General features: G+C 58.0%; 48 protein-coding genes and 2 pseudogenes (1 of these 50 running past the window's edge). 20 read left to right on the top strand and 30 right to left on the bottom strand.

Translation table 11 applies throughout. The annotated features are described in order from the left end of the window. Positions 1-76: 76 nt before the first annotated feature. Positions 77-781 (bottom strand): annotated as a pseudogene (locus tag QP971_RS11385) (IS1/IS1595 family N-terminal zinc-binding domain-containing protein); the annotation flags it as partial. A gap of 387 nt (positions 782-1168) precedes the next feature. Between QP971_RS11385 and QP971_RS11390 the strand changes: the two are divergent. After that, positions 1169-1279, top strand: a complete 111-nt coding sequence (locus QP971_RS11390) for an IS3 family transposase (RefSeq protein WP_349821147.1) — start codon at positions 1169-1171, stop codon at positions 1277-1279. Between the two features lie 47 nt (positions 1280-1326). On the opposite strand, the pseudogene QP971_RS09140 reads toward QP971_RS11390, so the two are convergent. The 6 genes and pseudogenes from QP971_RS09140 to QP971_RS09165 all read right to left on the bottom strand — a co-directional run bounded on the left by QP971_RS09140 (position 1327) and on the right by QP971_RS09165 (position 9127). Continuing rightward, a pseudogene (locus QP971_RS09140) lies at positions 1327-2472 on the bottom strand (IS1249 family transposase). Positions 2473-2797: 325 nt separating this feature from the next. Further along, positions 2798-3811 (bottom strand): alpha/beta hydrolase, encoded by a 1014-nt coding sequence (locus tag QP971_RS09145; RefSeq protein WP_284811543.1) that lies wholly within the window; start codon positions 3809-3811, stop codon positions 2798-2800. Positions 3812-3948: 137 nt separating this feature from the next. After that, positions 3949-5643: an arabinofuranosyltransferase AftB family protein gene (locus tag QP971_RS09150; protein WP_284811541.1), complete on the bottom strand. Its 1695-nt coding sequence runs from the start codon at positions 5641-5643 to the stop codon at positions 3949-3951. A 53-nt stretch (positions 5644-5696) separates the two neighbouring features. Then, on the bottom strand, positions 5697-6677 hold the full coding sequence (locus tag QP971_RS09155) for a decaprenyl-phosphate phosphoribosyltransferase (protein WP_284811539.1): 981 nt from the start codon (positions 6675-6677) through the stop codon (positions 5697-5699). Then, positions 6670-7185: a phosphatase PAP2 family protein gene (locus tag QP971_RS09160; RefSeq protein ID WP_269954061.1), complete on the bottom strand. Its 516-nt coding sequence runs from the start codon at positions 7183-7185 to the stop codon at positions 6670-6672. The genes QP971_RS09155 and QP971_RS09160 overlap by 8 nt, the downstream gene beginning before the upstream one ends. Next, the gene (locus QP971_RS09165) at positions 7175-9127 is read right to left on the bottom strand and encodes a glycosyltransferase (protein WP_284792038.1); all 1953 of its coding nucleotides are present in this window, start codon (positions 9125-9127) and stop codon (positions 7175-7177) included. The genes QP971_RS09160 and QP971_RS09165 overlap by 11 nt, the downstream gene beginning before the upstream one ends. Positions 9128-9233: 106 nt before the next feature. Between QP971_RS09165 and QP971_RS09170 the strand changes: the two genes are divergently transcribed. Next, on the top strand, positions 9234-10496 hold the full coding sequence (locus QP971_RS09170; RefSeq protein ID WP_284811537.1) for a hypothetical protein: 1263 nt from the start codon (positions 9234-9236) through the stop codon (positions 10494-10496). On the opposite strand, the gene QP971_RS09175 is transcribed toward QP971_RS09170, so the two are convergent. The 3 genes from QP971_RS09175 to QP971_RS09185 are packed head-to-tail and all read right to left on the bottom strand — an operon-like array spanning position 10493 to position 11546. Further along, entirely contained in the window at positions 10493-11080 is a 588-nt protein-coding gene (locus QP971_RS09175; protein ID WP_284792036.1) for a three-helix bundle dimerization domain-containing protein, read from the bottom strand. The two genes, QP971_RS09170 and QP971_RS09175, sit on opposite strands and share 4 nt — an antisense overlap. A 58-nt stretch (positions 11081-11138) precedes the next feature. Next, positions 11139-11345, bottom strand: a complete 207-nt coding sequence (locus QP971_RS09180) for a DEAD/DEAH box helicase (protein WP_284792035.1) — start codon at positions 11343-11345, stop codon at positions 11139-11141. Between the two features lie 39 nt (positions 11346-11384). Then, a complete protein-coding gene (locus QP971_RS09185; RefSeq protein ID WP_284811535.1) occupies positions 11385-11546 on the bottom strand; it encodes a hypothetical protein in 162 nt (53 codons plus the stop codon). Positions 11547-11808: 262 nt separating this feature from the next. Here QP971_RS09185 and QP971_RS09190 point away from each other — a divergent pair, with 262 nt between their 5' ends. Genes QP971_RS09190 through QP971_RS09205 form a run of 4 tightly spaced genes read left to right on the top strand, consistent with a single transcriptional unit; the run spans position 11809 to position 19912 of the window. After that, complete coding sequence (locus QP971_RS09190; protein ID WP_284811533.1) at positions 11809-13803, top strand: helix-turn-helix transcriptional regulator; 1995 nt, start codon at positions 11809-11811, stop codon at positions 13801-13803. 52 nt (positions 13804-13855) lie between these two features. Continuing rightward, on the top strand, positions 13856-15487 hold the full coding sequence (locus tag QP971_RS09195) for a class I SAM-dependent DNA methyltransferase (protein WP_284811531.1): 1632 nt from the start codon (positions 13856-13858) through the stop codon (positions 15485-15487). A gap of 1 nt (position 15488) precedes the next feature. Further along, positions 15489-16658: a restriction endonuclease subunit S domain-containing protein gene (locus tag QP971_RS09200; protein WP_250413035.1), complete on the top strand. Its 1170-nt coding sequence runs from the start codon at positions 15489-15491 to the stop codon at positions 16656-16658. Positions 16659-16693: 35 nt separating this feature from the next. After that, positions 16694-19912 (top strand): type I restriction endonuclease subunit R, encoded by a 3219-nt coding sequence (locus tag QP971_RS09205; RefSeq protein ID WP_284811529.1) that lies wholly within the window; start codon positions 16694-16696, stop codon positions 19910-19912. Here the strand turns inward: QP971_RS09205 and QP971_RS09210 are convergent. Continuing rightward, complete coding sequence (locus QP971_RS09210) at positions 19909-21405, bottom strand: ATP-binding protein (RefSeq protein ID WP_284811527.1); 1497 nt, start codon at positions 21403-21405, stop codon at positions 19909-19911. The genes QP971_RS09205 and QP971_RS09210 overlap by 4 nt on opposite strands. Before the next feature lie 263 nt (positions 21406-21668). Further along, complete coding sequence (gene glf, locus QP971_RS09215) at positions 21669-22865, bottom strand: UDP-galactopyranose mutase (RefSeq protein WP_239274038.1); 1197 nt, start codon at positions 22863-22865, stop codon at positions 21669-21671. Positions 22866-23011: 146 nt separating this feature from the next. On the opposite strand from glf, the gene QP971_RS09220 reads away from it, so the two are divergent. After that, entirely contained in the window at positions 23012-24910 is a 1899-nt protein-coding gene (locus QP971_RS09220; protein WP_284811525.1) for an N-acetylmuramoyl-L-alanine amidase, read from the top strand. On the opposite strand, the gene QP971_RS09225 is transcribed toward QP971_RS09220, so the two are convergent. From QP971_RS09225 to serS, 6 genes are all read right to left on the bottom strand, one after another. Then, the gene (locus tag QP971_RS09225) at positions 24907-25737 is read right to left on the bottom strand and encodes an HAD family hydrolase (protein WP_284788425.1); all 831 of its coding nucleotides are present in this window, start codon (positions 25735-25737) and stop codon (positions 24907-24909) included. The genes QP971_RS09220 and QP971_RS09225 overlap by 4 nt on opposite strands. A gap of 22 nt (positions 25738-25759) precedes the next feature. Continuing rightward, on the bottom strand, positions 25760-27307 hold the full coding sequence (gene glpK / locus QP971_RS09230; RefSeq protein ID WP_239274041.1) for a glycerol kinase GlpK: 1548 nt from the start codon (positions 27305-27307) through the stop codon (positions 25760-25762). A gap of 28 nt (positions 27308-27335) precedes the next feature. Further along, positions 27336-28073, bottom strand: coding sequence for an MIP/aquaporin family protein (locus QP971_RS09235; protein ID WP_225746291.1), 738 nt, complete (start codon positions 28071-28073; stop codon positions 27336-27338). A 3-nt stretch (positions 28074-28076) separates the two neighbouring features. Then, the gene (locus QP971_RS09240; protein ID WP_284811522.1) at positions 28077-29801 is read right to left on the bottom strand and encodes a glycerol-3-phosphate dehydrogenase/oxidase; all 1725 of its coding nucleotides are present in this window, start codon (positions 29799-29801) and stop codon (positions 28077-28079) included. 298 nt (positions 29802-30099) lie between these two features. After that, the gene (locus QP971_RS09245; RefSeq protein WP_284788431.1) at positions 30100-31635 is read right to left on the bottom strand and encodes a lysophospholipid acyltransferase family protein; all 1536 of its coding nucleotides are present in this window, start codon (positions 31633-31635) and stop codon (positions 30100-30102) included. Positions 31636-31736: 101 nt separating this feature from the next. Continuing rightward, positions 31737-32993: a serine--tRNA ligase gene (gene serS, locus QP971_RS09250; RefSeq protein WP_239278612.1), complete on the bottom strand. Its 1257-nt coding sequence runs from the start codon at positions 32991-32993 to the stop codon at positions 31737-31739. Positions 32994-33058: 65 nt separating this feature from the next. Between serS and QP971_RS09255 the strand changes: the two genes are divergently transcribed. From QP971_RS09255 to QP971_RS09265, 3 genes are read left to right on the top strand one after another with little or no spacing between them, the layout of a single operon-like run. Continuing rightward, entirely contained in the window at positions 33059-33808 is a 750-nt protein-coding gene (locus QP971_RS09255) for a GntR family transcriptional regulator (RefSeq protein WP_239278614.1), read from the top strand. A 36-nt stretch (positions 33809-33844) separates the two neighbouring features. Further along, positions 33845-34918 (top strand): septum formation family protein, encoded by a 1074-nt coding sequence (locus QP971_RS09260; protein ID WP_284811520.1) that lies wholly within the window; start codon positions 33845-33847, stop codon positions 34916-34918. After that, positions 34918-35265, top strand: a complete 348-nt coding sequence (locus QP971_RS09265; RefSeq protein WP_284811518.1) for a metallopeptidase family protein — start codon at positions 34918-34920, stop codon at positions 35263-35265. The genes QP971_RS09260 and QP971_RS09265 overlap by 1 nt, the downstream gene beginning before the upstream one ends. On the opposite strand, the gene QP971_RS09270 is transcribed toward QP971_RS09265, so the two are convergent. From QP971_RS09270 to QP971_RS09285, 4 genes are all read right to left on the bottom strand, one after another. Further along, positions 35262-35915 (bottom strand): histidine phosphatase family protein, encoded by a 654-nt coding sequence (locus tag QP971_RS09270; protein ID WP_284811515.1) that lies wholly within the window; start codon positions 35913-35915, stop codon positions 35262-35264. The two genes, QP971_RS09265 and QP971_RS09270, sit on opposite strands and share 4 nt — an antisense overlap. 9 nt (positions 35916-35924) lie before the next feature. Beyond that, positions 35925-36863 carry a prephenate dehydratase gene (pheA, locus tag QP971_RS09275; RefSeq protein WP_284811514.1) on the bottom strand — a complete coding sequence of 313 codons (939 nt, stop codon included), beginning with the start codon at positions 36861-36863 and terminating at the stop codon, positions 35925-35927. Between the two features lie 444 nt (positions 36864-37307). Further along, complete coding sequence (locus QP971_RS09280) at positions 37308-38357, bottom strand: GDSL-type esterase/lipase family protein (protein WP_284811512.1); 1050 nt, start codon at positions 38355-38357, stop codon at positions 37308-37310. 81 nt (positions 38358-38438) lie between these two features. Further along, the gene (locus QP971_RS09285) at positions 38439-39299 is read right to left on the bottom strand and encodes a 3-hydroxyacyl-CoA dehydrogenase NAD-binding domain-containing protein (protein ID WP_284811509.1); all 861 of its coding nucleotides are present in this window, start codon (positions 39297-39299) and stop codon (positions 38439-38441) included. A 227-nt stretch (positions 39300-39526) separates the two neighbouring features. Between QP971_RS09285 and QP971_RS09290 the strand changes: the two genes are divergently transcribed. The 4 genes from QP971_RS09290 to QP971_RS09305 all read left to right on the top strand — a co-directional run bounded on the left by QP971_RS09290 (position 39527) and on the right by QP971_RS09305 (position 44925). Continuing rightward, entirely contained in the window at positions 39527-41191 is a 1665-nt protein-coding gene (locus QP971_RS09290) for an AMP-binding protein (protein ID WP_284811507.1), read from the top strand. Between the two features lie 600 nt (positions 41192-41791). Continuing rightward, positions 41792-42928, top strand: a complete 1137-nt coding sequence (locus tag QP971_RS09295) for an amidase (protein WP_284811506.1) — start codon at positions 41792-41794, stop codon at positions 42926-42928. Further along, entirely contained in the window at positions 42925-43623 is a 699-nt protein-coding gene (locus tag QP971_RS09300) for a CPBP family intramembrane glutamic endopeptidase (protein ID WP_239274054.1), read from the top strand. Before QP971_RS09295 ends, QP971_RS09300 begins: the two co-directional genes overlap by 4 nt. A gap of 63 nt (positions 43624-43686) precedes the next feature. After that, positions 43687-44925, top strand: coding sequence for an LCP family protein (locus QP971_RS09305; protein WP_284788442.1), 1239 nt, complete (start codon positions 43687-43689; stop codon positions 44923-44925). 48 nt (positions 44926-44973) lie between these two features. Here the strand turns inward: QP971_RS09305 and QP971_RS09310 are convergent, their stop codons facing one another. The 3 genes from QP971_RS09310 to QP971_RS09320 are packed head-to-tail and all read right to left on the bottom strand — an operon-like array spanning position 44974 to position 47566. After that, entirely contained in the window at positions 44974-45894 is a 921-nt protein-coding gene (locus QP971_RS09310; RefSeq protein WP_284811504.1) for a DUF5926 family protein, read from the bottom strand. 20 nt (positions 45895-45914) lie between these two features. Next, positions 45915-46619, bottom strand: a complete 705-nt coding sequence (locus QP971_RS09315) for a glycerophosphodiester phosphodiesterase family protein (protein WP_239274057.1) — start codon at positions 46617-46619, stop codon at positions 45915-45917. Beyond that, positions 46619-47566, bottom strand: coding sequence for an L-lactate dehydrogenase (locus QP971_RS09320; protein WP_239274058.1), 948 nt, complete (start codon positions 47564-47566; stop codon positions 46619-46621). Before QP971_RS09320 ends, QP971_RS09315 begins: the two co-directional genes overlap by 1 nt. A gap of 87 nt (positions 47567-47653) precedes the next feature. On the opposite strand from QP971_RS09320, the gene QP971_RS09325 reads away from it, so the two are divergent. Continuing rightward, complete coding sequence (locus QP971_RS09325) at positions 47654-49396, top strand: alpha/beta-hydrolase family protein (RefSeq protein ID WP_284811502.1); 1743 nt, start codon at positions 47654-47656, stop codon at positions 49394-49396. On the opposite strand, the gene msrA is transcribed toward QP971_RS09325, so the two are convergent. Further along, on the bottom strand, positions 49393-50040 hold the full coding sequence (gene msrA / locus QP971_RS09330; protein ID WP_284788450.1) for a peptide-methionine (S)-S-oxide reductase MsrA: 648 nt from the start codon (positions 50038-50040) through the stop codon (positions 49393-49395). The two genes, QP971_RS09325 and msrA, sit on opposite strands and share 4 nt — an antisense overlap. Before the next feature lie 164 nt (positions 50041-50204). On the opposite strand from msrA, the gene QP971_RS09335 reads away from it, so the two are divergent. Further along, positions 50205-50807 (top strand): superoxide dismutase, encoded by a 603-nt coding sequence (locus QP971_RS09335; protein WP_005325362.1) that lies wholly within the window; start codon positions 50205-50207, stop codon positions 50805-50807. A 42-nt stretch (positions 50808-50849) separates the two neighbouring features. Here QP971_RS09335 and QP971_RS09340 read toward each other — a convergent pair whose 3' ends face one another. Further along, positions 50850-51704 carry a LysR family transcriptional regulator gene (locus QP971_RS09340; RefSeq protein ID WP_284811501.1) on the bottom strand — a complete coding sequence of 285 codons (855 nt, stop codon included), beginning with the start codon at positions 51702-51704 and terminating at the stop codon, positions 50850-50852. A gap of 71 nt (positions 51705-51775) precedes the next feature. On the opposite strand from QP971_RS09340, the gene QP971_RS09345 reads away from it, so the two are divergent. Both QP971_RS09345 and QP971_RS09350 read left to right on the top strand, forming a co-directional pair. Continuing rightward, a complete protein-coding gene (locus QP971_RS09345; protein WP_284792014.1) occupies positions 51776-52927 on the top strand; it encodes an MFS transporter in 1152 nt (383 codons plus the stop codon). Between the two features lie 10 nt (positions 52928-52937). Next, on the top strand, positions 52938-54236 hold the full coding sequence (locus tag QP971_RS09350; protein ID WP_269954037.1) for a copper oxidase: 1299 nt from the start codon (positions 52938-52940) through the stop codon (positions 54234-54236). Here QP971_RS09350 and QP971_RS09355 read toward each other — a convergent pair. Continuing rightward, positions 54223-55656 carry a TM0106 family RecB-like putative nuclease gene (locus QP971_RS09355; protein WP_284811499.1) on the bottom strand — a complete coding sequence of 478 codons (1434 nt, stop codon included), beginning with the start codon at positions 55654-55656 and terminating at the stop codon, positions 54223-54225. The genes QP971_RS09350 and QP971_RS09355 overlap by 14 nt on opposite strands. 69 nt (positions 55657-55725) lie before the next feature. On the opposite strand from QP971_RS09355, the gene QP971_RS09360 reads away from it, so the two are divergent. Further along, positions 55726-56358 carry a DUF6474 family protein gene (locus tag QP971_RS09360; RefSeq protein ID WP_284792012.1) on the top strand — a complete coding sequence of 211 codons (633 nt, stop codon included), beginning with the start codon at positions 55726-55728 and terminating at the stop codon, positions 56356-56358. A 188-nt stretch (positions 56359-56546) separates the two neighbouring features. Continuing rightward, on the top strand, positions 56547-56858 hold the full coding sequence (locus QP971_RS09365) for a histone-like nucleoid-structuring protein Lsr2 (RefSeq protein ID WP_049377504.1): 312 nt from the start codon (positions 56547-56549) through the stop codon (positions 56856-56858). Here QP971_RS09365 and QP971_RS09370 read toward each other — a convergent pair. Then, complete coding sequence (locus tag QP971_RS09370; protein WP_040425341.1) at positions 56855-57493, bottom strand: LuxR C-terminal-related transcriptional regulator; 639 nt, start codon at positions 57491-57493, stop codon at positions 56855-56857. The genes QP971_RS09365 and QP971_RS09370 overlap by 4 nt on opposite strands. 37 nt (positions 57494-57530) lie before the next feature. After that, positions 57531-57671, bottom strand: partial view of a sensor histidine kinase gene (locus QP971_RS09375; protein ID WP_198492216.1) — the 3' portion only. The gene runs 1023 nt beyond the window's last position; 141 of the gene's 1164 nt are visible here — the last part of the coding sequence; its start codon lies beyond the right edge, outside the window — the gene reads right to left on this strand; its stop codon occupies positions 57531-57533.

A 57671-nucleotide genomic window follows, 5' to 3' on the forward strand; every position in this document is an offset into this window, starting at 1 on the left:
AAGCACTCACATCAGCTACACTGACCCAAGCAGCATAGCTAACCCCCGACGTGTCTACTTTCCGGGGGCCAGGCCCTCTGGCTTTGAGTTGGGTGCTAAATACGGTGCCGAACTGTTGTAGTTTTACGGTCCATTCGGCTGCTTTATCCAGGTTGTCAACGGCTAGTAGCTTAAAGGAAAGTCGTAGTAATGCTTTACCCATCGGCGAGGTGGGGTGAAGGCCGGTGGCGCGTTGGATATTGCGTTTGACGTGGACAATGCAGCGTTGAACCGGGGTATGAGGCCACAGTTGGTGTAGTGCTTTAAGCCCTCCGGCATCGCCATCGCAGGTAACCAGTTGTGGTGGGGCTAGCGGGTCGAGCAGGCGCATGTAGGACTAGGAGGATTCTTTCGTGCACCAGAACCAATTGATGACATGGGTGGAGTCGGCAGCCACAACAAGGCATTTGGTGTTGAAGTAGGTGCCGTCGATGAAGATTTGGTCGTAGATTCGCTGCTTATCAACGCTTCGGGGTGGTTGGATAAGCCAGAACGGTGTGAAGCGTCGTTGCAAAGTTCGTGGTGAAGCACCGCAGGTTTTAGCTGTTTCTTCCAGGCTGTTGCTGGAGGTGAGCCAGGAAATGAAAAGGCGGAAGCATTTGGCTTGCACGGCGTCGTTATTCACGCGGGTGAAGGTGGCTTTGCAGGTGCGGCATCGCCATCGTTGGTGCCCAGCACTCGTTTTTCCGTGTTTGGTACATGCCCCGCCGCAGACGGGGCATCGAGGATGATTTTTACTCATCCTCTCATCGTGAACCTAGGTGCCTAGCACACCGGCATGGCTTTGGCGGTATTTCATGGTCGAAGCTGGGATATCCCTCCGGATAAGTGAAATATTCCTAATATCAGCACGCCAGACCGGCTAGCCGTACAACCTCACCAACACATCCTGTCGTTTAGGCCTATTCTTCGATAGCTTGAAGCTCTTCAACCGTGTCGAAGGCTTCACCGTGATTGATATCGATTCTAAGTAACCGAAGAATTTGGTCCTTGCCTCTGTTTGGTAGACGCTTGATGTCCAGACCGGTTGGGTTGACAAGAAAGGTAATCGACCACCATGTCTAGGTACTCCGAACAGGAGTCAGGTCCCTCACCCAACAATTTTGTGTGCGCCGGATTGTTCGGCCGAATGAAAAATGCGATGTTCTATGGGCGTAAGTGGCGCCATCGTGAGGAATCAGAGAAAACGATTCATGAATATGTCGGCTCCTACAACGACCGAAGAATCGTAGTTAAGTAGCAGAATGTGTGTCCGCTCGGCGTTTCGCGGGGCGGGTACGCGGTTGGTTACTTCATGGGGCCTTTTCTGATTACTATCGAGTGTTCGTACTCGGTTGGGATAGCGTTGTCGTAGAAGGCAGGTCGGCCTGTTTCCTGGTCGGCTTTGTTGTGGTCTTCTTCGGCAAGATCGTTGACTTTGGCGAGTTGATCTTGATTATAATTGCACTGCCTGGCGGTATTTAGCGGATCGTCAGGCAGTTGCTTTTTGGTGTGGAGGTACCCCTCGAGCATTTTTCGTTGGCGTTAGCCAGACCTGCCTCGGTGCGCATCTGCGATGCGTTTGAGCCTGGCGTTGATGTCGCCTTCAAGACTGTTTGTCGTTGAGGCCCAGCGCTTAGGATCAAGCGCATTCGGTTGGGGGCTGCAGGTAGGTAAACAGCCAATTGTTGCGCGATAGGTGCAGCAGTGAGTTGTAGGCTTTGCGCACCCGTAGATGAGTCCATTCCCACTGGTTATTGAGAGTTCGGCTTTCTTTGGCCACGGAGGTTTTCTCGTTGAGGAATGTTTTGAATATCTGACCGAAGCCGTGCAGACGCAGCGTCCACTCCCGTGCCTGGTCGAGCGTGGTGACACGGGTTAGTTTCAACGCCAGTGCGTAGATGGCTTTGCCGGCGTCGGTGCGCGGCCGTGAGGTGGTGTAGCGGCGGATGACGCGTTGCGCATGGACGAGGCAGCGCTGAATCATTGCGTTTGGCCAGCAGGCTTTAATCGCGGTGAGTGCGCCTTGTCCGCCGTCGATGACGACGCAGAGCGGCTCGGCGATTTTGTGAAGAAGCTGCGTGTATGCGTGGACAGTTTCGTGTTTGGTCCAGTGCCAAGCAATGACGTGGTGGCGTCGATGAAGATCTGCTCGTAGACGCGCTGCGGGGCACCGTCGTTGGGGATGTCGATGAGCCAAAGGTTCAATCGGCAATCAATTGACCAACGACTCACCCTTTGTTGCTGAGCGAGTTCAGACAACGTTGCTGTGGAGGTGGCATAGGAGACGAAGGCTTTAAAGTTGCGGGCCTGCGTGCGATCGGTGCGGGTTCGTGTCGTGGAGCTGCCGCAGTTCGGGTCTTTGCACCGCCACCTGGTTGTACCTTTGGATGTGGTTCCGTTTTTCTTCATTTGCCCAGCACTTACCGGGCATCGCGGTCTGTTTTTACTCACCCGGAAAGCACACCAACCCCGACTAGCACAGGGGGTGTCATTCCGATGGATTGAACACGAAACGGGCGGATATAAGCATCAAGACTTTATATCCGCCCGATTTACCCAGCCTGAGCAGCAAGATCGCTGTAACTCAGACACACTTTTTGCTACTTAACCCAATAATCAAGCTTGAGTTCGACAGATTAAGCATCGACCAACGCCGACGCAAACTGCTACTCTGAATATTCCTAAAATGTCCGCATCCACTTTTGCTCCTTACCCCCCTTTTCGAGGATGGGTCAGCGCTGATACGAAAGGTACTCGCGATGGTGCCCTTTATGCGCTACCACGCGTTCATCACATTCAAGACCTGTGGCTTAGAGCGATTGAGCTGATAGCCAAACTGCTCCCAGTTGTGCAGCCCTTGAGCAGGGTAGCTTACAGTCGGATTTAGACCCTGCAGCCGCGCAGCGGTTTCCCACGCGCGAGTAGTCGCATTAGACCCGACTTCTAAGGCTGCCCCCGCAGCTTGATGCTGTGGCAAATAGTGGCTGTCTCCAGGACCAGGGATACCTGATGCCGCAGAAATATATAGATTAGTGTTACGCAATCGAGGAATCAGCAACAGTGGATCGTTTTGGAAGCGCTTCGGATTGAATAGCGATCCGTACATTGCATTGATATTAAAGCCACCAGCATCCAACATGGCCAGACGCATGAAGGTCTGTGCCCCTGGAACAGTGGTAGTCAAGAAACCGGAAAAAGACAGCGCTTGCCTGAATTGATTCGGATGCTTCGCCGCTAGGGTTAGCGCGGCACCAGCGCCCATCGACAAACCAGCAATAGAGTTATTGTTACGTGCAACGCCGAAGTTTCGCTCCAGATAGCCTGGGAGTTCGCTGGTCAGAAACGTCTCCCACTTATAATTAACCGGATTTGATAGATCATACGTCGCAGGTCCCTGCCAGTCTGCGTAGAAGGATGCAGCTCCGCCCACCGGCATAGCCAGGGTAATATTATGTGGCTCGTAGGTCTTGGCAGCATTGACGTCGTTTACCCACGCGTTGGTGCGATTGGTAGCACGCAGTCCATCGAGCAGGTAGAGGGCAGCATTGCCGCCCCGCTTCGCGGGCTGAATCTGCACCGGAATAGTGCGGCCCATAGCCTGGGACCACACGTCACAACGCTGGACCCACCAGCCAACCTTGTCCCACTCACACGTACCAGTGGCGTCACGGCGCAACCAGTCGCGGTTGGCTGCCTCTGCCGGCTGGGAACCCGCCACGACGGCTAGACCCAAAGCTACGGCAACTGCCATGATGGCTGAAAGGACGCGACCCTTGATGGAAGCAGTCATCTTTCTCCTTCAAACTACTCGGTGATTGTCACTAAGTTCTATCGTCCGAACCCTGTATATCGTTAACGTCACGGATCGATAACAATGTCACAGGTTAGTGTAACTTAGGTTGGCCCTAAAGTCTGCATTAGAAGGAATTAGTGCAGGTAGTCCGAAGGATCCGAGGAGAAGGCTAGGGTCCGCCCGTCGGTCAGGGAGAATTTAATATTTTTCCAGAAACGGTCCCAAGTTAGGGGTTCCCTGTATGTGGCGAAGAGTTTCTGAAAATCGGCGTCGGCAAGCGCAGCTCGAGCCTTGGTCGCCTCGTACTTATCAATCCAGGGCGGAGTCTCATCGATATCGGCTGCGGAATCTGCCACCTGCCACGACATTTCCAGGCTCTTGTCGTGCCCAATGCGTCCTCCCACGATGCGCGGCTGGCGCGCCGCCAAGGGGTTACTGAGGCCAATATCATCCAGCACACGAATATCTAGCGGCGCGTTCATGGAAGAAAGTCCCAGGTTGAGCAGGTAAACAGTCGGCGGATCGGTACGCAAAGGGTCCGCTGGCGTGGCCATCCAAGAGGACTTATCTTCCCCCTTGATAAAACGGAAGGTCATGGCATCGCCAGCCTTTAGTTCATCGATACCTTTTTGGTAGTCCTCCATAAACTTAGCTCCGAGGAAATCTTGGGCACGCATGGGAGGCTCCTGCCGCTGGGTGGCGTAGGTCCAGAAATCACGCTCGTCTACGATGGAAATTTCATCCTCATAAATGCTGCGATCCACCGGATGGCCGCGCAGAACGATAACCAGCGCCCACACCGCGCAGAAGACGGAGACGATCCACATGCGTACGCTAACGACAAAGATTGGAAGCAGAAACGCAAAAAGTGGCAGCAGCAGCATGCGGCCGTGCATAAAGTCTCCGCCCACGCGCAAGACGTAAAGCGTATGGATGAGCGCCGCACCCGCAAAAAGATACGCGGCAGTGGCGGTGGATCGCACAGCAGTGGGGCGCAGGTCCGCCTTCCACAGACCCACAATGGCTAGCACGATGAGCGGCAGGAAGAGCCAATACGGGCCGACGAAATCTGCCAGGTAGGTAAAGCCCTTGCCCCATTCGGAACCGGCTGCAGACTTGGCGACGGCTGTGTGCGGGGTCAGCAGCCCGTAGTAGCCCATGCGAAAAATCTCATAGGCCAACGGCAGCGGTACCGCGGCGGCAAGAATCTTCCACGAGCGATGGGATACCAGCAGCAATACACCTATCAGCCCGCCGTACAGGGCGAGCTCTGGCCGCACGAGCCAGGACAATCCGGCCCAGAAAGCTAGCCAGTAGGCGTCGCTATTACTATTGGCGTGGCGGGCCGGCCGCGACCAACGCAGCAACAGTGTCCACAGCACAGCAAGATAGAAAATGCACAGACCCCATTCCAGACCGGATGTGAAAAAGTCCCGCGCCGGTGGCAGGGCCAGATACACCAGCGCGCCAGCCGGAAGGACGGCCCCAGAGCGCATGCTTGCCGATGCCCCCGTACCGACGACCATTGCCGCTACCGCCAGGATAAGGCCCAAGTAAATGGCGATGCCTTCCAGGTTTGCGTGGGAGACCCAGCGCACAAGGAAAATGAGGTACTGCCACAACGTGGAAGTATTGGCCTCTACACGCTCGCCCATATTGAAAACCGGACCGTTCCCGGCTTCAAGGTTGCGCACCGTGCGCAGGACGATGAGGCCGTCATCGGAAATCCAGCGCCGCGCGAAGCCGCCCCAGAAAGATAAAACACCGATCACAAGAACGACCGCTGGGGTACTCCAGCGGGCGACACTCTTGTGATCGATGTTAAGCACGGGGAGAAAGTTTATCAGTCCCGCGGAAAATTTCTATATCAATTCACCTGTGTCTAGAACAACGGCATAATATAAACCGCCATGGCAATGCAGGAGAGCCAGGCCAAGGCGAGAACCTGCAAGGTGCGGTCCTCCAGTGCAATCTCGTCCGGTGCACCACCCTGGCCGCGGTCCACATCGGCCGCGTAGCGGAGGATGGCGATGGTAAACGGCACCATGGAAATTTGGTACCACACGCCACCGGTCTGAGCATCGCTTGCAAGCTCGAAGCCCCATAGGGTGTAGCAGATGACCACCGCGGTGGCGGCCAGGGTCCACACGAAGCGCAGGTAGGTAGGCGTATAGCCTTCTAGGGACTTGCGGATCTTCGCGCCCGTTTGTTCTACCAGCAGGATCTCAGAATACCGCTTGCCGGAGGCCATAAAAAGCGAGCCAAAGGCTGCAACCAGCAGGAACCACTGAGATAATTCGATGCCCGCGGCTACGCCACCAGCCATGGTGCGCAGCATGAAGCCCGAGGACACCAGGGCAATATCGATCACCGGCATGTGCTTCCAGCCAAAGCAATAGCCCAACTGCAACGCGATGTAAATCGCCATCACGATAGCCAGCTGCGGCCCAGCGGTGGCAAGGAAAGACAGGCCGATGGACAGGCCGATGAGCACCACGGCCATGACATAGGCGAGCTTAATCGGCAGCACGCCCGAGGCAATCGGGCGGAAGCGCTTGGTCGGATGCTCTTGGTCCTCGCGCCAGTCCTTCGCATCATTAATCAGGTAGATGGAGGAAGCGCCGAGGCAGAATACGATGAATGCCAAGAGGACATCAACAAGCACGCGGCCGTGGAACAGAGCATCGGCGCCGGCCGCGGCGGGGGCCGCCAGCACGAGGACGTTTTTGACCCACTGCTTGGGGCGCAGGGCCTTAATCATGCCATCGACAAGATTCTTCGGTGGCTTGCGCTTGCGGCCGGTATCTACGCCAGAGGTGTGCGGTTCCGAATGGAAAAAGTGCTGGTTTCCATCATCACTCATGCTTCATTCCTTTCATCACGACCTCTGCGGTAGCAGCGCCGATGGCCGCACCCACTGCCGTATCTGTTGGATAGTGCACTCCGAGCACCATACGCGATGCCATCATTACGGGCACGCCGAGAAGGGGAGCCTTGCGGCCGGTAAGGCGGCTTACCGCCACCAGGAATGCGGTGGTCGAAGTCGCGTGCGAGCTAGGGAAAGACAATGTGGAGGGCGTCTTTACCCCCACGCGCACGTATGGATAATCCGGGCGCTTGCGGCGCACGATGCGCTTGAGCACCACACTGGCGGCGTGCGCGAGGAAGGCGGCGGCCCCAACACGGACCCAGCCTTCGCGGCGGCGCTTGTCGATGCCCGCCCCTACCGCAGCGCTGCCCATCCAGCCCAAGGCATGCTCGCCCCAGTGGCTAAGCCCGCGGGCGGTGGGAAGCACGCCGGGCACGTCGAAGGCCGCACCCTGGATGCATTCGAGGACGCGCGATTCTGCTACGGAAAGCTTATTGGGCATCGAAGACCTTCTTCCACGACTCGCGCGAGGTCAGCTCCGGCTGGGCCGCGCGGTATTCGGCGCGCAGGTCGTCGAAGTTCTCTTCGATTTCCTTCAGCAATTCGCGGGTCTGGGTCACGAGGTCCTTGGCCAGATCGCGATCACGTTTGCGGAAGGCCACGCCGGTGCCACCCGCGGTGGACACAGTGGCCGAATCTACGCGGGACAAGGTGAACCAGCGGGCCTCGTCCGGGGTGAGGTTGAGCTGCGGCGCCTCGTGGTGCGCAGCGTCTTCCTTGCTGACGAGGTGCTTGAGACCCTTGATAGCCCACGGGATCTTCTTAATCTTGGCCAGGCGGCCGCCGATATTGCGGGTGGGCACGCCCGGCGCGCCGGTGGGAGCCGGCAGCTCATCGGCGGATTCCAGGATGACGGCATCGGAGTAGTTCTTGCGGATCTGCGCGATGCGCGGCAGCGAAGACTCCAAGATGTCGAAGAGATGGTCCGGCCCGGCCAGGAAGTCTCGCATAGCCTCAATCTGGATGGCCATGGTGGAGTATTCCATGCACATGGTGTGCTTGAGGGTGGACTTAAAGATGGACTTGGTAATGCCCTTGACCGGCCCCTCGTGGTACATCGCGGCCACGATGAGGCGGTTGCGTAGGTGGAAATAGGCCTGCCAGTCAATGGCATCGTCCTTATCGGCCCAGGCCATGTGCCAGATGGCGGCACCCGGCCAAGTCACCGTAGGGAATCCGTTGCGCGCTGCTCGCAGGGAGTACTCGGTATCGTCCCACTTGATAAACAGCGGCAATGGCTGGCCGTTGGTTTCTGCCACGATGCGCGGGAAGAGGCACATCCACCAGCCGTTATATTCCACGTCAACACGGCGGTGCAGCGCACGGGAATCATACTTTTTCGGATCCAGGTGGGTTTCGTGGGTACCGATGGCGCGCAGCGGGTACTTAGCAAAGTCGTGGTCGTAGACGGCGTGCGGCGCCGCGCCCCACATGAAATCGGCACGGTTAACCTGCTCGCCGGTAGTGCGCAGCTGGGAGCGTTCCTGCAGGTTGAGCATCTGGCCGCCGACGACAATGGGCTTGGCGGCGTAGCGGGCCGCCTGAACCGCACGCAGTACGGAGTCCGGCTCAATGGCGATGTCATCATCCATGTAGAGGATGAAGGGCGAATCGGTATGTTCCAGCGCCTCGTACATGATACGGGAGTAGCCGCCAGAGCCGCCCAGATTGCCCTGGCGGAACTCGCGGAAACGATCGCCAAAGTGGGCCACTGCCTCGTCGTAGCCCGGCTCATCAGCGGGGTGCTGGTTGCCCTGGTCCGGCATGAGGACGAAGTCGATAATTTCATCTACCACCGGGTCCTCGGCCAATGCCTTGAGTGCTGCCACGGCATCGGTCGGGCGGTTAAAGGTAGGAATACCGACCGCCACGCGCTTGTCTTGCGCCGGCTGCTCGGTCCCATCCGGCAGCACCTGCGGGCCGGGGGCGTGGGGAGAGCACCAGGCGGCGTCGGCAAGCGTGGTTTCCTGCTCGGCGGTGATATCGAACCACAGCCAACCGCCGTCCTCGAAGTTTTTGAGTGGCAGCTCAAACTCGTGGTGGCCGGTGCCCACCAGGTGGTTGGCCACGGAAATACGCTGGCCATCCTGCTTGGAGCGGTAGAGTGAAATATTTGCTTGACCCTCAATGTCTAGGCTGAGAATAACGGAACGCAGCTGCGACCAGCGGCGCCAATAAGAAGCCGGGAAGGCATTGAAGTAGGTCTCAAAAGAGGCTTCCTCGCCGGCCGGAATGGTGACGGAGGTGCGGTTAAACCAGCTAAGGCGTTCGCGGTTTTGCTCGGCCTCGATGAGGTAGAGCATCCGCACATCAAAGGGCTCGCCACGCTTAGGCAGCAGGATGCGCTGCAGGGGCTCATGGGCCTGGGTGTTGTTGGCAGTCACGATAGCTTCGATTCTCCAAACGGTATAAACAGTAGTCAGCGATTTAGCGTAGTTGCTTTTGCATAAGTACTACGGTTTACACGCGGAGCCCGTAAAATGGAACATCATGAGATGGGTTCCTTGCGCGGCAGCAGTAGGTCTTCTCGCTGTAGCCAGCGCGCCCGCCGCTATCGCAGAGGAAAAGCCCGCGGTGGAGTTTCTGGACCACGCCCAAACCCTCAGCAATTCGGACGAAGACGCCATCAAATCGCAAGCACAGTCCATGCATTTGCCGGATTCTGTGCACGAAGTCCTCTACGCTACGTATCCGAATTCGGGCGAGGAATTTTCCCGGACTTTGTTCCATGACTTGGCCCGCGAGCATCCACATTTCATCAGCGGAAGTGAGTTACAGAAAAATGTGCTCGTCATCGCGGTAGGTTTTGAGCCCAATAGTATGGCTGTGCACTGCGGCACAGAGGTGTGCCAGGACATCAAGATTTATGACGAGGGCCGCATGGACGGCATCTTGGACCAGATGCGGCCGGCGCTGGCGGACGATGACTATACCGTCGGCATGATCTTGGCGACGCGCGCCGCCGCGGATACCACCGTGCGCCGACAATATGCGCAGGATGCACCCACGTGGTCCGTGTTCATCGCAGCCACTATGGTGCTCGTGGTTCTGGGCGCGGTCGGCCTCATTACCTACTTGTTCATCCGCCGCGCCCGAGTGCGCAAGCGCTTCGATTATATTGAGGGCGCTCGCGACGGGGCTGAGGAACTCATCAAGCGCACGGAGGCCCGGATTGACGCCCTGCATTCCCCCTTGGCGGGCGACTACCTGAAGGTACAGTGGCGCTCTCTGTTCAATCAGTACACTGATGCGCGACCGACGCTCAAGGCGCTGGAGAACATCCAAGACTATTCCCTGCACGCCGCTTCCATTAAGGAGGCATACAAAGCGCTCAAGCAAATCAATACGGCCGCAGCGCAGATAGATTCCTTGGAAAATTTCTGCGCCGGCGATACTGCAGTGCGCGCGGGCGAGGTGCAATGGCTGCTTGGCGACGCCCAAGCGGCCCTCTCCCGCCAGCCCGACAACGCCAGCTTGCGCCAGATAACGCAGCGCATTAAAGACCTGTCCCAGGATCTGTCGCGGAAAGACTTCGACTCCGCCTTCGCTCGCGTCCTCGAGGACTACCACCCCATGGTGGGCGCGCTGCCAGAAAGGCTATATCCGCAACGCGACCGTAAAACTCCCCCGCTTCTGGGCACGCCGGAATGGCGCCCCGGCATGGGCACGCATTACATGCCCTATAGGTTTGCGGGCTTCTGGGTGGCCAATAATAACGTCTCCTCCCAGCTGCCCGACCCATATCGCTTCTAGGCGTTGACCGGTTCGGCTACCGGATCAATGCCCAGCTTATTGAGCATGTAGAGTACGCGGGCTTCGAGGTCATCAGCCAATTCGCGCGCCTCCTCCACGGTATCCGCGGCAGGAATATCCCAAATTTTGATGTCCTTGCCTGCCTCATCGCGCTCGATCTCGCGGCCCAAGAACACGATGTAATCCGGCATCGCTACCGTACGCACCTCATCGAGGTACTTATTCGGGGCCTCGCCCATACCGCGCTCGTTCATGACGTGGGCGAGGTGGCCTTCTGCCTCGTTTTCCGGGTGGGCAACGGCGGTATCCACAAAGAGGGCTTCGCCGGCGTGCTTGCGGGTGAGTTCCGCTGCGGCTTGGGCCAGCGCATTATTGGCACCGGCGGCAAAACGTACGTGCAGACGGTGAGCACCGAAGTAGTCGCGCACCTCACGCTCCACCAAAAGCGGCACGAATTCTTCGAGCTCCGCCTTCTTGGTGTGCTTGGCAATAACCTCATCGAGCTTGGCATCGATTTCCGCGGCCGTGTAGTCGTGGCCGTAGTTCTCGTGCAGATCCTGGCGCAGGGTTTCAAACTGGTTCATTGTTATCCCCTTTCTCGGATTATTGTCCCGTTTGCTAATTGTTAACCTGTCGTTAACTTTAACAGTTAATGTTGGGTAAAGTCAAACGGTTGGGAATAACCCAATAGTTTTCTGCACCGAAAAGCGGAAAGGCCCGCCGGGAGTTCCGGCAGGCCTTCTTGGACTGTTCCTTCTTTTTATCGGGAATGCGCGATGCGCGGCTACGCAATTTCAGGTGCTCCTGCAGCCGCTCCGGCGACATTTTCCACATGCGGCGGTCAGCCATGCCGTCACCTCCTTTCCCAGAGGTAATCAAGCATAGCTTCTAGTGGCCTCGCTCCCGCTCAAGGGCCTTGCGCTCATTCCAGAACGGAGCCAGCTTGTTGTCGAACATACTCAGCGCGGAGACGATAGCCATCCACATGTCGACAGCGACAGACAGCCCAGCCAACACGTTCACCAGCAGGAAATCGGCCACAAAGTGCACATCGATCCCCCGCTTTAGCACCGGACCTGACCGAACACGTCAGCAAGTCATGCGCTTTTGAAGCCCGATCCCCACGAAAACCAAACCACTTTTGGGCGACACTCTTGTAGTTTGAATTACCCAGCCTTAAGCCCCCTTCAGGACGATTAACAGACTAAAAGCTGGGCACTCCACTCGAGTTCGTTTAACGTATTGGGCAGAGCAATCAGCAATGACCGCTCACCCTTATTCCCCATCACTACCCTATGAAAGGAGGCCTCAAGTGACCGCAACACTGACACTCGCCGATGTCGCCCGGCTGACCGGCGTTACGCGCCCCGCGGTCAACGAGTGGATTCAGCGCTTTAACTCCGAATCCATCACGCCCTTCCCCTCCCCTTACGGAGAACATGATGGCCACCCCTACTACGCCATCACCGAAATTCAAGACTGGCTGCGAGCAACTAAGCTCGGCCGCCGCGACACAGCCGTTGAAGATGCCCTCTTCTATTCTTCGCTCTACCGAATGCTGCTCCACAATCCGGAACGCGCGGCCTTGGGCCTTTTAAACTGCAACACGGCTCTCTCCCCTCAGGATTTTTCGCCCTCTGCTGCAGTAATCGACTCTCTTACCGCGGCGTACCAGCGCGCAGCAGACAACATTCCTTCTGATGACCCTGAAGCTGACATCGCACAAGCCGCAGAGCAGGTAGCCGAGGCAGCTTTCGGGCCCGCGGCCGCGCTCGCCCGTCTTGCAGATGACCTCAGTGCTCAGCGCCAGGTCACACTCTCTTCCCGATTTACTTCCCGCGCTATGCAAGCAGTATCGGAAGCCCTCACGCTAGAGAACCCAACTCCACCTATCATCCCTACTGATGAATACAGCCTAGGTTTCGTCACTGGACTCACCCGGGAACTCGAAGAGACACTGGTGCTCAGCATCGGATATCGAAAAGACTGCGCACCAGACTCTCTCTATTGGGCCGAACTAGCGTGCCGAAACGTGGAATTCATCGACGCTAGCGAGGAGATCCCAGCGAATTCTCTCCTCGTCCACGCTGTTCCTTCCCCTCCAAAGACTGCGCCCGAATACTTCGAGCACCTCCAGGACTTGCTCGACAACTTAGACGAGCGCGGCGCAATGTTCTGCATTTCCACCGCAGACATGCTTATCGAGGACTCTTTAGCGCAGGTCGTCCGACGGCGGTTCCTCGCACCGACTGAAACCGGTGCAATTGCACCGCTGCGTTACAGCGCACGGCTGCCCCGAGGTATTTTTCCGGACCGCGGACAGCAGCAGGGCGCACTATGGATTCTCAAGCGCCCTAATCGCGAGGCCATAGGCAACCCTGCCGATGCTGCTGTGGTTATCGCTGACGTGCCGGACCTTAAGAGACCCGGTCTCGTCTCAGACTGGGCAACCATGCTCACCACACCGGATGAAGCACGCAAGCACGCCTTTGTCCGCGGTCGTATTCTTCGCGCCGCTGATGCCTGGCGCAGTCGTACTCATTCTCTCGATGTCTCGGTCTTTTCTTCTACGTCGACGTCCTCCGCCGCCGATCTCATGCATACCGCGCATCAAGCAGGATTAGACATCAGTTCAGCAGGGCTGGAGGACGCGCAGCCAAAGATTGGTATGCGCGCTGAATCGGGGGCAACGCGCCTTGAGTACCTACCGTGGAAGGCCGCGACCAACGCTCGCACTGGGGTACTGCAGAAACTCAGCGGATCCCGCATTGCCGAACATGATCTCGCCCCTGAAGCAGTAGCAAAACTGGAACTCATCGGTGAACCCGAAATTCTGGGGAGCATTCCACAGGGCGCACGTTGCATCGATCGTCTCCGGCTGGAAGACATTGCACCGCGCGGCACCCTCACAGAACCAGGGGACGTGGTCTTCATCAAGAACCCAAGACCACGCGCGCTCATCGATGAGGAAGGCGGCAAGCTAGTCACTGCACCGGCTCAAGCACTACGATGCCGCACCTTCCGTGGACGCAGCCACACTCCCTTGGAACAGGTCTGCCTTCCCTACCTCGTAGAGAAGGCTATTAACGAAGCTGTCTCCTCCGAGTTGGCATCGGTGTACTTCCCCGTATTGCCTCGCAAGAATGCGGAAGACCTCAGCACAGTCGAGCAACAGCTCGGCGCACGGCGTCGCCAGTTGGTTGAGCAGCTAAGGAGCATCGATGTTCTACGGCACAACCTCACTATTTCGATAGGTACCGGTGCTGTCACCATCGCTGAATCTCGTGCACAATCCCCGCCAGGCTAATAACAGAGTTCAACATTCAAACGCACAAACACCGTTATATGTAAGGAGAAAAATGACTAACTCAGTCAAGGATGTGCAGAACGTAGAGTCTGCCTCCGCCACCACCCTCAAAGAGCTCAAGGACACTTTATGGAAGGCAGCAGACAAGCTGCGCGGTTCCATGGACGCATCCCAGTACAAGGACATCGTCCTAGGACTGGTATTCCTCAAATACGTCACTGATGCTTTCGACGCCCGGCGCGCGGAGCTGCGTGCTGAAGGCGAGGAGCGCGGCGATAGCGAAGAGTACATCCAGGAAGACCTGGAGGATATCGATGCTTACCGTGAGAAGAACGTTTTCTGGGTCGACCCCATCGCTCGCTGGACCTTCCTGCGTGACAACTCGAAGGGCAAGACGGCCGACGCCGGCCAGGAGTACCAGTCCATCGGCAAGCTCATCGATAACGCCATGAAGCAGCTCATGCTGGACAATGAGTCGCTATTAGGTACCCTGCCCACCAACTTCGCCTCGGATAGCGTTGACCAGCGCCGTTTGGGCGAACTCATCGACTTGTTCAGCACCACGCGCTTCACCGCGGAGGGTCCCGAGCGCGCTCGCGATTTGCTGGGGGAGGTCTACGAATACTTCCTGGAGAAGTTCGCCCGTGCTGAGGGCAAGCGTGGCGGTGAGTTCTACACCCCGCGTCCTGTCGTTCGCACTCTCGTGGAAATCCTGGAGCCAACCCAGGGTCGCGTCTATGACCCGTGCTGTGGCTCAGGCGGCATGTTCGTGCAGGCCGAGAAGTTCCTCGAGACCACGGAGAAGGACCGCACTGCTCTGGCCATCTACGGCCAGGAGCTAAACGAGCGCACGTGGCGCATGGCCAAGATGAACCTGGCTATCCACGCCATTAGCTCTGCTGGCTTGGGTGAGCGATGGGCTGATACCTTCGCCCGCGACATCCATCCGGGCAAGCAGATGGACTACGTCATGGCCAACCCGCCGTTCAACATCAAGGATTGGTCGCGCAACGAGGAAGACACTCGCTGGAAATACGGCGTCCCGCCCAAGCGCAATGCAAACTTCGCGTGGATGCAGCACATTATTTCCAAGCTCACCTCACAGGGCGAGGCCGGCGTCGTCATGGCTAATGGCACGATGACGTCGAGCTCCTCCGGTGAAGGCGATATCCGTAAGGCCATGGTCGAAGACGACATCGTTTCCTGCGTCATCGCACTTCCTGCGCAGCTCTTCCGCGGCACGCAGATTCCGGTCTGCGTCTGGTTCTTCGCCAAGGACAAGAAGGCTGGTTCCAAGGGCACCATTGACCGCACCAACCAGGTGCTCTTCATCGATGCCCGCGAGCTCGGCCACATGATTGACCGCACTGAGCGCACCTTCAGCGACGAGGACATCCAGAAGATCGCCGACACCTTCCGCCTGTGGCGCGGCCGCACCTCCGCACCGAAGGACGAGGCCTACGAGGACATCGCCGGCTTCTGCAAGTCCGCCTCCCTCGATGACATCCGCGACGCCGACTTCGCGATGACTCCTGGCCGCTACGTCGGCTTCGCCGAGGCCGAAGAAGACGACGAGCCCATCGACGAGAAGATTGCCCGACTCACCGGCGAACTCACCGCCGCGCTTGACGACGCCGCCCGCCTCGACCAGGTCGTGCGCGAACAGCTTGGGAGGTTGAAGTAACATGCCCAACCTGAAAGAACTGACTACCAAAATTGGCTCAGGCTCGACACCTCGTGGCGGCAAGAGCGCCTACATCGACTCCGGAATTCCGATTATCCGCTCCCAGAACATACTAGATCTGTCATTCCACGAATCAGGCCTAGCCTTTATTTCTGAAGAACAAGCTCAAGCGATGGAAGGTGTCAGTGTCCACCTCAATGATGTGCTCTTAAATATCACCGGTGACTCAACGGCAAGAGTCGCAATCTGGAACCGCCGACAGCAAGCCCGTGTCAATCAACACGTCGCTATCATCCGAGCAAATCCAGACCAGCTCGACCCTTACTGGCTTATGTACTGGTTGTATTCCCCCGAGGTAAAACAGCACTTATTGATGCTCGCATCATCCGGAGCGTCTCGAGCTGCTCTCACGAAAGGAATGCTGGAGCAACTGGAACTGCCCGATTTTTCGGTACGACAACAACAATCCATATCTGCTCCACTCAGGGCTCTCGACGATAAAATCGCCGCAAACCAAACGTCAATTTCAAAAATCGATGAAATCCTAAGAGCCCTTTGGCAAAAAGAACTTTCTCTTAGCAACATTGACGTTCCACTTAGCTCATTGGCCTCATTCATCAATGGCAAAGCATTCACTAAAGGCGCGTCTGGAACCGGCCGGGTTGTCGTCCGCATTGCAGAAATGAACTCTGGCATTGGCGGAAAGACCGTATTCAGCGACTTCGATGCAGATCCAGACAACGAGGTAAATCCAGGCGACCTTCTATTTTCTTGGTCCGGTACCCTTATAACCAAGCGTTGGCCCTATGACCAGGCAATTGTCAATCAACACATCTTCAAAGTGGTTCCCAATGGACAACTGGATTTATGGGCTCTCCGTCAAGCAATCGATGCTCAGCTCGAATATTTCCAAATGATTGCCGCTGGTAAGGCCACAACGATGGGGCATATTAAGCGTGGCGATTTAGACCAGGAAGTCGAAGTCCCCGCCCAGATGTCGGAAGAAACGAATCAACTCGGAAATTCACTTTGGAGACTTGCCACAAGCCTTGAGATCCAGAATTTACAACTCGCCCGCACCCGCGACGAGCTCCTTCCTCTCCTCATGAGCGGCCGCATCACAGTCGGTGAGGCGGAGGACGCTGCGGATGAGGCGGCGTCGGAAAGCTAAGCAACCCTACCCCTACAACTCCTAAGGAGAAGCTCATGTTGAGCGAAGAATCCCTCGAGCTCATTGTTCAGGACCACCTGGCGGAACTGGAATGGCAGGCCGGCCACGGCCCGGACTTTGCGCCGGGCTCCGGCGAGCGCGACACCTGGAATGACATCGTTCTGCGCGGGCGTCTGCACAATGCCGTGCGCAACCTCAACCCGGGCGTACCGGAGGAGTACCTCGACCAGGCGATTGGTGAGGTCATCACGCCGAAGTCACAGTCCGCGATTGCGGAGAACCGGCGCATTCACCAGATTCTGGTGGAAGGCTACCGCGGTATCGAGTACATCGACCACGAGGGCAACGTTCAGAACCCAACCATCTGCTTCCTGTCCTCGCATCCGCACATGAACGACTATTTGTCGCTCAACCAGGTCACCGTTGCGAACCTGGACGGCGAGCGTCGCTTCGATGTGGTCTGCTACGTCAACGGCATGCCGCTGGCGTTTATTGAGCTGAAGAAGACGGGCGCGAATACCTCCGTCGAGGGCGCCCACAACCAGCTGCAGACCTACGTCAAGGAATTCGGCATGGCCTTCCGCTTTGCCAATATTGTGATTCCTTCGGATGACCTCAGCGCGAAGTACGGTACGCCGTTTACTCCGTGGAACCACTTTGCGCCGTGGAATGTAGATGAGGACGGCAGCCCGGTAGACCCCAACAACATGGTTGTGGCCGGCGAGCCGGTCACGCAGCTGGACCTGTTGCTTGATGGTCTGTTTAATGTGGAGCGTTTTGGACAACTCTACAGCGACTTCACGGCGTTCGATGACACGGCCGAGGGGCTAGTCATGCGCATCGCGAAGCCGCACCAGTACTTCGCGGTGACCAAGGCTGTGGGTTCCACGATCACGGCGGCGCGCGGCGACAAGCGCGCTGGCGTCATCTGGCACACGACGGGTGCGGGCAAGTCCATGGAGATGGAGCTCTACGCCGCCAAGATTATGCGTCGGCCCGAGATGCTCAGCCCGACCGTCATTGTGCTCAATGACCGTACCGAGCTGGATGAGCAGCTATTTGAGACCTTCAACCGGTCCACCATCCTGCCGGAGGCACCGCGCAATATCGAGTCCCGTGCTGAGTTGCGTGAGCTGCTCTCACAGAAGAACTCCGGCGGCATCTACTTCTCCACGCTCCAGAAGTTTGGCTTGAATGGAAAGGGCGAGCTCCGCGAAAAGGAGCACCCGTTGCTCTCTGACCGCAGCAACATTGTGGTCATCGTTGATGAGGCTCACCGCTCGCACTATGGCTTTGGCGACACCGCGGCTGACGGTTACGCGCAGCACCTGCGTAATGCACTACCGAATGCCACCATGTTGGCGTTTACCGGTACCCCGCTCAAGGAATGGGACCGCGATACGCGCAAGGTCTTCGGTGATGACGTCGACATCTACGACATGAACCGCGCCGTCGAGGACGGTGCCGTCGTTCCCGTGTATTTCGAACCGCGCCTCATCCCACTCAAGCGCATTGCTGGGATTACCGATGACGAGATTGATGACACCGCTGAGGAAGTGCTCACGGGTCTCGACGAAGTCGAGCGCGACCGGATTCAGCGCTCCGTCGCCGCGTTGGAAATCATTTACGGTTCCGACGACCGCTTGGATGCGCTCGCTGAGGACTTTGTTCGCCACTGGGAAGACCGCCGCGAGAACATGCGGGAGTTCATCGGTGCACCGGGCAAAGCCATGATCGTGACCGCCACGCGTTCCATCGCAGCACGCCTCTACTCCAAGATCGTGGCGCTGCGCCCTGAGTGGCACTCGGATGCCGATGACAAGGGAAAAATCAAGGTCATCTACTCTGCCGCGCCGTCCGACCCGGATGAGCTCAAGGTCCATATGCGCCGCCCGAGCGCGCTCAAGGCCGTGAAGAACCGCATCAAGGACGTCGACGACGAGCTGGAAATCGCCATCGTTCAGTCCATGATGCTCACCGGTTTCGATGCGCCGCCCCTGCACACGCTCTACATTGACCGCTCGCTCAAGAGCGCGCTGCTCATGCAGACCCTCGCCCGCGTCAACCGCACGTTCCGGGACAAGCAGGATGGCCTCCTTGTCGCCTATGCTCCGCTGGTCGAAAACCTGGAGAAGGCGCTGGCTGAGTTCACACTCAACCCCTCCGACGACGGAACCAAGGTCACAGGCCAGGACGTTGAGGAAGCACTAACTCTGGCGAAGGGATTCCTGGCTCGTCTCGACGACATTGTGGGAATCGAATGGAAGAACACCGCTTTCATCGATGACGCCAACCTTCGCCGTGCCTTGCTCGATGTCACGGGCTTCCTGCGCAATCCGAAGACCGAAGGCAACTACGACCCCGAGAAGCCAAACGCGCGTCCCGTCGCTGATGAGTTCAAACGTCAGGCTGGAAGGCTCGCGCGTGCCTGGGCACTAGCTTCGGGCAGCCCCGACGCCGAGGAGTACCGCGACAGCGTGCGGTTCTACTCCGAGGTCAAGAACTGGCTCATCAAGCTCGATGCGGGCGACCGCGTGGCCAATGGCGAGCCGATTAGCGACTCCATCCGCAACGCCCTAGGCAAGCTGGTCGTTGATTCGGCTGAGGCCACCGGTGTCATCGACATCTACCGCCAGGCCGGGATTGAGATTCCGAACTTGCAGGATCTCACCGTCGACCTGTTCAAGGACAAACAATCCCCCTCTGAGGTCTCGTTGCTCATCGATGCGTTGCGCCGCCAGCTCCAGCAGGAAGCCCGCACCGCCACAGGAAACAACGAGCTGCGCTCCAAGCAGTTCTCCGAGCGGATCACCGAGCTGATGAATCGGTACACCAATCAGCAGCTCACGGCCGCTGAAATCATCGCCGAACTCATCCGCCTGTCCAAGGAGATTGTCAAGGAAAGCAAGCGCGGTGAACAATTCACCCCGCCACTAGGCAATGACGAGCTCACCTTCTTCGACGCAGTGTCGACAAACGAATCCGCAACCGAGCTCATGGACGACGAAGTTCTTGCTGAAATCGCACGCCAGCTCGTTTCCATGCTGCGTCGCGATGCAAAGACCGACTGGACAGTACGCGATGACGTACGCGCGAAACTACGCCGCTCGGTCCGCAGGTTGCTACGCGACTACAAATATCCACCGGACAAGGCGCCGGAGGCCATCAAGCTCGTGCTTGAACAGATGGAGAAATTCGCGCCAAGGTATTCAGCGGCGGCGCGCGAACAAGGTAACGTTGAACACCGTGGTTAGCCCTGCAGCCGATAGCGCTGCTTCGGGCTCTTCAGCGGCTCAGTGCGCACAATGACGCCTTCCTCAACAAGTTCGTTGATGATCCTGCGCACTCCGTTGAGGGACAGCCCTGCAGCCCCTGCCAATTCGCGGCTGGACGCTGTCCTGTGTTCGCGAAGATAGTCGAGCACGCGCCCGCGGGTTCCGCCGCCCGACGCCGCGGTGCGCTCCGGGGTAGTCGGATTTCGCCGCGCAAAGGTGAGTTCAAATTCGGTCAATGAATCCCGTGGTACCGGCGGCGGCAGCAGCTGCTGTTCCAGTTGGTCGAGAATCTCGATATATCCGGTACCACGATTTTCCGCAACGTACCCATCTCCGTCACCGGCAGGAGTCACCTCCAGCAGCGCAGACAAATGCTGATTGCGCGCGCTAGACATACCCGCAGTGCCCAATCGATCAACGGTGACCGTTCCATAAAGACCACCGGGGTTGAGGATCTCCAGCCGGTCGGCATACAGGTTCACTTGTACCTGCGTGCCCCGCGCCTGCGGCGAATAGTCACGGTGCATAAGCGCATTAGCGACTGCCTCACGCACGGCCTCCGGAGGATAGTCCGGCAAGTCCTTACGGAAGACTCCCGCGATTACGCCTCCGACGCGCATATTGCGTCGGACTGCCCGCACGGCATCCGCGACCAGCACCGGAATGGGCCCCACCAGACTTTCGTTGTCGAGGAAGCGCTGCTTGCCCAACCCGGCCGCTTTATCGGTGCCGGGATATGCTGCAAAGGTCACGTTGAGCCGCGGGAAAAACTGTTGCGGGTAAGTGCCCGCTGCCATGAGCCCGCCCAGAGTTGGCACTAGTTTTCCGTTGTCGTTCCGGGTAATCAGGTGGAGCGCTAACATCGCCTCTTCATCGCTCAACCGTCCAAAAATGCGTTCATGGATGGAGCGCTCGCGGGCCAAGATCTCGGCCACAATGTCAGGATCCAGATCGTCGATGTCAGCAGCCGGAACCGGCTCCAGATCCCATTCCGGCTGGGTCTTGTTTTCCTCCAGCCGGTCGATCTCGTATGGCTTTAGTACGCGGTCCCCATCATGGACCCGGATATAGCTGCCGTGATACTTCGACTGAGAAACGACCCAGCAGGGCTTCTCAAAAGGAGCACATTCGGGAATGGTGCCAACGACAATGCTCGCGCCCTCCCACTCAACAATGTCGATCTGGGCGCGAACCGACGGGGTCACGAGGTCTGCGCATGCGCCAGCCAGGGCATCCGCCATGGCAGTAGCATCAAAGTCTGGTACCGTAACGAACCCGTTGTCTTCATCCAGCCCCAAGATGATGATTCCACCGGTCCCGTTAGCAAAGGCAGAGATAGAGCGAACGAGCTTCTTGGGAAAACCTCCCGCAGCTGCCTTGACCTCGACGGCGCGCGTATCGGTGTCCTGAGATCGCAGGCTTTCAATGATCTCGGCGATTTCCGCCTGGTCATCGTCCCAGACCACAATCACTCACCCCCTATCAGCGCTCAACGCTCCTGAACACCTTCAAACACTACACACAACACTACACATACTGTGGTGTTGTGTGTAGTGTTCGCACGTGTTCCTCGTCCGAAATTCTCACAGTACGGTATGCTTTCGCAGTTCAAACATAATTTTCCCGGTCTGCGCAACACTACACAACACTACATACAACACACCACCCAACACTCCATAGTGTGGTGTGTTGGGTGGTGTGTTGAGTGTTAAGCGTTCTGTTGACGGATTTCGGCTTAGTGGCCGCGCTCCTGCTCAAGCGCCTTACCCTCGTTCCAGAACGGAGCCAGCTTGTTGTCGAACAAGCTCAGCGCTGAGGCAATGGCCATGTGCATATCCAGGTACTGGTAGGTGCCCAGGCGGCCACCGAAAAGAACGTTGTTCTCGCGTGCCTCGGCGGCAGCGCGGCGTCGATAAGCCTCCAGCTTGGTGCGGTCCTCTGGGGTATTGATTGGATAGTACGGCTCATCGCCCTTATCGGCAAAGCGCGAATACTCCTTCATGATGACCGTCTTATCCTTCGGGTACTTATCCTTGCGCTCCGGGTGGAAATGGCGGAATTCGTGGATGCGGGTATAGTCCACGTCCGCATCGTTGTAGTTCATCACCGGCGTGCCCTGGAAATCGCCGGTATCCAGCACCTCCAGATCGAAGTCGAGGGTGCGCCAGCCCAGCTCGCCCTCGGCAAAATCAAAGTAGCGGTCAAGTGGGCCCGTGTAGACCACGGGCGCATCTGGGGACTCGGCACGCAGCTCTTCGCGCACCTCGAACCAATCGGTATCCAGGCGGACCTCAATATTGTCGTGGTCAGCCATGTTTTCTAGCCATGCCGCGTAGCCGTCGACCGGCAGGCCCTCATAGGTGTCGTTGAAGTAGCGGTTATTGAAGGTATAGCGCACCGGCAGGCGGGTGATATTCGCGGCCGGCAGCTCCTTCGGATCGGTCTGCCACTGCTTTGCAGTGTAATCGCGGATGAAGGCCTCATACAGCGGGCGACCGATGAGTGAGATGGCCTTTTCCTCCAGGTTTTGCGCCTCTTCCGGAGAGAATTCGCCGGCCTGATCCTTAATGAGCTGGCGGGCCTCATCCGGGGAGTAGTAGCGGCCGAAGAACTGGTTGATAAGACCCAGGCCCATCGGGAATTGGTAGGCGGTGCCATCGTGCATGGCAAACACGCGGTGCTGGTAGTCGGTGAAATCGGTGAACTTATTGCAGTAATCCCACACGCGTTTATTAGAGGTGTGGAAGAGGTGCGCGCCGTACTTGTGCACCTCGATTCCGGTGGTGGGTTCGGCCTCGGAGTAGGCATTGCCGCCGAGGTGATTGCGGCGCTCCACGATGAGCACCTTCTTATCCAGCTGGCTAGCGGCGCGCTCGGCAACCGTTAGACCAAAAAATCCAGAGCCAACAACGATGAGGTCATAAGAAGTCATGGCCTCCACTTTATTGCACTACGGCAGCTGACACGGCACATCGGCGTGTCGCAACAGATTTCACAGAAGTCACAAACGTACCATCACTATCAACTCTTAACTTTTGGCAACCGTTTTTACAGCTGCACAACCCTAGGGAGATAACAGTGCAACAACGACGTCGACTAGTACCCACTAGGTCAAAATGGTCCACCCCCGTCATCGCGGCGGTCACCTCCATCGCGCTCGCCGTGACGGCCGCATTCGGCGGACAGCAAGTTCTCAAGACCCAAGACTCCGGCAACGGCGGTCCCATTGAGGTCAAAAATTCCTCCTCTAGCTTCAGTGACGGCGAATCCATCGTCGTCGATGACCCAGCCGTAGCCGCTCAGGGCGAAGGCGAAAGCCGCCGCGCGGTCAAGCAGTTCCACCGCGACGAAACCTTCAACATGTTTGCCGTCACCTGGGAGGGCAAGCGAGATATCAACTCCTTCGTCCGCTCCAAGCAGCAGGACGGTTCCTGGAGCGAGTGGCTGCCCATGGATGCAATGAATTACACCGAGGGTAAAAACGGCACCGAACTAATCTTCGTGGGCGATACCAACGATGTGCAGGTTTCTATGGCCAACGTTGACCTCGTGACCGGTTCCAACCTCGACAAGAAGGAAGACTCCCTCCTGGACAAGGCCGCCAAGGGCGCTGATGCCAACCGCCCCGCGCCGCTTGCGTACAACGTCGGCGATATCTCCCCCGTGGCCGATGAGCGCACCCAGGTTGCGGATCTCGACGCCGTGTTTATCGACGGCAACGCCCAAGAAGGCGAAGCCATCGAGCCCACCGCAGAAACCGCGGGCATGCCCAAGGTAGTCACCCGCGCCGGCTGGGGAGCAGACGAATCTAAGCGCTGCCAGCAGCCAACCTACGACGATGGCATCAAGGCCATGACCCTGCACCACACCGCGGGTAGCAATAACTACACCCGCGCGCAGGCGGCGGCACAGGTACGCGGTGCCTACGACTACCATGCGCAGACCCTGGGCTGGTGCGATATCGGCTACAACGTACTGGTAGATAAGTTCGGTACCATCTATGAAGGCCGCTACGGCGGCTTGGACAAGGCCGTACAAGGTGCCCACGTGGGTGGCTTCAACTCCAATAACTGGGGCATTTCCACGATTGGCAACTACGAGCAGGCTGAGCCTTCCCGCGAGATGCTCAACTCCGTGGCCGAGATTGCTGGCTGGAAGGCCGCTATTTCTGGCATCGATCCAATGGGCAAGGCCAGCTTGTACTCCGGCGGATTCAACGGCTCCAAGTTCCCTGCAGGAACCATGGCCACCGTGCCGGCGTTCGCGGGCCATAATGATTTTCACTACACGGCCTGCCCGGGCCAGTACACCACGCGCCATTGGGATGAAATCCGTAAGAACACCAAGCGCAAGGCGGACGCCATCAAGTCCGGCAAGAACAGCACGGACCTGGACTGGCAAGAGTCTCCACAGCCAAATGCCCCCAAGACCCCGCAGCAGGTAGGTGAGGAAATCACGTCGTCGCTGGGCGACGTCGAAGTACCGGTCTCCACCATCTCCGCCCTCGCTGGAATCGCTGCCGCCGTCTTCGGCGTGCTCATCGCCAATGACCGCCTGCAGAAGCCTGATACCGATCAGAAGGTGGCGGGCAACTTGACCACCGGGGATATCCCGGAGATTGTCAACAAGGTTGTCCAAGTCTCCAACAACGAGGGCTTGAAGGAATCCTGGACCTCCGTGCTCAATGCCTTCGGCCCGGTCTTGGGTCTAGCAGTCGGCGGCCCGGACACCACCGATGGCGGCAAAATCCTCTACCAGCTCTTCCAGAATGGCGTGGTGCTCTCCTCCAAGGAGTCCGGCACCAAGGCGTTGACGGGTGAGATCGCCAAGAAGTGGTCCGAGGGCGATAATGCCTCCAAGCTCGGCTTGCCTCTCTCCAACGAGGAAAAGAATGGCAAGGAAATCCGCGTGAAATTCCAGGGCGGCGAGATTGTCTACAACACCGAAACGGAAAAGGTAGACATCTTCACCGACTAGAACCAGCGCTCCAGCACCTTTGCGACGCCCGCCTGGTGGTTAGCCACGGTGACCGCATCCGCGGCCGCCTTAACCTCCGGGTGGGCGTTTTCCATGGCCACACCGCAGCCAGCCCAGCGCAGCATCTCAATATCGTTGGGCATATCCCCAAATGCGATCGTCTCCTGCTGGGCGACGCCGGTGTGCTGCGCCAGCCATTCCACCCCGCGGCGCTTAGTCACATCGGGCGCGGCAACCTCCAAGATTCCTTCCTGCATGGAATAGGTCAGGTGCGCGAGCTCCGGATCGATGTACGGCGCAATGAGCTCATAGAGCTCTGGGGCGGAGTAGTCCGTGTTGCGTATGAGGAACTTCACCGCCGGCTGCCCCACTAGCTCACCCATGCTGACCACGCCAAAGCCCTCAAACAGGGCGTTTTCGGAGTAGTGGCGCTCGACTACGAAGAGGTCCTCGACGGCGTCGGCAAGCGAGCCCCCAGCCCGCTCCGCGCCAAAGCCCACGGTGCCCAGTACGGTCTGGGCCACATCCACCACTTCCGCCAACGCGGCGGGCGAAAGCTCGTGGGCGGACATCACCCGATCCTCCGCGGAGTCATACAACACAGCGCCGTTCGAGGTCACGCATACCGGCCGCGCGGGCAGCTGCTCCAGCACCGGGGCAATCCAGCGGAACGGACGGCCGGTAGAAAGCGCAAAATAGGCACCCTGTTGGACCGCCCGCGCCACTGCGTCACGGTTGCGACGCGGGACACGGTGGTTGCGGTCCAGCAGGGTGCCGTCAATATCGCTCGCGATGAGGCGAGGAGCGCGGGAAGGGAAATTCTCCATACCCGCGAGTTTACGTCAGGACTTAGATGTTCAGGTCCTCGTCCTCATTATCCTCCCAGTCCAAGGAACGTTTAATAGCGCGCTTCCAGTCACGGTAGAGGGCCTCTACCTCTTCCTTCTCGCGCTTCGGCTTAAACACCTTCATGTCTCCTTCCTGGTTACCCAAAACGCTCAGGTCATCCCAGAAGCCATTGTCCAAGCCTGCCGCGAAGGCCGCGCCGGTGGCGGTGGTCTCGATATTCTTCGGGCGGTGTACTTCCACGCCGAGGATATCGGACTGAAACTGCATCAGCAGTTCATTCATGGTCATGCCACCATCCACGCGCAGCTCGGTAATCTCCACGCCGGAGTCCGCGACCATAGCGTCGGCAACATCGCGCGTCTGGTACGCGGTGGATTCGAGCACGGCGCGAGCCAAGTGCTTGCGGTTAGCAAAGCGGGTCAGGCCCACGATGACGCCGCGAGCATCCGGGCGCCAGTACGGAGCGAAGAGTCCGGAGAAGGCCGGCACGATATAAACGCCGCCGTTGTCCTTAACTTCGCGCGCGAGGTTTTCGATGGACGCAGCGTTGGGGATGATCTGCAGGTTATCGCGCAGCCACTGCACCAGGGAACCGCCCATGGATACAGAACCCTCGAGGGCATACACGGGGCGCTCGCCCTCGCGCTGGAAGCAGACGGTGGTCAGCAGGCCGTTCTCAGAGAACTTTGGGGTAGTGCCCGTGTTCAGCAGGAGGAACAGGCCGGTTCCGTAGGTATTCTTTGCGGAACCTGCGCGGAAGCAGCCTTGGCCAAACATCGCAGACTGCTGGTCACCCAGGATGGCGCGGATAGGCACACCGGAAAGCGAACCGCGCTCACGCACGGTACGGAAATCACCCAGGGACGGACGAATCTCCGGCAGCATGGACATCGGGATGCCCATTTCCTTACACAATTCCTCATCCCACTCCAGCTTTTCGATGTCCATAAGCAGGGTGCGGGAGGCGTTGGTGACGTCGGTGGCGTGCAGCGCTTCGCGGCCGGCATCGCCCTCGGCGCCGCCGGTGAGGTTCCACAGCAGCCAGCTATCGATGGTGCCGAAGAGCAGGTCGCCTGCCTCAGCACGCTCGCGGGCACCTTCGACGTTATCGAGGATCCACTTCACCTTCGGTCCCGCCGGGTAGGAGTTGATGATCAGACCGGTGCGGCGGCGCCACTTTTCTGGTCCTTCCTCACCCGAGAGTTCCTTACAGATGGCGGTGGTACGGGTATCTTGCCAGACAATGGCGTTGTAGACCGGCTTACCGGTGTGCTTATCCCACACCACGGTGGTCTCACGCTGGTTGGTGATACCTACCGAGTCAATGTCTTCCACGGTGATGTCGCCATTGGCAAGAGCCTCACCGACGGCGCGACGGGTATTGCTCCAGATTTCTTCCGGATCGTGTTCTACCCAGCCTTTTTCCGGGAAGATCTGCTCGTGCTCGAGCTGGCCAACGGCAGCCTGCTCGCCGTTGTGGTCAAAGATGATGCAGCGCGTCGACGTGGTTCCCTGGTCGATAGCGGCGACGTATTTCTTGTTAGTCATGTGTCTAGTCTCCTATACGAAGATGGAATTAGAGCGCAACGGACAACAGGCCAACGGCTACGGCCGCGACCAATGGGGCCACGATAGGAACCCAAGCATAGCCCCAGTTCGCGCTACCTTTGTCCTGGATGGGCAAGATGAATGCATAAGCAATTCGCGGGCCCAGGTCACGGACCGGATTGATGGCATAACCCGTAGGAGTACCCAGGGACAGGCCGACCGACACCACAACGAAAGCAACGGCAAAGTAGCTCATTGGGCCAAGCTCGCCGCCGGTGGGGCCGAAGGCGATGAACATCAACAGCACGCAGGTGGCGATGAACTCCGTCACCGCATTCCAGCCGTTCTTAGGATGTGCCGGCTTGGTAAAGAAGATACCGTTGGTGTCCTTATTGGCGCCGGTGACGTTTCCGGCGTCGTCGTAATTATTGGCGTCGAAAAGCTGCTTGAAGGCAGCCCATGCCAGGATGGCACCGAGGATAGCGCCGAGGATCTGGCCCAGGAGGTAATACGGCACCAGAGACCACTCGAGCGAGCCATTGACGGCCAACATTACGGTGACGGCGGGGTTAAGGTGCCCGCCCGTGGGATCGGCCACGCTGGCACCGACGAAGACACCCATACCCCAGCCCAGGGCGATAACGACCCAGTCGGAGCCGCGTGCGCCAGAGGTGCGCAGGTTCACCAGTGCACATACGCCGTTACCTAGAAGGAGCAGCAACGCAGTGCCGATAAACTCCCACAGGAATGCATCAAATCCGGTCATAACTTATACCTCGTTTTGGGTAGATCGGGCGGATCCTGCGCGTACCAAAATGTCATTGGCCTCACGGTCAGTTACCGCAGCTTCTGCTTCAAGTTCGGCCTGTGTGTGGGCCTTGAATTGGGATACCTCGCGCTCCTTGTCGGCGTCGCTCCAGCCCAGCAGCGGTGCTACAAAATCAGCAACGGCCGGGGCGGCGTTCACACCGCGGTCGCCGAACTCGATGGCGATGCGCAGGCGGCGGGACAGGATGTCTTCCAAGTGCAATGCACCCTCGTGGGTGACGGCGTAGCGGACCTCGGCCCACAGGTAGGACTCGGCACCTGGCACTGGCTCGAGCAGGGAGGCGTCCTCAGTAGCTGGCGCTAGAACCTCGCCCAGCAAAGAGCCATAGCGGCCGAGCAGGTGCTCAATGAACTTCTCGCTCAGGTTATAGCGACGAGCTAAGGATGGGACCTGGTTGGCCAAGGCGTGATAGCCGGCGGCGCCCAGGATCGGGGTTTGCTCGGTGATGGACTCTGGGACCTTGGTACCCAGTTCCTTCACCGCTAGGTCCACGGCGTCCTTACCGATGACGCGGTACGTGGTGTACTTACCGCCGGCGACAGAGACCATGCCTGGGGCCACGCGTGCGACGGCGTGGTTGCGGGAGAGGTTGGTGGTGGAATCGGACTTGCCGGACAGCAGCGGGCGCAGGCCGGAGTAGACACCCACGATGTCATCGCGGGTGATCTGGCGGCGTACGCGCTGGTTTACCTGGTCCAGAATGTAGTCAATATCGGACTTGGTCGGCGCCGGATCCGGCAAGGAGAGACCCTTTTCCCAATCGGTATCGGTGGTACCGATGATCCAGTACTCGCCCCATGGGATAACGAAGAGGACGGACTTTTCGGTGACGAAGCACAGGGCTGCCTCTGCATCAAGCGCATCCTTGGGCACAACGATGTGCACACCCTTGGAGGCGTGCACGGTGAACTTGCCCTCCACGCCGGCCATCTCTTGAATCTTGTCATTCCACACGCCGGTGGCGTTGATAAAGACCTTGCCCCGCACGGTGGTCTCGCGGCCGGTGGCGGTATCGCGAACCTTCGCGCCTACGATGCGGCCGCCGCGGTCCTTGTCAAAGCCAATGACCTCGGTATTGGTACGTACATCGGCACCATACTCGGCGGCGGTACGCAGCACGGTCATGGTGTGGCGGGCGTCATCAACCAAAGTGTCGTAGTAGCGCACGCCGCCCACAATGGCATCGTCCTTCAGGCCTGGGGTCACCTTCAGCACTCCCTTGCGGGTGAGGTGCTTCTGCATTGGCACGCTCTTCGAGCCGCCCATGAGGTCATAAAGAGTAAAGCCACCGAACATCATCACGCGCTCCCATACGTGGTGGGTCAGCGGGAAGATGAACTTCAGCGGCTTCACCAGGTGGGGTGCCAGGGTAGACATATTGAGCTCGCGCTCCTTGAGGGACTCCGCCACTAGGCGGAAGTCAAACATGGCTAGGTAGCGCAGGCCACCGTGGAACATCTTGGAGGAGCGAGAAGAGGTACCTGCGGCGAAGTCGCGTGCCTCAATGACGGCGGTCTTGAGGCCACGGGTAGCGGCGTCCGCTGCCGCACCAGCGCCTACGGAACCGCCACCGATGATGACTACGTCGTAGTCCTCATCTGCGTATCCATTCCATAGATTTTCAAAGTATTCGGGGTTAAAGGATTGGTTGCTTTGCTGGGTCATTGCTGACCGCATCTCCTTCCTTGGTGCTTGCATGTGCCTGCGCCATAAATCCATGAATGAGATGACAAAAGCACAGCTAAGAGCAGTTAAATTGCGGTTTCGGTGGAAAGATTCACACCACGGCTGCAGAGATTTTATCTCCTTAAACCTATGATAGGAGTCACGGGCGTCAGTTACACAGATGGTTACTCACACGTAGGTTTCAGGCCCGTAAGCAGTAACTTTTCCTAAAATACTTAGCCACCCGAAAAGAAAAAGCACCCCCTGGCGGGGGTGCAAAGCAGACGCAAAGCCCGCGCTATTTCTGCGCTAACCGTGCCATCACTTCAAGCACTTCGGACATTCCGGCTTTCTCCGCAGAATATGTGACCGCTTGGGCGCCCTTGACCACCTCAATAGGGGCAGTTTCCAAAGCCACCACCGGCATCCAGTCAAGGAAATCCTCATCTCCTGGCTCGTTAGCAAAAACCAGGGCCTCCTCCGACTTAGCTTGCAGATCCTCGAGGATGCGCTCCACGCCTTGTACCGCGGTCGCGGCAGTGACGGAGAGTGCATTGGTATCGAGACGCGGCTGCACAGCATCCTCATCAAGGACAACGCTCCACACGGCCTGCGGAACATCCACCTCACCGGCGGGTGATATCACGATCAGGACTTCGGCCGCCGGATAGATCTCCGCCAAAGCCTTGTGCAATCGCGGAGTCAGCGCGCCATCTTCCCAATTCAGCGCGCTGCTGTGCGCCACTACCACGCGGGGGATGGAAGAGAATTGCGCCTTCATGCGGTGCGGCAAACGCGAGACGATAAGCCGGGATTGGGTAGCTGCCGCCAACAGGCCCTGCTCTGCTACGGAACCGGCCCATATCTCCTTACTGCTGGCCGTGATGGACACTTGGGTTTGCGCCACATCCGACTTCAGCTGCGCCATGACATCCGCGACCTTATCGCGGCCTTCATCCAAGCCGCGGGTTGCCTCTTCAACCACGGCATTGAGGTTGTGCTTGATCCACTCCAAGGTCTCCGGGGCGGTACGCGCCTTATTCTTTGGCTCCTCCCCGTCCGTTCCCTTGGCGGCGGCCATGTGATTGCGCACCAAGTCAACCGTAGTAACGGAGACGCGTTCTTTGAGGCCCACTAGATCGTCGCGCAGTCGGCGTACGCGGTGACGTTCGGTCTCCACTTCAGCATCGCGAGCTTCTGCCTCATCAAGGGTAGGAGCCCCTCCACCTTTACGGGCGGGCACCCAGTATTCACCGGCAGGCATGGGCCCAAATTCGGCTTCGTACTGCTCCCATAGTCCTTCCAACGCCTCTTGCATACGGCGTCGAATCTCCGCGGTATCAGCCTCCGCATCACCGGTGGGATAGTACGGTTCGAGGGCGGTAATAAAGACAGGCGTCTTGGTCCGTCCCAGGTTCTTTTTGTGTCCCTTGGTCCACAGGCGTTGCGAACCAAAAATGACCTGCGGGATTACCGGCACCCCCGCCTCATAGGCAATGCGGGAGGCGCCACTTTTCATGCTGCGGATTTCAAAGCTGCGGGAAATTGTGCCTTCAGAAAACACGCCCACGAGTTCGCCGTCCTTGGCCAGCTGTACCGCTTGGCGGAAGGAGGCGCTGCCATCGATACGGTCAACTGGCACGTGATGCATGGCCCTCAACAAAGGTCCCGCCACTGGGGCTTTAAAGATTCCAGCTTTAGCCAGGAAGCGTACGAGACGCTTCTTGCGATAGGCCAAAAAGGCGCCGAAAAGGAAATCCATGTAGCCGGTGTGGTTGCAGACCAACACCGCGCCGCCCTTATCGGGGATATTTTCTTCCCCCGAAAGGCGCATTTTTAACCCCTGTGCCAGAGTCACCCCCCTGCCAATGTGGGTGATCTGGCGGTACAGGAAATTCGTCGCAGCGTTCATAACTCTCCAGGACGACGGCGGACTTACTGCGGGGTCAGGACATCCTTGCCCACGAACGGGCGCAGGGCCTCAGGGACAACGACGGAGCCGTCAGCCTGCTGGTGGTTTTCCAGAATGGCAACGAGCCAGCGGGTAGTCGCCAGCGTGCCGTTCAGGGTAGCTGCGATCTGGGTCTTGCCGTTCTCATCGCGGTAGCGGGTGGACAGGCGGCGAGCCTGGAAGGTGGTGCAGTTCGAGGTGGAGGTCAGCTCACGGTAGGTGTCTTGGGTAGGAACCCAAGCCTCATTGTCGAACTTGCGGGCCGCCGAAGAACCGAGGTCGCCACCGGCAATATCGATGGTGCGGTAGGGCAGTTCCATGGCTGCAAGCATGTCCTTTTCCATGGACAGAAGGCGCTGGTGCATTTCTTCCGCGTCCTCCGGCTTGCAGTAGACAAACATCTCCAGCTTGTCGAATTGGTGGACGCGCAGGATGCCGCGAGTGTCCTTACCGTGGGAGCCAGCCTCACGGCGGAAGCAGGAGGACCAGCCGGCGTACTGCAGCGGGCCATTGGAGAGGTCGATGATCTCATCCTTGTGGTAACCGGCAAGGGCCACCTCAGAGGTGCCTACCAGGTACATATCATCGGCCGGTAGGTAATAAACCTCATCGGAGTGCTGGCCCAAGAAACCGGTGCCGGACATAATGTCTGGGCGAACCAGAACTGGCGGGATCATCAGCTTGAAGCCGGCTTCGCGCGCCTTCTGCGCCGCGAGCATCAGCATTCCCAGCTGTAGGAAGGCACCATCGCCGGTAAGGTAGTAGAAACGAGCGCCGCCTACCTTAGCGCCGCGCTTGACGTCAATGAGACCGAGGGACTCGCCCAACTCAAGGTGATCCTTTGGCTCGAAGTCGAACTCAGGAATCTGGCCTACTTCTTCTACCACTACGAAGTCATCTTCGCCGCCGGCCGGGGCACCTTCAACCACGTTATCGAGCTTGTACTGCAGCTCTTCCACCTTGGCCTCAGCGGCAGACTGTGCCTCTTCCGCCTCCTTGACCTTGGCCTTCAGCTCATTAGAGCCCTCCAGCAGTGCCGGACGCTCCTCTGGGGAGGCTTGGCCAATCTTCTTGCCAAAAGCCTTCTGCTCAGAGCGCAGTTCGTCGGCCTTTTGGATAGCAGTGCGGCGCTGCTCATCAGCTTCCAAGAGCTGGTCTACGAGGGAGGGATCCTCACCTCGGTTCACCTGGGAAGCACGGACAACGTCGGGGTTTTCGCGGAGTAGCTTGAGATCAATCACGAATGTAAGTTTAGCGTATTGACAACGTCTTGCGGTGGTAATAACCACCGAATTATGATGGCTTTATGTCCGCCGTTCAGCTCCCCGCCCGCACAATTACGGACGGTCCAGTTCCAAAACACACCCAATTGCACGATATCCTCGAAGAATTGTGCCGCACGACCCTCAAACCCGGCGATATCTTGCCCGGCGAGAGGCTTCTTGAAGAAACCTATGGCGTGTCACGGATCACGGTACGCCGCGCCATCGGGGATCTTGTCGCGGCCGGAAAACTGCGACGCGTCCGCGGAAAGGGCACCTTCGTAGCGCCCAATCCCCTTGTCTCCCGGCTCCACCTAGCCTCATTCTCGGATGAGATGGGCGCACAAGACGTCACTGCCTCCTCCAAAATCCTTACCAGCGGACGCAGCAGCGCCCCGGAGGATGCCGCCCTCTTTTTTGATACGCCTGCCCAAACCGAACATATTCATCTGCGCCGCCTGCGCTTGGGCGATGGCGAGCCCTACTCCATTGATGACGGCTGGTATAACTCCACGTATGCGCCCAGCCTGCTAGAAAATGACACCTACAATTCGGTCTACGCCATCCTCGACTCCGTCTTTGACGTCCCCATCACCGATGCGGATCAAACGGTCTCGGCGATTTCAGCCGAAGCGGACACTGCCCCGCTTCTCGACGTCCCCGTGGGCACCCCACTGCTACACATCGTGCGCTACTCCCGCTCGGGTGATAGGCCGGTGGAGTGGTGTTCCTCCGTCTACCGCACCGACCGCTACCGCCTGACTACCCGGGTGGCTAGGGAGAACAGTATCTAGCCAGCACCCTGCTTAACAGGTAAGATTAAGGGCCTTATGAAGAAATCACCTGCGTGGCGTTCCGCTGTGGCCGTCCAGATTGTCTTGATTGCGGCAATCGCGGCGGCCGTTTTCATGGGCATCTATGGCGTTATCAGCTCCCACAAATCGGGTGGCGAAGATACTACCGCTGCCCAGCAGCACAATAGTGGGGATACTTCAGAAACCGCCGCTCCTAAACCGGAGCCCTTCACCGCTGCGGCCGCCGGCGCTTGCTTGACGTGGGACATCGCCCAGGATGGCTCCGCCACTGGGTTCAAGGAAGTACCGTGCTCCGAACAGCACCGCTTCGAGGTTTCCAAGAACGAAGACCTGAGCGTCTACCCCACCAGCGAATTCGGCCCTGATGCCACCCGACCAGCGCTAACCCGCCAACACCAATTGCGCGATGAGCTGTGCGAATCCGCCTCCGTGGGCTACCTGCACGGGAAGTGGGATCCGAATGGTAAGTACGATGTGGCGTCCATTCTGCCGCCGCAGTCCGCCTGGGATCGCGGCGACCGCACCTTGCTGTGTGGCCTGCAAACCACCGATGATCACGGCGTACCGCAGCTTACTACCGGCAACGTCGAGGCCTCCGAGCAGGCAAACCTCGCCAAGCCGGGCGAGTGCTTGGCCATCGATGACAAGCAAGTTCCGCACGTCGTCGACTGCGCTAAGCCCCACCAAATGGAGACCGTTTCCGTCATCGATGTGGGCAAGCAGTTCCCTGACGGCTACCCGGACGGCAAGGATATGGACAAGTTCCTGTCCGATACGTGTACCGCCGCTACTGAGGACTACCTTGGCGGCGAGGAGCAGCTCTACCAGTCCACGCTGCAACCATTCTGGGGCTCTATCACCGAGGCCTCGTGGAATGGCGGCACCAAATCCGTCAATTGCTCCCTTGTGCATGCCCGCGAAGGCGGCGGTTTCTCTGCCATCACCGGTTCCGCTACCGGTGGTCGCCAGGCGCTGACTATCGACGGTCAACCGCCGGAGGAACGCCCTGAGCGCAATCCACTGCGTGAGGACAAGGACAATAGTCCGGCACCCGAGTCCGCCGCCCCCGCACCGGCCCCAGCGCCCTAATGGTCGAGGTATCAGAAGAGCGCTTCGATGAGATGATCAACGAGGCGCTGGATCAAGTCCCCGAGGAATTCGTGCGCCGCATGCGCAACCTCGTCATCTTGGTTGAAGATGAAAATCCCGATAACCCTATGCTGCTAGGGCTCTACGAGGGCGTCGCACTGCCGCACCGCACCTTCGATCACACCGGTTTCCTGCCCGATGCGATCTTCATTTACCGGAAGACGCTGCAGCGCTGGTCCGGCAACGAAGAAGAGCTAGCAGAACAGGTCAAGGTCACCGTATTCCACGAACTTGGCCATTACTTTGGCCTTGAGGAAGAAGAGCTGCACCGCTTGGGCTGGGGCTAGAGTTCGGTATCTGCCCAGCGGGTCAAGGTCCACTGCCCAAAGTTTTTGCCGCGCGGTTCCATCACCATAAAACGGCAATTGGCCAGGTATCCGGTATAGGCAAAGTCGGCGTCAACACCCGTGGCGTGCTTGGTGACCACGCGGATGGCGGCGCCGTGGCTGACAAGGATGACATCGTGGTCGTCGGCAAGCTGCTCCGCAAAGCCCTCCAGCACCGGCTGGTAGCGCGCCAGCACATCATCCAAGGTCTCGCCGCCTTCCATCCCGGCACCGCGCTCGCCATCGCACCAGCCACGCATAGCCGCCATGTGCGCCCGATGGGCATCTTCGCTACCGTCCATCTCCCAGTCACCGGCGAAAATTTCGTGCACGCCGGAGATTACGTCAACGCGCTGAGAGAATTCCGGCATACCGCGCTCCTGCTCAAAGGCACGTGCCGCCAGCATCGCGGTCTGCTGAGCGCGCAGGGCAATGGAGCATTTAAATTCCACCTCGCGCTCGCCCACCAACTGCGTTAGCTCCCGGCCTACCTCCGTGGCTTGGTCGCGGCCGCGCTCGGTAAGCTCTGCCCCAGGCGGGCGGGTATCGAGAAAGCGCGAAATATTGGAATAGGTCTGGCCGTGACGCAGCAGGATAATTCTTCCGGGCATGCTTCTAGACTATTGGCCCCTGCGAGCCCGTGCTACCCAATCATCCGCCGCGGTGATATCGCGCGGCGGCTTGCCCGCAGGCGTTGCCGCCGGCCAAGAACCTAAGAACCGCATATCCTCTGCCCGCATCTTTAGTGCACGCAGGGCTTCTGCAACAGCTTGATCCTCGATATGCCCAATAAGATCCACAAAAAAGCGATAATTACCGAGAGCATCTCGTGTAGGGCGAGACTCAATCCTAGATAAATCAACACCCCGTTGGGAAAAATCCTGCAGAGCTCCGACCAAGCTACCCGGCTTATTGGGAAGAGAAAAGAAGACACTAGTTCGATCATGGCCAGTTCGCGCCGGTGGCTTTCCTGGCAACCCTACCAAAATGAATCGGGTTTGTGCATTAGGAAAATCCGCTACATCTCGTGCAATAGACTCCAGCCCAAAGAGCTCCGCGGCGCGCCCCGGTGCTGCGGCTGCGTCCATCTGTCCTCGCACTACGGCCTCTGCAGCCGCAGAGTTTGAGCTTGCCGGGACAAAATCCACCTCGGGTAAATTTTGTTTTACCCAAGAGCGAATCTGACGAAATGCCACCGGGTGGGCGCTCAACCGCCTAATCGTTCGTTGATTCGGCAAGGTCATAATATTGAACGCGATGGAAATATCCGCTTCACCGTAAATCTGGACCGGTCCAGATTCTATGAGCGCATCATAGGTCGAAGTAACCGCACCTTCTACGGAATTTTCGAACGCTAAGCATGCATATTCAGCAGTTCCGCAGTGTAGAGTTCCAATGATATCCGAAGGAGAACCCATCGAAAACATCGTCGCTGCCGAAAAATTACGGGTTAACGTCTCAGCGGCGATTTGGGTAAAGGATCCTGGCGGCCCAAGGTAAGCAACCCTTGGAGTGGAGCCATGATTCAGTGTGCAAGTCGTCATATTGGCCAATTTCATGCCTACAGTACCGTGGGGCGCACGCCTTAAACCTTGAGTGCAGTGGCTGGTAGCTTGACAAAAGAGAAGTCTAACACAAAAACGGCAGGCGGGATAAACTTCTCAATTCCAGCCTCGTCAAAATATATGCGGTGCAAAAATAACATCAGCTGGGAGAAAATCATCTAAGCAGCCGACTCTCGACCCCGCCATACAGTTAACACCTATCCACTACTAACGGGGCGACCGCGGCACCGCCATGTATAGCTCGGCCTTCTTACCAAGGCAATGTTTGAACAATACCGAGCAGTTGCGGTGCGGCATTCTGGACTGCATTTACTACGGAGTCGACGAAGCTATCGAACATTCCACTATAGTAGTTAAAGGCCATAGTAAGTGGACTACTCGGATTCTTGGTATCTAAGAGCACGATTGAGTATCTTTCTTTTGGAAGACTGAGTTAAATTAGCGGTACTGTGCAGCAACGTGACGGGAAATTTCATTTACCCCGACATCTGTCAAATGGAGGGCAAGATTATAACTACTCGTAGTAGTATCGATCAAAACCCCGCTTACCCAACGGTCCTCGGGCGCAGCACATTCCCCATGATCCTTGGAAAACTCGCGTGTATCGATATATCCCACGTTCTTGCGCTCGGCAGCCTGCTGCATCCAAGTGTTAGAGTTTATTTCTCCTCGGGTATCCCAATAAATCGGGAAGGCATAACTGATATCGAAGGCATTATCTTGTCCACGTCCATACCCCACATGATATAAGCATTGCCAGCCGCCTGGACGATCGTCAGTGATGGTATGGTATCCCACCAGCTTTACTGTAGCGTTTGGAGCCGCTCGTTTAACACGGTCGATAACCCTATCCATAGCCCTCGCAAAAAGATCCCGTTGCGTGGGTGAATTCAGAAGTTCAGCCAGTTTATCGTCGTTAACGCGCTCTCCTGATGGCAGTGTATAATTGTTATACACGTCATTGTATCCGGCCTGAATAGCCACATACTTGGTGCTAGGACTTAACGCTCCATCTCGAACGGCGCTATCTACCTGAGACAAAATTGTATTACCGCCGTTTGGTGAGTAAAGAGTTGCGCCAGGGCAGGAGTAGTCGTTCAACGGAGCATTCAAGTTGGCTGCTAGTGACTTAGGGATACTCGGAAAGCCCTGAGCACATCCACGTGCACTGATATTAGGTGAGGCTGCACGCAAAGCCGAGCGAACACCGTTATCTTGTACCCCTCGAGTAGCCATGCTATACGCGGCGTCACCAGCAGTGGGATTACTAAAAATAGAATCGCCAAGTGTCACAAGATTATTTGGAGAAACCTTCTCGACAGCACGATTGGCATTTAAATCCTGGAGATTTACTCGTGTTGGATCCAAATACGGCAGCTGCCGATCGTCACTACTAAATGGCGCTGCTCCGGCGGGAGAAAGAGAAGCAGCCATCGTACAGAAGCTTAGCGAAGCAGCGACAATTCCCTTACGAACTTTTTTCAACATTGAGAAACCTTCTCGAGAGCCTTTTTAACGATACGAATTACGGCCAGTATACTATAAATCTTACGATTTTTAACCTTCAGATCAACTGTAATCGTAAATTCCCTTGCCGTTTTCGACTCCCAAGCAGCCTTTAGAGATGTACGCCTCGGTTAGATAGTCAATAATTCTTTGGGACCCCTCGATGCCGGCTTCAACTTCCAAAGACAAAACCGAGACGATCGTGCGCAAGCCGACTATGTCGACTACCCGAAATGGCCCTTCAGACCCCATCACGGCTTCCCACACTGCATCTATGTCCTTTGGGGAGGCAACGCCTGTCGCCGCCAAATCCAGCCCTGCCCTTAGCCAAGGGATCATGAGAGAGTTTAGTATATATCCAGGCTGCTCTTTCATTAGAGGAACAGGAGTGAGCCCGACTTCCTTGACAAACTGTGCTACCTCATCCATAAGCTCCGGCTTCGTTCCCGGATGAGGCATGATTTCCGCTGTACTACGCTTCCATATTTCGTTTGCAAGGTGAATAGCTAGGAAGCGAGAACCATCTTTAAGGTATTTCGCCAACGAGCTCGGCAATAAAGTTGAAGAATTTGTAGCGACGACCACTTCATCACTGTCGATATTTGCCTTAATTGTTTCAAGTACCTGTTTTTTAACTTCTCTGGACTCGCTGGTGCATTCGAATACAAGATCGGTGTCACTCAATGCTTCCTTTGGGCAACTGGAAACTTTGATGCTTTTCTGCGCCCGGAGAACTTCGTCAGCCGTGAAGGGCGTTTCTTCCTCATATTTTTTGGAATATGCACGAATGCGACTGAGTGCCTTTTCCAAAGAATTATCGGAACGGCCCAGGACCGTGACCTGCTTTCCGTAAAGTGCGAATTGCAATGCTGCTTGGGCACCGAGGGTCCCGCCGCCAAATACAGTTATGCGATTAATATTCATGTTCTCTCCAGTCTAGGCTCGCAACACGTTAGGAATGTAGTCAGTTCGCTACATAAACGCGTTCTCGCGTCAGCATATATACCTTTACCACGTGCATACATATAACACACCATGTTATGCGAATAAGGGCCTCAAGTTTCGCTAACGCTTCGCAAGAACTCGCTATTAAGGTTCATTGCCCTTATAATTTTTGAGACTTCGTCTCTATCCAACTTGAAAGGACAACCGTGCGCTCCACTAGAACCCTAGAAAATGCCAAAGCGACGGCAATCGGCATGAAGTTCATGCTTCGAACAGCCCATAACGCCGGGTTCATCGGACTTGGAAATAACCCAAAGGCAATTCTTATGGCGTTGCCCAATATAATCCGCTATCATTTTTCATTCGCCCGCAACTTGGAAAATGCCCGCCTGAACCACCCCAACAGGATAGCCGTGATAGACGATCGCCGGTCAATCAGCTTTCAAGATTTGAGCGCCGAAATTCAACACGTCTCCCGTTGGCTGATTGATTATGCAGAAAGCCACGGAGTGAAGCGTCGAGATTTTTCGTATGGCGTCCTTGCACTAAATTCGATTGAGACAATCGATGCTGCTATAGCAAAATCATATAATGGCATGTCATGCAATATGCTAAATGTGCAAGCCTCGAAAGAACAGTTAACAACACTGATCAACCAAAACGATATACGTTTAGTTTTCGCGGATAGTGAGTTAGCCCATAAGCTGCCCAGTACCGTTGAGGTAGTTATCCTCAACGGTCCTCGCGCTTCCGAGAGCACTCACCCTCGCATCGTAGACTCCATTTCACATATTTTTGACCAGACCCCGAAAAGCAAGCTTCCGCTCATCCCCGGACAGTCCCCTAATGTTCTGTTTTCCTCCGGCACGACTGGTACCCCTAAAGGAGTCGGTAGAAATGATCCAATGTTCCCCATTACGTTGGGGCAAATCCTTTCGGTAATGGCTTGGAAACCTCTCCAAACAATATATATGCCTTGCACACTTTTCCATGCATGGGGGCACGGCGGGCTTAATATTGCATTCGCCGGAGCAAATACCCTGGTTATTCGGCGGATCTTCGACCCTAAAGAGGGCATGGAACTCATCGATCGCTACCAATGCGAAGGGAGTATCTCTTCTCCTATTTTCTTGAAATACATGCTCAGCGATGACTACTCGCTTGAAAGCTTAAAATGGATAGGGTCAAGCGGTAATAAAGTTACGAAGGATTTGGTCGAACGCGCTAATTCACGTTTTGGCCGTCCGATTGTTTCCAATCTGTACGGGTCAACTGAAACTGATATGACAACCTGCGCTCCCCCAGAGGTCGTCCTCCGTGATCCCTCAATCGTAGGAATGCCATCACCTGGAATTCAAGTTTTAGTTCATGATGGCAACGGAAATAAAGTACCTACTGGCCGTATCGGACAAATCGCAATGAAGAGCCCGATGATGCTAGACGAGTACACGAATCCCGATAAAGAACCACCTTACGTCCCTAACACCGGAGGCATGATTAACATGGGCGACATGGGCTTCTATGACTCCGAGGGATACCTACATGTTGTCGGACGCTCAGATTCCATGATAATTGTCGGCGGTGAGAATGTTCATCCCGAATCCGTCACCGAGGTAATAGAGAAACATCCCCATATTAAAGAAGCCTTCGCAATCGGGGTTGACGATCCCGAGAAATTCCAACGAATTGCGGCTATTGTAGTTACCGATGGATCTTCTGTAACCGAAGACGATGTCCGAGATTGGGTGGACGACAATTTAGCCTCCCATTCAATTCCAAGGGACGTTTACTTCACTGATTCTCTCCCCCGTAATGCAATGGGAAAGGTAATGATCAACGAAGTAAAGCAGCTTATCGACCGAATGGCATAACAAGTGCGGCAGCCTGCGGTTAAGGTCAAATCTGTTTTGCTCCAATAATTTTGATTCCCATGCAAAGCCCGCATTCGATGTGAAACTGCTAATCGGATTCACGAGACTATGCCCGCATGCCAGCACGCTTTTCGCTTTCCGCTTGATAAGGTCTCCGGCTCGGAAACAAAGTAAGGAGGTTATGGACTTCGACCAATTCCGTTGGGATCTAGCAAGGTGGACAATTCCTATACTCCGATACGTTTAGATTATCTTTAGGCATTGACCCTGGCTCACCAAGCTGTCTTCGCTCGCTGGCTTTCGTGTCAAATAAATGCGAACGGGTTAACAGATCCCGACTCTAGTACGCCTGTGCCCTAGGCTCATCCCGCCGCGAGTAGCGTACTCGGTTCCTATCGCGACGCAACTTGTATGCTAAGAGGACGGCCTTGAAATTATTCTTCCTAGGCATACTGGCCTCCTCTTTCCTAATCGCTAGGTGGCCACCCATAACAGAACTGAAAAGTTCTCTCCCTCGCTTTTGCTAAAGTACTACTGGCCAAGCGTTTCCACCTAGTAACAGCTTCGAGTCGATCCAGAGGGACTCTATATTGGGGCTTTATGGACTTTTCCGTAGAACAACTCCGTTCAAATCTGCACGGCCTTTCCCCTGCAGAGCATGGATTCACCTATATGGACCTAGAGCGGAAAGCAACCCATAGCGGCCGTCTTAGCGGCTGGGTGCTCTCCGCCAAGGACCTTTACAATGTCGCTGGTATGCCCACTACCCTGGGAAATGTAGACCGCACCTATCAAGCAATCGCCAGCGATCCCTTCGTGGCTAGACTGGAAAAGCAAGGCGCCTTAATCATCGGCAAGTCCTCCACCCCGGAGTTGGGTCTGCGCGTAGATACGGAACCAGTAGGCCTGCCCCATCCCGATAATCCCCTTTATCCCGGCTGCACACCGGGTGGTTCCTCGGGCGGTGCTGCGGTACAGGTCGCGCGCGGGTTGCTGCGCGCGGCGCACGCCAGCGATGGCGGCGGTTCCATCCGAGTGCCGGCCGCGGCCTGCGGCGTGGTGGGCTTTAAACCGGCAGGAAAAGAACTGGGTGCGCAGGGCTTTATCACCCGGACCGTGGCCGATAATGCCTTTCTGCATGGCCACCGCATGATCACCCCGCGCGCCCGCATCGGCCTGCTGGTAGAGCCCCTGTTTTGTGATGCCAGCGTCGATGCCCACCATCTGCGCGCCACCCGCGAGGCCGCCCAACGACTACAGGCAGCCGGCTTCACCGTGGTGCCCATTTCCCCGTATCCGCAGGCCCGGTCCACCTTTGCGCATTTCCGCACGACTTTTACCTCCCGCCTAGCGGGGCTCAACCCGGCGGCGGGCTACGCCGAATGGATTGCTCAGCAGGGCCGGCGCGTTAGCGCCGCTGAGCTGGCCGCGGCGCGGGCGCATGTCCGGCAACTACCCGGCTTGCTGGCCCAGGAATGGGGCGTCGATGCCATCCTCACCCCAATGCTGACCACGGACCCGCCGCGTATTGGTTCTTTCCTGTCCCTGCCCCATGCGGAGAATTTCGCGGCCCAGACCCGGTGGTCGCCGTGGGGTTCCCTGTTCAACATGGCCCGTCTGCCAGCCATTTCCGTACCGTGGGCCGTACCCAATCACCCGCCGGTGGGCGTACACCTGGGAGGCATTACGCTTTCCGACGCCGCCCTCCTCGGCCTCGCCCACATCCTGCACCCATGACCAAGTCTTTACGTGCCGAGCTGCTCATCGTCCTCACCCTCACCTTCGGTATTTCCGGGGTGCGGGCGGTATTAAACCTCATTAATTCCCTGGCCTCCCCGCACCGGCTCAACGAGCAATCGGTCACGCTCAATTCCAGCCAGTCCTCTCTTGCCTGGGTGGATATGGGCCTGCAGCTGTGCTCCGCCGCTGTTCTCTTTTCCTATGGAGCCTTAGCGCTTTTCCTGCTGGCCAAGGATCACATAGTGCCCCGGCCCCACCGCACCCGCGACTGGCTCGAAGGCGCAGGGCTTGCCGCCCTCATTGGCATCCCGGGGCTCGCCCTGTATTTCGCGGCGGTACAATTGGGGTGGAGCAAGGAAGTCATCCCGGGCGACTTCGCCAATGCCTGGGTGGAAATCCCCGTTTCCCTCCTCAAGGCCGCTGCCAACGCCTTCGCGGAAGAAACCGTGGTGGTGATGTGGCTTATGACGCGCTTGCGCCAGGCCCGCTGGTCGCTGCCTGCCACGCTGGCCGCAAGCTCCATTCTCCGCGGTTCTTACCACCTCTACCAGGGTGTTTCCGCTGGATGTGGCAATATCATCATGGGGTTAATCTACGGCTATTACTACCACCGCACGGGGCGGGTATGGCCTTTGGTCATAGCGCATTTTCTTATCGACGCCGTCGCTTTCGTGGGTTATTCCTTCCTGTGAAAATGCCCTTAAGGGGACGTCGTGAAGCAGGCGTTGCTCGCTGCTCCTTGTAAGGTATAGCGCATGACTGAATCAGGACGAGATCCGCATAGGGAGGCCCGCCGCGCCGGCGACGACTCCTCCACTGAATTCGTCCTTGGGGCCGATGGACGTCCCCTCAAGGATCGATACGGCCGCCCCATTCGACGCCGTTCCTCCGCCCGCCCGGCACCGCGGCGCGTGGAACCCGAGCAACAATCCTTCCGCGCTCCACAGCCACAGCAACAGCCCCCGCGCCGCACTCCGCCGCCAACACCGAGCCGCTACCCCAGCCAGTACCGCGCGCAGCAGCGCCCGCCTCGTCGCACCACGCCGCGCCCTGCACCCCGGCAGCGCCCGCACAGCCGGCGCAAAAAGGTCAATCCGGCCAAGCGCGCCCTCGGGTGCGTTGGCTTGGCGCTTGTCGTCCTGCTGGTATTCAACCTCGTCTTCATGTTCTGGACCGATGCCCGCCTCACCCGCGTGGAGGCGCTGCCAGAAGAACAAGTGTCTAATACCGCCGGCACCAATTGGTTGCTCGTCGGTTCTGACTCCCGCCAAGGCCTCAGCGAGGAACAGCAGGCTGAACTGGGCACCGGTGGTGATGTGGGCGAGGGCCGCACCGACACCATCATGCTGCTGCACATCCCACGCACCGGCAAGGCCAAGCTCGTTTCCATCCCACGCGATAGCTACGTGGAAGTCCCCGGTTTTGGCATGGACAAGATCAATGCTGCTTTTACCTACGGTGGACCGCAGCTCCTTGTCCAAACCGTCGAGGGCACGACCGGTCTGCGCATCGACCACTACGCCGAGATCGGCATGGGTGGCCTAGCCAATGTGGTCGACTCCGTGGGTGGGGTAGACGTATGCGTGAAGGAACCCATCAATGACCCGCTGGCCGGCATTGATCTCCAAGATGGCTGCCAGAAGCTCAAGGGCCGCGACGCCCTCGGGTACGTGCGCACCCGCGCCACCGCCATGGGTGACCTTGACCGCGTGCAGCGACAGCGCGAATTCTTCTCCGCATTGCTGGATAAGGTTGCTTCCCCGGCCACCCTGATTAACCCATTCCGCGCCTTCTCCTTGGTCAACCACACCGCCTCCTCGTTCATCGTGGACGAGGGCGACCACGTTTGGCACCTCGCCCGCGTGGCACTTGCCATGGGCTCCGGTGTAGACACCGAGACCGTCCCCATTGGCGGTTTCCAAGATACCGAGGTAGGCAACGTAGTCCTCTGGGACGATGGAGCAGCCGCCGAGTTGTGGGATTCTCTCAAATAGCGATCAAAAATGGCCCTTCCTCTACTGGGAAGGGCCATATTCTTGTCTTTAGCGCAGGGTCACCTGGCGGGACTTGATGTTTTCTAGTTGCTTGCGCTCATCGGCGCTCAGCTGGGCATCATTAGAGATTTCTTCCTCTAAGGCCTTGTCCACACGGGTGAGGTGATCCTCATAGGAAGCATGGTCAACCTCTGGATCCAAGTCAAAGACTGGGGCAATAAGGCCGTGGGTGCGGAAGACACCGGCAAACTTGGTATCTTCACCGAGGTTCAGCTCACCGCGGGCGGCTACGCGAGCTAGTGCGTTCAGGAATGCGGATTCATCGTCATTGGGGCGGACCCAACGGATGTGGGCCTTGCCGCCGCCAGCATTTGCCCAGAAGGCTGCACCAGTGATGTTCTCGCCCACCTGGTGAGACTCGATAACGGAATCATTTGCCACGCGTAGCGACTGTGCAATCTGCGGGGTGACCTGTGCTCCCTCCGGAATCCACCATTCGAAGTCCTGGTGAACCTGCACGTCGAGGGTAGCGGAGGCATCGATAAGCTCCTCCAGCTTCGGCTCCGAGCCGTCGGCCGCGGTGGATTCCAGGGTGGCGCCCGGCTCGTTATTCTTCACCCAGTTAAGGGCAAAGGCGAGGTCGCGGCCTGGGTTGTGGGTGTGGGACTGCACCTGCAGGCCTACGAAAGCATCTCCGCCAAATTCGGTGTCCCGAATAAGCGCGGCAGAAGCACCCGGCAGGACGGTGGCTACATACACATTCTTATCGCAGCCTTTGACATCAAGCTTGGCAAAAGCGGAGGGGACGAACTCCTGCATGGCGACCAGGGAGGCCTCCGCAGCAAGTCCGCCGTAGGGGCGGGGCTCCTTTTCCAGGGCGGCGCGCTCCTTGGCGCGGGCAGCGAGCTTTGCCTGGCGGCGGGACATGCCCTCAGGCAGCTGTTCCTTGTTCTTTTTCTTCTTGGCCATGCCTCCAAGATACCTGCTTGCTAGAGCTCAATGGCATGCAGGGCCACTTCGGGCTGATTGGTGGCGAGCATATCTACCCCGTTCGCCCACGCCCACTTCATATCCTCCGGCTTGTCTACGGTCCACAGATAGGTGGGCAATCCCTGCGCGCCGATAATTGCCGGCTGCAGCTTCGCGCGCAGCAACGATACGCCGAGCGCGGTGGGCTTGGACAGCATTAGATCGGGACGGTTGACGTGGCGCTCCCAATCGCGACGAAGATAAATCCGGTCCATGTGCGGCGCCAAATTCTGCATGCGGCGGATGGCGTGGTGGGAAAAGGAAATGACGTGGATCCGGGGATCGTCAAAAAGCCCCGCATAACGCAGGCGCAGTACCGTTTGCTCCTCCAGGATGTCGCCCTGCCCGGAGGGGTGCTTAGTCTCGATATAAAGGTGGTGCGGTGTGCCCTCGAGTAGTTCCAAGAGTTCGTCGAGAAGCATCATGCGCTGGCCCGAACCGATGTCAACGCCACGCAATTCTTCCCAGTCCATCTTGGAAATGCGGCCGGGGCGCCCCGCGGTGCGGTCCAACGTGGGATCGTGCTGAACCACTACTTTTCCATCGCGCGTCAAGCGCACATCGCACTCGACGCCGTGAATTGGCAAATCTAGGGCTTTTTCAAAAGCTAGAGGGGATAGCTCCGGATATTTTCCGGAGTATCCCCTATGAGCGATAATCTTCACTAGCCGAAGAACTCTTCCTTGATGTCATTCAGGGTCTTAGCAGAAGCATCGAAACGCTCCTTTTCGTGCGCATTGAGATCCAGCTCAATCGCGCGCACGATGCCGGACCGGTTGATGATGGCAGCGGTGCCGATGTAGAGATCCTCTACGCCGTATTCACCCTGCAGGTAAGCAGATACTGGCAGCGCCACGTCCTGGTTCTGGATGACGGCGGCGGTGATACGGGCCAGGCCCATGCCGATGCCAAAGGAAGTAGAGCCCTTAGCGTCAATGATGGAGTAGGCGGCATCGCGAGTGTCTTCGAAGATCTTCTCGATGCGCTCTGCATACTCCGGATCCGAGTCCAGCTTCTTGGACAACGGGACACCAGCGATATTCGCGGTGGAGACGGCCGGCAGCTCGGAATCGCCGTGCTCGCCCACGATGTAGGCGTGTACGGACTTCGGTGCAACATCTTCCAGCTCGCCCAGCATGTAGCGGAAACGAGCGGAGTCCAGCACGGTGCCCGAGCCGATGACGCGCTTGTGGTCCAGGCCGGAAGCCTTCCATACGGCGTAGGTCAGGATATCCACTGGGTTGGAGGCAACCAGGAAGATGCCATCAAAGTCATTCGCCATGACATCGGAGACGATGCTGTTCATGATCTTGACGTTCTTGCCCACCAAGTCCAGGCGGGTCTCGCCCGGCTTCTGTGCGGCACCGGCGCAGATGACGACCATATCGGCGTCTGCGCAATCGGCGTAGGTGCCCTTGGTGACGCGGGTGCGGGTAGGAGCCCAGACAACACCGTGGTTGAGGTCCATGACGTTGCCTTCTAGCTTCTTTTCATCGATGTCGATGATTGCCAGGTGGTCAACGATGCTTTGGTTGATGAGAGCGAAAGCGTAAGCGACTCCCACATCGCCGGCGCCGATGAGAACTACTTTGTTTCCAACATGATTTGCCATGAGCCCATTGTGCAACTTTGTGGAGATTTTTGCACGGGCTAAATCTCACACTGAAATTCCCACCGAAATCTGGGACAATCGGACATTATGAAACGCGCTCTCCGCCGCGCTGCACTAATCGCTCTTGGCGTAGCCGCGGATCTCACGCCCATCGTCCGTATGACCAGCCGGCAAACCTTACCGCCCAATATGTCGGCTGGAATTTTGGGTGCGGAGTTAGCTACGTGGGCTGCTGTTTCGCCCTCCTTACTCCCCCGCCCGTGGTGGGTGACCGCCGCCAACGTGGCAATTGGTCAGGGCATTGGGCATCTTGGGGCGGCGTCGACAAGCTTTGTCCTCAATAGCATTGGCAAACGCCCGCAGGACCGCCTTGGCCCTCAACATCGACAAATTGTGCACCTTGCTATTGGCGCCGGGACTGCATTTAATGCCGTGCTTTCGCTGCGCAACCAGAAAAAGCAGGCGGAGTTGGTCAATAAGCAACTCGTGCGTGGGCCCGCCACGGCGGCCATCGGCTTGGCCGCGGGCACCGCGGGCTACGGCACTCTCCTCCTCATCGGAGAAGCCACGCAGCTTGCCGTCACTAAACTGTCACGCCAGCTAGGCCGCTGGGTGCCTGCACTCATTGCTTGGCCGGTGGTTACCGCAGGTCTGAGTCTCACGGCGTTTGCGCTTTCTGATCGCGTGGTCTTTCGACGCTGGCTGCGCTCACTATCGCACCAAGCGCAGCGAATTAATAAACAGATTTTCCCCGGCACCTCTATGCCGTGGGAGCCGGAGCGCTCCGGCAGCCCGTGGTCGCTCGAGCCGTGGTCGGCGTTGGGACAGCAGGGACGCCGGTTTGTCTCCAATGGCCCCCGCGCCCGCGATATCCGCACAGTGACGGGAACCGATGCAAAGGAACCCATCCGTATCTACGCCGGATACATACCAGGGCGCTCCTTCCAGCAATCCGCGGAAAAGATCCGCGCCGAACTCGAACGCACCGGTGCCCTGCGGCGAGAGACTATCGTCATCCAAATGCCCGCCGGCTCGGGGTGGATCAATAATTGGGGTGCGTGCTCTTATGAGTTTTTGACCGGCGGGGATTGCGTCACCGTCACCATGCAGTACTCCTACCTGCCTTCGGTTTTTTCCTACCTCGTAGATAAGAACGCACCGAAGCAGGCGGCTCGTGAATTGATTCGGGTCATACAAGAAGAAATAGATAGGCTGCCTAAAGAAAACCGCCCGCGGCTTTATTTCGCAGGTGAATCGCTTGGCGCCTACGCCATTATGGATAACTACCATAATATGGTAGACCTACTTTCCGCGTGTAATGGCGCAGTTTTTTCCGGCCCCCCGCGCATGACGCGCTTTACTCAGCGCCTGCGCCGGGATATTGGTTCCCTAGAACGCCTGCCCGTTATCGATGGCGGCAAGCATGTGCGCTACGCGGCGGCTCCTGACCATACGCTGCACGACGCCTTTGGCAATGACTACGCCCATACCTGGCGCCGACCCCGCATGCTCATTGCCCAGCATGCTTCCGACGCCATCGTGTGGTGGGATCTCAACCTTCTCGTACGCAGGCCCACCTGGATTCATGAACCACAGCCGGAAGCGCTGCACGCGGATACCTTCCGGCAGCTGCATTGGGTTCCGTTTATTACCTGGTGGCAAATTGGCTTGGACCAGATCAATTCCCTCAACGTCCCAGGCGGGCACGGACACAACTATTTTGAAGAAATGCTCTGGTATTGGGATGAGGTCTTAGGATCCCAATCCCGCCAATCGCTCACGCCGAAGTTAGCCAAGAAGATTGCCCGCTTTATCCGGCGCGACGCTTAGTCGCATTTCACCCCAGTACTGTGGTGCGGGCAGTACCCATTAGGAACCTTATATAAGTACTGCTGATGCTCATCCTCAGCCAGGTAGTACTCCCCAGAATCAGTTTCGGAGAGGAGTTTGACCTCCGTGGTGGTATCCCCGAATCCGAATTCCTTGAGTTTCTCTGCATAGGAATCCACGATGCCCTGGATTTCTGCGCGCTCTTCCTCCGTGCGTGGGTAGAAAGCAGAGCGGTATTGCGTTCCTACATCGTTGCCCTGGCGGAAACCCTGCGTGGGATCGTGCGCTTCTAGGGCCTGTACGACAAGATCGCGCAGGCTGATGCGCTGCGGGTCATAGACCACCTCCACCGCCTCGGCATGGTTGGTTAGCCCACGGCACACCTCGTAGTACGTGGGATTCGGGGTGGTACCGCCTGCATAACCCACCGAGGTGGATTCCACGCCTTCGGTCTCCCAAAACATCTTCTCCGCACCCCAGAAACATCCCAACGCGATAAGAATGGAGCGCTGCCCGTCCTTCCACGGCCCGGTAATCGGTGTTCCTAAAACGGCGTGCGGGGCGGGGTCCAAGATCGGCTCCGATCGACCCGGCAGAGCTTCATCTGCAGCAACAAGTTTGGGCTCCGGCTTAAACATCCACATAAGGTATAGCTCCTTCCTTATTCCTTCTTCCCAACGTTGTACTGCGAAAAGCTATTCCGCGGCCAGTTAATATTCGCGCTAGTTCCACAATTCGAATTAATCATGGCGAAATCTTTCCACCGTGCCTATCATCGGGACACGTACCCGAAGAAAGGATTTAACAAATGGCTGTTTACGAACTTCCTGACCTCCCATACGCATTCGACGCACTGGAGCCACACATCTCCGCAGAGATCATGGAGCTCCACCACGATAAGCACCACGCAACCTACGTTGCTGGCGCTAACGCTGCACTCGAGGCACTCGAGGAAGAGCGCAACGGTGAGGCTAACCCGGATCGCATCCGCGCCCTCTCCAAGAACTTGGCGTTTAACTTGGGTGGCCACACCAACCACTCCATCTTCTGGAAGAACCTGTCCCCGAACGGTGGCGGCGAGCCAACCGGCGAGCTGGCAGAGGCCATCAACCGCGACTTCGGCTCCTTTGAGAAGTTCAAGGCTCACTTCTCCGCTGCTGCTACCTCCCTGCAGGGCTCCGGCTGGGCCGTTCTGGGCTACGACCACATTGCTGGCCGCCTCATCATCGAGCAGCTGACTGACCAGCAGGGTAATACCTCCATCAACTTCACCCCGCTGCTGATGCTGGATATGTGGGAGCACGCTTTCTACCTGCAGTACAAGAACGTTAAGGCTGACTACGTTAAGGCCGTATGGAACGTCTTCAACTGGGATGACGTTGCTGAGCGTTTCGCTGCAGCCACCAAGTAACTCCTTTTAGTTACTTCGGCCGCCCCTTCGGGGCGGCTTTTTCTATGCCCGGATAAATTCCCGGAATTGCTGCACTGGGGGCGCATCGTCCCCGGCGCGCCACACTAAACCGAGCTCGCGGTACGCTGGCGGCGTAAGGGGGATCAGGCTCCCCACCTGTAGATAAGGATCATCCAACGGCAAAAGCGCCACCCCGAGTCCTGCCGCTACCAGCCCCGCAACGGTAGTAAGTTCCATCGATTCGAAGACGAGATGGGGACTAAAGCCAGCGTCGTCTGCAAGAGCATCGAGAAGCATGCGCGTGCCATAGCCTGGGAGCATGCCGATGAACGGGTCTGCAGCGAATTCCGCTAGTTTCACCTCCCGCCGGTTCGCTGCCCAGTGGCCTTCCGGCACAGCAAGGCCTAGTCGCTGCACCTTAATCTGGTGCCAGCCCAGGGCTGCATCAGGCCGTGGGCCCACGAGGGCAAGGTCGGATTCGCCGTTTTCCACCCTGCTCACCAGCTCCTGCGCCGCGCCTTGATGCAGGCGAATATCTACGTGCGGGTGCTGCGCGCGATAGCTCTTGAGCAGGTCCGGAACTAGCCAGGTGCCCAGCGAGTGCATGAAATCTAGGCGCACGGTGCCGCGTTCTGGATCCATGAGGCGGGCAACATCGTCCCGCCCTACCTGGTAGGCGCGGAGCATTTCCCGCCCAGCCGCAGCGAAGGCCCGCCCGCGCGAATTCACGTGCAGGGTGCGCCCAGTGCGCTCGAAAAGGCGGGCGCCAAGACTAGCTTCTACGCGCTGTACCCGGCGGGTCAGCGCGGATTGGGAGATTCCCAGTTCATCGGCCGCAGCACCCACGCGACCTTGATCCACCACGGCGAGGAAGCCGCGGACATCCTCCACATTCATGCATGCTCCGCATCGTTTAGTGTATTTTTCCACATTTTACACATGCTGCATGTCCGGGCAGGCTAAATGATATGACTCGAACGCGGCGCGCAACGGTAGCCATGCTCCTTGTAGGCTTGGCTATATTCTCCAGCCTGTATTCCACCCAAGCCATTCTTCCGACGCTGGTACACAACATGGGCCTTTCTTCCACTGAAGCGGCCATGACCGTATCGGCCGCCACGGGCGCGCTGGCCCTATGCGTGGTGCCCGCATCGATTCTCTCCGAGCGTTTCGGCCGCGGACGTATTCTGCTCATTTCGGCCGTTGCCGCGACCGGCGTGGGGCTCATTGTGCCCCTCGCCCAGGAGGGGTGGCAGCTCATCGTGGTACGCGGCCTGCAGGGTGCGCTGCTGTCCGGCGCCCCCGCCACGGCAATGGCATGGCTTTCTGAAGAACTCGATGACAAAGCCCTGCCGCGGGCTATGGGCCTATACATTGCAGGCACCTCCGTCGGTGGCCTTACCGGCCGCCTCATTCCCACCGGACTGGTGGAGATTTCCACGTGGCGCTGGGCGCTCTTCGGCTCGGCGCTGGTCTCACTCGCCTTTGCCATTACGTCTTGGCTGCTACTTCCTACCCAACGCAATTTCCAGCCCAAATCCATCCATCTCAAGACCGAAAGCCGGGCGCTTTTGGGCCATTGGGCCAACCGGGATTTGGCCTTGCTCTTTCTCACCGCATTCCTGTCCATGGGCACGTTTGTCTCCATGTATAACTTCTTAACCTTCCGGCTCATCGATGATTTTGGTCTGGCCCCTTCGCTAGCCGGCTTGGCCTTTTTGTTCTACCTCACCGGCACATGGTCCTCAGCGCGGGCAGGTTCCCTTGTCGCACGCATAGGCCATGGGAAAACCCTATTCGCCTCTGCCGTGCTTTTTGCCCTTGGCATCGCGCTGTGCGCCGGTAACCTTCCGCTGACGCTTCTGGGCATGATCGCCTTTACCGTGGGCTTTTTCGCCGTACACTCCACCGCCTCCGGGTGGGTGGGTCAGATCGCCACCCACGACCGTGCGGAGGCTTCTTCGATGTATGTGTTCTGCTATTACTTTGGCTCTTCTGTGGTGGGCGCATGTGCCGGCCTGCTTTTCGACGCCCTATCGTGGCCCCTCTTCATTGCCTTCTTCACCGCCGTAGCCCTCGCCCTTACTGCACTGACTTGGACCAAGATTAAATCCGACTAAAATCGGTTTTATGCCTGAGAATAAGTGGTCGGCGCGGACATGGCACCGCAAGGCCTCCCGTCCCGTATCCCTATGGATGATGGTTTTCATCCTCGTGGGGGCAACGCATACCTTGGTCCCGAACTACCGGTGGGTACTCATCCACCTATTCACCCTCGGACTGGTGAGCAATAGCATCATCGTGTGGTCCCAGCACCTAACTGAGAAATTCACCCAACAGCGCCTCCCCGAATCCACTCGACCTACCCAATTGGCCCGCATCTATGGACTCAATGCCGGAATCATCCTCGCGTTAATCGGTCAAATCCTCATGGAGTTCTGGTCCCAGCACTGGATTGTTACTCAGGTGGGCGCCACGCTCATTGCACTGATGATGCTCTGGCATGCGGCATCGCTCTTCCAGCAATGGCGCGGTGCCAAAAATAAGCGCTTCCGCCCCGTAGTGGGCGCTTATGTTCTTTCCGCTCTGTGCCTGCCGGTGGGTGCCATCTTTGGCGGGCTGCTGGCCGTCTATCCCGGCCATCCCACGCTGCTACTCGCCCATATCGCCGCCAATATCGGCGGATTCATCGGCTTGGCCGCGGCCGGTTCTCTCACCATCCTTTTCCCTTCCATCTGGCGCACCCAAGGCATTAATCGCCACATGCAATCCTCCTTTGCGCTGCTCGCAGTCGGTGTGGTTGCCACGATCGTGGGCGCTTTCCTCGGCTTCCCCGAGTTGGGTCTTATCGCCTACTGCTGCGGTTGGGCGCTGAGCTTGCAGCAGTGGCTCGCTAATGTGCTGACGGTGGCTAAGGACCCGCGCGATCGCATCACCTTTTCCTCGGTCTCCGTGCTCATGGCCTCTTTATGGCTGGTGCTGTCTTTGGTGTACTACACGGTGCAGCATTTCTTTATGCCCGAGCCGGCGCTGCCCACCCTCGCCTTGCTGGTGGGGTTTGCCGGTCAACTGCTCATCGGCGTGATGAGCTACCTCTTGCCCAGCACCATGGGTGGCGGCCCCGCTGCCGTCCGGGCGGGCTTGCAACAGCTGGACAAACTCGGCCTCCTGCGCGCCACCTTCGTCAACGGTGGGCTGCTCATCTGGATCGGCACCGATATTTCCCTGCTTAAGGTGGTCGCCTCCCTCTTGTGCATCCTGTCCCTGGCGGTCTACCCCGTGCTCATCGCCCGGGCGGTGAAGGCCCAGAAGCAGGTCTTGATGAAGAAGGCGGAGGGCCCGGATCCGAAGCCGGGGCCAGAGTGGAACCAGGTCTACGCGGGCATAGCGATTCTCGCGGTCATCTACGCCCTATTTACAGCGCTGTAGTACCCGGCGCGCCGGCGTCCATCCACTCGCGGACCGCGCGGGTGGCCTGGACGTCGCCGGAGTTATAGTCCAGCAAGCGCTGTCGCGCCACGAAGTCACCGGCTAGCGCCTCGCGGCGCGCGTTCACGGATTCTTCACCGTCGAAGTCTTCTTCTGGCCAAGTAAAACCCGCTTCCGGGGCGACTATCTTCAGGCCTAGGCCGAAGGGGCCGGCGAAGGATCGTTTGACGTGGGCGAACATATCCACCCACTCCGGTGAGGAGATAAACTCTTCTACTTCCCGCTCATCTACCTCGCGGAAGCGCTGCGCGGACATGCGCATCCAATGGTTCTCACCGTGGGACGAGTAGCAATATGCAGCAAAGGTTTTGCCCTCCGCATGGGCTTGCGCACGCACATCCATCAACCAGCGCCAGAATGCCGCAAAGTTCTCTGCCTCGGCGCGGCCGCCCAACGGCTCCCACGTAACAAACGGGACGTAGTTACCGTCGTGCCACGCTCCCCATAGATACGCGCCCTGGTCCAGGTAGGCTTCCATATCCACGTCTACCTCCACGTCTGCGCGCGGGACCTGCACGCCGCCGCGGCGCAGCAACACTTCCCCGGCGCGCCAGGCAGCAGCAAGGCGGGAGGGCTCGCCCAGGTCGGCGTCGATAAGCGCCTGCACGGTAGTAATCCCGCGCTCGCGATAAGGTTTAGCGCGGTCGCCGGATAGGAAGAGCGAAATATCATCCGCCGCCACCAGCTCTTGCTCGCACAAAGACCAAAAGCGGCAGCTCGCGCACTCCTTGACTCGCACCGGGGCGGTAGGAAGCGGCTGGTTCCAGGCGCGTTCCAGATCAAACTTGGCTGTTTCCGTAAAAAATGCCCGAGTGCGGTCCTGGCCGATGGCCCCGCCCCGGCCGGAATCGAGCCCGAGATCCCGCAAAGCACGGGCGGCAAACGCTAAGCGGTAACCATCTACCGCATGATGGCGCAGCTTATACGGCGCCTCGAGCGGCTCGCTCAGGCCCAAGCGATGGGTAGGCACCGCCGGCGTCGTCTTGGTGTCATTCTTGCGGGCCACACGGTGATTGGACACGATAATCGGGGTGTACTTATCGCCTTCGCGCAGAAGCAAATCTACGCGCACCATCCACTCCTCGGTGGCGAAGACCGCGTTGGTGATGTGCGTATACCCGGAAGCTAAGGCCTCAAGGGTGCGCATGGAGCGCTCCCACTCATCGCCTTCCAGATCGATGCGGCGAAACCTGCCAGAGCCCTTGCGGGGAAACATCTCCATGACGGCCTCCACTGCAGCCGCGTGGCGCTCCGCCCGGGCAATCGAGGCATGGGTGCGCGGCATCTCGGGGTGCGCGCGCCGCTGTACTAAGCGGTAGCGGCACCCCACCAGGTCCGAAGCAACAACCACATCCTCCACACCGGGTGAGCTTAATAGAACGGCAAGGTAAAGTTGAATCCAGACTCGATCAAACGTGAGGGAAATTTAATGAGCATTCTGAAGAAAGTTAAAAAGGCCCGCCAAGAAGCACGCGCACAGGCAAAGGCTGCCAAGACCCGCGCCAAGGCAGAGGTAAAGGCCCAGTCTAAGGACCGCCGCCGCCAGCAAAAGCTCCTGGCCAAGCAGGAAAAGCACCTCATTAAGTCGGAGGAAAAGGGCCTGAAGAAGCGCCGCAAGCATGAGGAGAAGATGGCCAAGAACGAGCTAGCCAAGCTCAAGGCCGGCCGCTTTAACTCCGATAACGTCAAGCGCTATGCCGGTGCACTGCGCACCGCCGCACCCCTGCTGCTGCCGCTCCTCTACCGCGGCTACGTGGGCCTGAAGACCGAAGGCGAAAAGCGCAAGGCCGCTAAGGCGGGCGTGAGCTCGGAACAGATGGCTTCCTTCTCCGGCTACGGTGCGCCGCTCAAGGCCCGCACCGCCGGCATCCGCAACTCCCTCGATAACACGGACGTTCCAGCCGGCTTCAAGCGCGATGTGCGTGACCGCCTGCAAGAAGTAGACTCCGCCATCGATAATGCCGAGTTCATGACCGAGCAGCAGCGCCGCCGCGCTCACAAGACCATTAGCTCGGAAATTGACTCCATTACTGCGGAAATCCAGCAGCGCCTGGCCCAGTAAAAGAGCTACACGCCACCACCGCCCCTATTCGGTGGTGGCGTTTATTTATTTTCTATAAAGATCCGGGATTTTTCGGGAAAAGTATTTTCGGCCAGAAAAAGTTGCTGATACTCTTCTAACCGCCCTACCCCTTTAACACCGTTTATGTTCTCTGTGCTTGGTGTGCAATTGTTAAAATTGGAGGAAATATGTCCCGCCGTGAAGTGACCCAATTTTACGACGACTTGGACCACACCCTAATCCCCGAAGATCAGCTAGAAGTCGTTCGCTTCAGCGTAAACGGTCAAAATTACCTCATCGATCTCTCCGTGGATAACGCGCGTCACTTCCATAATCTTCTGGCCCCCTACGTGGACGCCGCCCGCATTGCCCCGGACATCAATGCACAGCGCGCCAATCCCAGCCAGATCCGCGAATGGGCCCGCGCCCAAGGGCTACCAGTGGCGCACCGCGGAAAAATCCCGCAGGACGTCATCGAGGCGTATAACGCCGCTAATTAAAGCACGCCTTGCTCGCGGGCGGCTGCCACCGCAGAGGTGCGCGAGCGCACACCCAATTTGTCATAAATGTGCACAAGGTGGGACTTTACCGTGGCCTCAGACAGCATGAGGTCTTGGCCAATCTGCCGGTTCGACGCCCCCGCTGCTACCAGCTGCAAGACCTCGAGCTCACGCGGCGTGAGGGAGGTGCGTGGCGTACGCACGCGAGTCATCAGCCTATCGGCCACGATGGGAGATAGCGCCGAATCACCCTCCGCAGTCGAGCGCACTGCGGACAGCAGCTCGTGCGGTGGTGCATCCTTGAGCAAATAGCCCACGGCACCGGCTTCGATAGCGCCGAGGATATCCGCATCAGTGTCATAGTTGGTAACCACGAGGACCTTGGGCGGGGTGGCCATCGCGGAGCGAATCTGCGCGGTTGCCTCCGCGCCACCCATAACGCGGGTCCCCTCCACGCCCGCGCCGAAGCGCAGGTCCATCAATATGACATCGATGCCGCCCGCCTGCGCTGCCGACACCGCAGCTTCGGCCGTAGCGACCTCCCCTACGACGTCGATATCCTCTGCCCCCTCAAGCACGGAGCGCAGACCCAGGCGGACGATTTCGTGGTCATCTGCCAGTAGGACCCGAATCACGACATTCCTCCTATCGATGTCATTGTCAACCAAAAGTTTAATCTACCCGGTTGCCTAAGGGCATACTAACTGACACGGCAGTGCCCTCCCCCGGCGCGGATTCAATAATGACCTCACCACCTAGCTCTTGTGCACGGCGCCTAATTGCGGCCAGCCCAATATGCCCCAGTCCAGCCGG

It is taken from the genome of Corynebacterium marquesiae (genome assembly GCF_030229635.1).
In the GTDB taxonomy this organism is placed as follows: Bacteria; Actinomycetota; Actinomycetes; order Mycobacteriales; family Mycobacteriaceae; genus Corynebacterium; species Corynebacterium marquesiae.

What these genes read in the sequence shown, in the direction of transcription:
- QP971_RS09340 (WP_284811501.1), bottom strand. Translation starts at nt 51,704, where the DNA reads ATGAATGTGGAGGATGTCCGCGGCTTCCTCGCCGTGGTGGATCAAGGT.
- QP971_RS11390 (WP_349821147.1), top strand. Translation starts at nt 1,169, where the DNA reads ATGAAAAATGCGATGTTCTATGGGCGTAAGTGGCGCCATCGTGAGGAA.
- QP971_RS09200 (WP_250413035.1), top strand. Translation starts at nt 15,489, where the DNA reads ATGCCCAACCTGAAAGAACTGACTACCAAAATTGGCTCAGGCTCGACA.
- QP971_RS09345 (WP_284792014.1), top strand. Translation starts at nt 51,776, where the DNA reads ATGACTCGAACGCGGCGCGCAACGGTAGCCATGCTCCTTGTAGGCTTG.
- QP971_RS09300 (WP_239274054.1), top strand. Translation starts at nt 42,925, where the DNA reads ATGACCAAGTCTTTACGTGCCGAGCTGCTCATCGTCCTCACCCTCACC.
- QP971_RS09285 (WP_284811509.1), bottom strand. Translation starts at nt 39,299, where the DNA reads ATGAATATTAATCGCATAACTGTATTTGGCGGCGGGACCCTCGGTGCC.
- msrA (WP_284788450.1), bottom strand. Translation starts at nt 50,040, where the DNA reads ATGTGGATGTTTAAGCCGGAGCCCAAACTTGTTGCTGCAGATGAAGCT.
- QP971_RS09360 (WP_284792012.1), top strand. Translation starts at nt 55,726, where the DNA reads ATGAGCATTCTGAAGAAAGTTAAAAAGGCCCGCCAAGAAGCACGCGCA.
- QP971_RS09305 (WP_284788442.1), top strand. Translation starts at nt 43,687, where the DNA reads ATGACTGAATCAGGACGAGATCCGCATAGGGAGGCCCGCCGCGCCGGC.
- QP971_RS09170 (WP_284811537.1), top strand. Translation starts at nt 9,234, where the DNA reads ATGAGATGGGTTCCTTGCGCGGCAGCAGTAGGTCTTCTCGCTGTAGCC.
- QP971_RS09325 (WP_284811502.1), top strand. Translation starts at nt 47,654, where the DNA reads ATGAAACGCGCTCTCCGCCGCGCTGCACTAATCGCTCTTGGCGTAGCC.
- QP971_RS09145 (WP_284811543.1), bottom strand. Translation starts at nt 3,811, where the DNA reads ATGACTGCTTCCATCAAGGGTCGCGTCCTTTCAGCCATCATGGCAGTT.
- glf (WP_239274038.1), bottom strand. Translation starts at nt 22,865, where the DNA reads ATGACTTCTTATGACCTCATCGTTGTTGGCTCTGGATTTTTTGGTCTA.
- QP971_RS09255 (WP_239278614.1), top strand. Translation starts at nt 33,059, where the DNA reads ATGTCCGCCGTTCAGCTCCCCGCCCGCACAATTACGGACGGTCCAGTT.
- QP971_RS09335 (WP_005325362.1), top strand. Translation starts at nt 50,205, where the DNA reads ATGGCTGTTTACGAACTTCCTGACCTCCCATACGCATTCGACGCACTG.
- QP971_RS09320 (WP_239274058.1), bottom strand. Translation starts at nt 47,566, where the DNA reads ATGGCAAATCATGTTGGAAACAAAGTAGTTCTCATCGGCGCCGGCGAT.
- pheA (WP_284811514.1), bottom strand. Translation starts at nt 36,863, where the DNA reads ATGAAATTGGCCAATATGACGACTTGCACACTGAATCATGGCTCCACT.
- QP971_RS09310 (WP_284811504.1), bottom strand. Translation starts at nt 45,894, where the DNA reads ATGGCCAAGAAGAAAAAGAACAAGGAACAGCTGCCTGAGGGCATGTCC.
- QP971_RS09195 (WP_284811531.1), top strand. Translation starts at nt 13,856, where the DNA reads ATGACTAACTCAGTCAAGGATGTGCAGAACGTAGAGTCTGCCTCCGCC.
- QP971_RS09160 (WP_269954061.1), bottom strand. Translation starts at nt 7,185, where the DNA reads ATGCCCAATAAGCTTTCCGTAGCAGAATCGCGCGTCCTCGAATGCATC.
- QP971_RS09350 (WP_269954037.1), top strand. Translation starts at nt 52,938, where the DNA reads ATGCCTGAGAATAAGTGGTCGGCGCGGACATGGCACCGCAAGGCCTCC.
- QP971_RS09260 (WP_284811520.1), top strand. Translation starts at nt 33,845, where the DNA reads ATGAAGAAATCACCTGCGTGGCGTTCCGCTGTGGCCGTCCAGATTGTC.
- QP971_RS09270 (WP_284811515.1), bottom strand. Translation starts at nt 35,915, where the DNA reads ATGCCCGGAAGAATTATCCTGCTGCGTCACGGCCAGACCTATTCCAAT.
- QP971_RS09265 (WP_284811518.1), top strand. Translation starts at nt 34,918, where the DNA reads ATGGTCGAGGTATCAGAAGAGCGCTTCGATGAGATGATCAACGAGGCG.
- QP971_RS09365 (WP_049377504.1), top strand. Translation starts at nt 56,547, where the DNA reads ATGTCCCGCCGTGAAGTGACCCAATTTTACGACGACTTGGACCACACC.
- QP971_RS09245 (WP_284788431.1), bottom strand. Translation starts at nt 31,635, where the DNA reads ATGCGCCTTTCGGGGGAAGAAAATATCCCCGATAAGGGCGGCGCGGTG.
- glpK (WP_239274041.1), bottom strand. Translation starts at nt 27,307, where the DNA reads ATGACTAACAAGAAATACGTCGCCGCTATCGACCAGGGAACCACGTCG.
- QP971_RS09175 (WP_284792036.1), bottom strand. Translation starts at nt 11,080, where the DNA reads ATGAACCAGTTTGAAACCCTGCGCCAGGATCTGCACGAGAACTACGGC.
- QP971_RS09235 (WP_225746291.1), bottom strand. Translation starts at nt 28,073, where the DNA reads ATGACCGGATTTGATGCATTCCTGTGGGAGTTTATCGGCACTGCGTTG.
- QP971_RS09225 (WP_284788425.1), bottom strand. Translation starts at nt 25,737, where the DNA reads ATGGAGAATTTCCCTTCCCGCGCTCCTCGCCTCATCGCGAGCGATATT.
- QP971_RS09205 (WP_284811529.1), top strand. Translation starts at nt 16,694, where the DNA reads ATGTTGAGCGAAGAATCCCTCGAGCTCATTGTTCAGGACCACCTGGCG.
- QP971_RS09240 (WP_284811522.1), bottom strand. Translation starts at nt 29,801, where the DNA reads ATGACCCAGCAAAGCAACCAATCCTTTAACCCCGAATACTTTGAAAAT.
- QP971_RS09280 (WP_284811512.1), bottom strand. Translation starts at nt 38,357, where the DNA reads ATGTTGAAAAAAGTTCGTAAGGGAATTGTCGCTGCTTCGCTAAGCTTC.
- QP971_RS09295 (WP_284811506.1), top strand. Translation starts at nt 41,792, where the DNA reads ATGGACTTTTCCGTAGAACAACTCCGTTCAAATCTGCACGGCCTTTCC.
- QP971_RS09155 (WP_284811539.1), bottom strand. Translation starts at nt 6,677, where the DNA reads ATGAGTGATGATGGAAACCAGCACTTTTTCCATTCGGAACCGCACACC.
- QP971_RS09180 (WP_284792035.1), bottom strand. Translation starts at nt 11,345, where the DNA reads ATGGCTGACCGCCGCATGTGGAAAATGTCGCCGGAGCGGCTGCAGGAG.